Raw genomic sequence first — 57,671 nt, 5'->3', positions numbered from 1 at the left:
ATGCTCCCAACACCTGAAATGCCGCAGAGCGATAACTGACAGAACGTCCTAATACCGGATAACTGCCATCAGGAGCTATCATTCGTTCTTGAATCTCGGCATAACGCGTAAAGCGTATCCACTCCTCATCCAAAAATGGCAGAAAAGACGAATCATATTTCACCGCTATTTTCAAGACTTGAAGCAATAAAGGATGTATAACATAACTATTATAATAGTCCAGATGAAATTCTGCACCATCTCCATAAATACCATCTCCTTTATACCATGCCTTATGAGAGTCCAATGCTTTTTTTACCACTGAAAAGTTCCATTCTCCACCGAATTCCTTCAAACCACATTCTACCATTGCAGAAAACAATAACCAGTTATTATTTCCCGGCTTCATGGTTCGGGTAGACTTCCATTGTTCAATAAGCCTCTCACGGGAAGTGGCATCCAAATTTCCCCATAGCTGGGTAGGGGCCTGTAACAAACCTTGAATAAGGAAAGCGCTGTTTACCAATATCTGGCGAGTAGCCGTACTGTTAAAATAATCATTTGATTTCGGGTTTACGGAATTGGCTAGCGCCTTACAGGTCATCTTTATATATTTCTCACGTAATTTTCCCTCCGGCGTTTCATCCGGACCAAGTTCCAACCAGGGTGCTATTCCGGCAATCGTTCTTCCTACAGACTCCATGTGAGTAACAAATTCCCGGCTACTGGCCAAAGCTGAAGACGAACGTCCTATAGGAATTTTTTTCTTCAACTGATCTTTACTAAGGTTGTTTATCACAGGATCAGCAATCTTAATAATTGTCTGTACCCAATATTGCCTATCACTATTATCAGCAGCCTGCCCACGAGCAGGGGACATTCCCAAGACCATCGGACAGAAAAGAGTCAAGAATATAAAAATCAATCGGTATACCATCGTTTTACTTCGTATTTCCTATTATATATAAATGTGTAATGTGTTCACTGAAACTAATATTTTTGCATTAACTCCTGTAGCTCTTTTACTTTATCCGGATATTTCTGCGCAAGATTGTCTGATTCTCCCACATCCTGTTTCAAATTAAAAAGTTCAGGTACATCTCCTTCCTTAAACTTACTATTACCCGTTTTAGGAAGATAAACCCAATCTCCCTTGCGTATGCCATATACTTGTCCACTCTTTACATAAACATATTCATCACGCAGCCTCAAGGAAGGATTCTCAAAGAATGATGAAACGTTTATTCCATCTATCTCCTGCCTGAAAGAATGGCTGCCTGCATAATGCATAATCGTTGGAAAAAGGTCAATACTGGCAATTATGGCATCACTCGTCACTCCTGCAGGAACAACACCTTTCCACCTAATAATACACGGTACCCTTACCCCACCTTCATAATACGAGAATTTACCGCCACGTAAAGGATCGGCAGAGCCACCCTCTTCTTTAAAAGACAACCATGGTCCATTATCCGATGCAAAAATAACCAAAGTGTTCTCGGCTAATCCTTTTGTATCCAGATAGTCTAAAAAGCGGCCTACATTCCAGTCTATTTCTTCTACTGCATCTCCATAAAGCCCCCGTTTACTTTTACCTCTAAACTGTTCGGAAACAAATAAAGGTACATGAGGCATTGACGGAGTTATATATAAAAAGAAAGGCTGTTGCTTATTATGTTGTTCTACAAAATCAATAGCATGGTCAAAATAACGACGGGTAGTGGTAGACTGATCACATGGATATTCAATAATCCTATCTCCTTCAAACAATGGAGAAGCATTATTCAATCTCTTTTTTACAGCCGCCCTACTGGAAGTCCTCACAAATTCCTGGTCTTCTTTAGCTTTCACTAAAGTGTATCCTTCCCTAAAAATCGCATCAGAAGCAAATTGCTGAGAAGGAGCAATATACATATCATTACTGTAAGGGATACCATAATAGTAATCAAACCCTTGGTCTGTAGGTAAATGTCCTTTTAAATCACCTAAATGCCATTTACCAAAACACCCTGTTGTATAACCTTGCTCTTTCAATGCTTCAGCCAAAGTAATTTCTTCAGAAGGCATACCCGCAGATTCAGGAAAAAATACACCTTTTACTCCATTTTTCGTATTCAACCGACCCGTTAACAGACCGGCACGCGAAGCACTTGATACGGAAGCCGAAACATAAAAGTCTGTCAATTTCAAACCATCCTTTGCCATACGGTCAATCGAAGGGGTCTGTATCAACGGAGAACCGTAGCAACCTAAATCCTGATAACCCTGATCATCCGTAAAGATAATCACAACATTAGGCTTCTGCCGGGCCTGTAACAGCCCGGCAGACAAAAGCATAGGATAAATTATCAGTCTCTTATTCATATCTTTTTATTCTGAGATAACAACACCTTCTGTAATCCCACTATCATTGTAGGCATCTACCCGGTAATGATATTTCACACCTTTAGTAAGAATATGAATCAGTAAATCGGTGGTCTCACAATCCTTCACCTGAATACACTGATTTAAGAAATCAGGCTGATAACCAAAACGAACCAAATAACCGTCAGCCCCTGATACTTTATTCCAAGTAAGTGAAGCGTATCTTTCATCTTCCTGATTCCTCTCTACTGAAAGCTTCTTAACCAAACCCGGTTTCTCCGAATAGCCAAAACCGAATACACGCAAATCCAGTAAAGCAAACTTACCTTCTTTGGGAGTATGTACATTCTCTATTTTAATAAAAGAAGCCTCGACCGGTACGGAAAGTTCAACATATTCATGCGGAACGGCTACTGTATTCTTTGATTTATCAACAATTTGTTTCCAATCTTCACCATTGTCAGAGACATACAACTTATAGGCATGATAATCCGTCTCCTTAGGAGCATCCGGATTTATATCCTGTTCGGCAAAATTTATCTGAACGGAATTGATACGTACTTTTTTACCTAAATCCATTACAAAATATTCACCGGCATTACCACTCGCTGCAGACCACCAAGTTCTGACATTCTCATCTGCCGCTTTTTCCGGTTCAAAACCGGGTAGTGAGGAAGACGCCATACTCTTTTTATTCTGAGACTGAAGCATCCAGCCAAAAGCAGAAATATCCTGAGGATCAAATTTCTTCTGCGGCAGCTGCATAGGATAATCTCCCAACACGGTATGGGTTCTCATTCTCCCCTTCTCATCAAAAGAAACAGGGAATAAACCTATTCTTCTTTCAAATTCATCATGATTACCTACCCACATCGATGTTACCTGCCACCAATTTTCGTACTTATCTTTAAATACGCAACTGTGTCCGGCGCCACCAATAAAACCGCCAACTTTCAAAGATACAGGATTATACGGTTGCTCTACAAAACCACCATTAACGCTATCACTCTCCAACACCACATCGCAATACCAATTACAGATAGTTCCCGGAGTAGCATACTGAAGATAATATTTATCGTTATTCTTCACAACCCAAGCACCCTCAGGACATGGCACTTTCGCAAACTTGCCCTGCCAAGCAGAAGCATCAATCTCATCATAAAGTTCTCTACGTCCGAATTGGTAACCGGACTTGCATTGATTGACATCTGTAACGTACTCACGCAGGACTTTCTTCGAGCCCTCAATTTCTTTAAAAGTATTAGGGTCTACTTCAAAAAAGGTTGTAGACTGAGTACCGCCTAAACCATAATAAAAATAGAAACGACCATTATCAATAAACAGGCACGGATCGGCCATACGTCTGACCTCACCGCATTTCTCCCACTTTCCATTCTCTGGATCAGCCGAACGAATGACATCTACCGTTTTCTTCGTACGGTCACGGGTAAAATTGACAAAATATACATAATTATCGTCAGCAGCTACAGCAGGAGCCACATAATGATCCAAATCCAGTGCAGAAGCATGTACTTCAGGATTGAAATATACATTCTTCCAAGTAATAAGATCGTCGGAAACACGATATCCGCCAATATCCATTGTAGTAAACAGGTAATATTTACCCTTAAACAAAACGACGACAGGGTCGGCAGCAGAACGGGCCTTCTTCTGTTTAGTCTGAAAACACCCCCAACCATAATCCAAATTCATCGGATTACAAAATGTCGTTTGTTTCTCTGCTATTTTATTCTCTGAACAGGAAGATAAAACAAGCGAAGCTAATAATACAGATAATATATTTTTCATATACAGTAATAAGATTAATAAATACTCCTATTTCACTTTATCATCGGAGCATTTTGGGTTATTTTGTTTAAATCCTTCATTAGTAAATTACGCAAATGACTTTTTATTGCTCTATAAACCGGATCAGTACTTTTATCCGACATTTCCCCCGGATCAGATAAAATATCCATCAAAGTTTCTTTTTTATCTCCGCGTGTAAAAGCCGTATATTTATAACGTCCATCATGGATTTGATACCCAGAACTTGATTCAACAATAATATGATTACGAGACATTTTAACAGACTGTCCCGTTAGAATCGGTTTCAATGATTTCCCTAACAGCCCTTTCGGTATAGGAATCCCTACTAAATCGCACATTGTAGGTACAAGGTCAATACCGCAAGTCAGGTTTTCTGAATCTACAATACCTTTTTGTATTCCAGGACCAGCAATTATGAGTGGTGTGCACGTAGCTTCTTCCAATAATTGGCTTTTGAACACTAGACCATGTGACTGTCCCATTTCTCCATGATCCGAAGTAAACACAACAATCGTATTATCAGCCAGACCAGCATCCGCCAATGCAGTTAAGATACGTCCAATCTGCTTCTCCACATCTTCTACAAGCCGACAGTACATCCAACGATAAAAGTTCCATTGTTCTTCAGTCCAATTTCGAGAACCGGAACCGATTTCTTTCATTTCGGCATATGCACCATTAGGCTCCATATTAGCAGGCACTGGTGGTATTTGGTTCCGATATTCCTCTTCACTCAACGTTTTATGAAAATCTATATATTTCTGTGTAGCCGCTATTTGATGAGGGCGTAATTTATCAGGAAATCTCGGGTCAAAACCAGCACCATAACAAATGTCATGAGGGTTCATAAATGAAAGGTAAAGAAAAAAAGGCTTATCTTCTTCCGGCTTATAGCCCGCAAAAAAACTCTCGGCAAAGTTAGCAGGACCATCATAATAATCCGTACCGTTTTGGACAAAACCATAATCCTCAATATTCGTTCTTCCACAATAAAAACCCGGATAACCGGAATAAATAGTTTCATAACCAGCATTCCGAAAAAGATTTCCAACCGAACTTTCACGTACAACAGGCAGTACTCTCAAAGTATCCGGTTTAGTCGAATTATTCGTATAACCTATTTCACCAGCAAAACGTCCCGTTATCATTGCAAAACGTGACGGCATAGAAACAGGATTTGCGCAATAATTACGCTCAAACCGGACACCATTTTCTGCTAACTGGTCTAATGAAGGAGTGTGGACATAACGGTTACCTGCACAACTCAGCATATCATATCTCTGCTGATCGGTCATAATGAAAAGAATATTCGGCCTCTTTGCTTCCACTTTCTGTATACCAAAGAAAGAGAATAATGAAATGCCACAGCTATACAATATGGTTTCCGTTAAATTCATCATATCTATTTCATTTAATTCAATTATTTCTTCAAGGCCTTATCGACATCCAAATCAATACCTTCCCAACCTTTCTTACAAGTCCAAGCTGTAGCTGGGGAGGACCAATATACATCAGATTCCGGCAGACCAAGGGCAACAAATACAGCAGTACATAAATACAAACTACCTGTAGAAATATAAGTTTCTCCAATATGAGGCTGATAACCGGCAAAACCGACCCGCAACCATCCTTCCGGATTGAATGTCCCCGGAGCATTAATCTGACGATTAATCACAGCTGTCAACGCACATCTCACTTGAGCGGGAATTACTTTACTAGGAAGCAACTTTCTGTATGCAACATCAGACAACGCATGGAAAGCACCAAAACGATATGCCAATGAACGACCTACTATCGGGAAAGTACCTTCAGGAGAAATCAATCTTTCCTGTTGTTCTGCATAACGCGCATAACGACTAAGTTCCAGTTCATAAGGAATAGCTCCTTCCAAGCCATGTTTTTTCATAACAGTCAAGACTTCAACCATCATCGGATGGATAACGAAGCTATTATAATAATCCAAATGGAAATCTGCACCATCACCATACCAACCATCACCTTTATACCATTGAGCAAAACGATCACAAGCATATTTCACTCGTTCATATTCCCATTCACCCGTAAATTCCTTTAACGCAGCTTCTACCATGGCAGCAAAGAACAACCAATTGGTTTCGGAAGGCTTAATTACTCTTGACGATTTCAGTTCTTTAATTACCCTTTCTTGTGTCGTTTTGTCAAGCTTATCCCACAATTGCGTACGTGCTCTTAATAAACCATGAGCCAAAAATGCAGCATCTACCAACGGTTGACGGCCTTTGTTAAAATTAAGATAATCAGGAGAAGCCGGATTTACACCATTAGCAATTGATTTTAAAGACAAATCAATATATTCGGCACGTAGCCTACCTTCTATTGTACTGTCAGGTCCTAATTCTAACCAAGCGGAAATACCCGTAATCAATCGTCCTAAAGCCTCAAGATGAGTCACTTCTCTTCTTTTCTGCATATCGGCAGCAATGGATTCAACCGGCATATTCTTACGAAGTTCACCTTTTGCCATATTACTGAGCAATGGGTAAGAAATACGATGCAGCGCGCTCAACCATGCCGAACGATCCTCATTTTCTGAAAATGCCGTAATAGTTTGTACCACAGGACGGCCTTCCAACAAATTCTTATAACGGATAAGAGCCTCTACAAAATAATAATCCGCATAAGTAAGAGGCGCATCTATCTCATATTGTTTTCCCATGAAACCGGTACAATGCTGTATGATGAAATGATTGTTATCCCCCACTTTCTTTGCCCGATATGCGGGAGAGGCCAATGATTTTATCTGTTGTTCTCCAATAGAAAGAAATTGTTTACCCAATTCGCCAGATACATATGTGCTCAATTCAACGAAAGCGGATGCCATAATAGCACCGGCAGAAGCATCTCTATCCGCTTTTGGAATATTAGGAGCATCAAAATCCCAATAAGGTATTTTATCCTTTGGCAGACGTGGATGATTCATGATAAATTTACCAACCTTTATAGCATGGTCCAAATATTCTTTTTTTCCAGTCTGGCGGTACATCATAGTAAATCCGTATAATCCCCATGCCTGTCCACGGGACCAAGCCGACTGGTCATTTACTCCCTGATGAGTAACCTGATTTAATACTTTACCGGTAATCGTGTCATAACTAACTACATGATAAGAGCTGCCATCCGGACGAAAATGATTAATCATCGTACGATCCGCATGTGATTTCGCTTTCTTATAATAAGAATTATCCCCTGTCATGGAAGAAGCTACTGTAAGCAATTCCAAATTCATCATATTATCAATGATTACGGAGAATTGCCATTTTTTACTGTTCCATGAACGAGTACATCCTGTAACCGGATGAAAGCGTGTAGATAAAGACTTTGCAGCCGTTTCTATCACTTCTCTATAAGCCTCATTGTGTGTAAGGCGGTAACCATTCCCAAAACTACAATTAATAATAAATCCGACATCATGATTACTTGTTGTATATTTCTGCCTTTCCACACGTGATGTCATTTCTTCTGCAGCAGCCCTAACCTGTGGATCATTACTATATTCGTAACAATACCACAATGTACCGGGATAAAAACCACTTGTCCACCAAGGAGATTCACAAGTAATCATTTTACCGTCTTTTGCTGTTCTAGGAAGTATGCCTACTTGACCTTGCATCTCACTGAACATAGACATTGACTGCTTGACAGAGAAGTCAAGAGCCTCATCTACTACTTTTTTCATGCCTTTCGATACTGCACACGCCGATGACGCGAAACACACCAACAGGACTAAACTGATAATTAAAGTTTTTTTCTTGTTTCCCATTACCCTCATTTTAAGGTTTGACTTTACTTTTTTGTTATTTCTGAACGATACAAAGGAAGCCGAATCTATATTCCTAACATAACACAATAGTTCTGATTTAAATAAAAATCGTACATGACCTGTTCTAAGCCGCTCTACTACATTATTTCACCCCAAAACCGAACTAGAATAACAGTTTCTTTTATTCAATTCTTTATGTTTTAAATAGAATTGATATTAAACCACATCTGAATTTAAAATTTTATTAATTATTATCCATAATATAGCGGTCTGCAAACTCATAAAAACATCTCCAATCAAAAGGAGTCATGGAATGTGCCCCCGGTTTCAAATGATAACCAACTCTCTGACATATGACACTTCCTGTTGCAGGTAACTCTTTCCAATAGTTCAATAAATAACCATATAAGTTATATATTGGTACAACTTCCAACAGAGCTGCATACTCTAAATTAGGACAGACATATGCATCTTCATCGGAATTAGCAATATACATTGGCCGAGGAGCAAGCAAAGATAAAACCATATGCTGATCAATCGGAAATCCTACCTTTTCCACCCTATCTGCATATTTATAAAACCGTTTACACATCCAATGCGGGAAACGTTTATAAATATCATATGGAGTTTCCACACGATTGCCTCTATACAAAGAAGCTCCACCCGAGCCTGAACTATTAGCTATTACCCCAACAAAACGTTCATCCTGCGCTGCCGCCCAAAGTGCAATTTTTCCATAGCGAGAATGACCTATAGCTATAACTCTTTGAGGGTCAATATCAGAATCTGTTTCTAAGTAATGCATAGCTTGCGACATTCCCCAGGCTACAATACCTATGAACCCGCAACTTGTAGAATCTCTTTGAGCTCCATATAACATTTCTCCTAATTTATTCTCAATACCGGTTACAGTATCATCGCAAATATCTTTACTGCAGAAAGTAACAAATGCATACTGGCGTCGTAAAGTTTCTACTATATTCCAGCTTAAACTATCGCATCCACGTTGTATGGACAAGCCTTTTTGCGAATCATAATACATAGAAATCCCTTCATCTTTATGTACTGTATAATTTCCCATGGCATTAACACCCAAAAAAACAGCAGGGCGAATTACCTTTTTAGGAAGATACATTAATAAATGCAAAATACATTTATTATTTCCTTTCGAAAAAACAATGTCTACCTCCTTACGTTTAGCTAATCCGCTTAACGCCATTGTATCTATACCTCTCTGCCGATATTCAACAGAAATTCCATGATGCCTCGGAATGGCTCCATATTCATACTCTTGTAACAATTTTAGGATTTTCGTTCTTCGGGCATTCCAAGCATCTAATGTACTCTCAGAATAAGGAAGTAACGGAGGCAAATCGGAAAGCGTAGCCCTATCTTTTTCCTGACCCTGTATACAAACATTAGTACATATAAATATATATAGTAGGATAAATACTTTCTTCATTCCATTTTACTCGATTAATCCATTTTGAGAATCCGTATAGCGGTAATCATTGTTTCCCCTTTTATTGGAATAAAATCAACGGTAAGTCCTTTTTTATCCGAAATAGTTACTGGTATCTTACAAATCATCGGCCTTCTCACACCCACTTCTTTAGCAACATCAAGTGATGATAATACACGCACTCCATTGATATCTACATGGAATAACCGTTCAGTAGCTTTCTCCTTCTGTACTATATTATCCAGCTGATAGGCCAAATCGACAACATCCGCACCAGACAGTTCTGCCCAATACAAATAGACAACATATCTTCCATCAGGTAAGTCCGCTTTAAAACTATTCAACCCACGCCGTTGGGTTTGGAAAATCGGATCTTGTTCCGTTCCATAGATATCTAGATTAGAAGCCGGTTGTGACCCCCTTTTTGTCCGCGCTCGGAAAGCTTTTCCTCCTACATACCCCCAACCACCAGATACATATTCCCGTTCTGGTTGCCAAGCTAAAGAAGCAGTCTTATCCTCAAAATGGCGGGCTGTTCCAAACAGCATATTCAACTCTGTAAAAGACTCTTTATTATCAAAAGAGCCAGGAACCAATTTCATACTCACTCTACAAAAATCTTTAATATAGCGACCCTGGAACGTTCCTTCCGCTTCCAATTGATTAATACCATCAATAAACGGGACATTAAATTGAGCAGCTCCATTTTGTACCTCCGATACTGCGAGCATTTTTCCATTTACTTTTAAGCTGACCTGTTTTAAATTAGTATAAACAGATACCGGATAATAACAAACTCCCGAATTATCGGCAACACCAGACCTATTATACCAATCCGATCCACCTATTGCTACATACGGTTCTTTATTAAGCATAGCCCTATAATATCGATAAGTATCTTTGGGTACTCTATCCAAAGTAACCAAACCCTTGCAATTAATATGAGGAATAGCATCCATTCTTTCCTCTGAATGGAAATCATTCAAGTTCCATACAGCCGAACCTACAACAAATTTACGCTGCATTATCTGAGGTAAATAATGACGATGATACATAACTCCATAATCTACAGAAAAATCAAAACGCTCTGGTTTAAATGAGTGAATCCGGGCATCAACATCTGCACCATATTCACTTACTATAATAGGCTTATCCGGATATTTTTGATGTATTTTATCCAAAGTCGCTTCAAATCCACTGAAGTCTCCCCCATACCAGCCATTATATAAATTCATTCCTAATATATCAGATAAATTTATTAGATTTGCTTCTTCATAAGCAGCTAGGTTTCCATGACATGGAAGCATTGTAGCCCGTCCCGGATCAATCTCTTTAGCCGTATTCTCTATACGTTCCGCTATATGATACAGATATTTCAGATACTCATCTTTTTTTATAGAAGGTTCCGAATTATAAGGAGGACGTAGCATAATTTCGTTCATATATGTCCAAATACAAACAGAGGGAGAGTTAAAACATTGATAAATCATCTCTTTCATCATTTCGACACAATTGTCTGAGAAATTCTGATTCATAGTAATAGCATTAATCACCGGAATTTCCACAGAAGTCACAATTCCCAACCGATTACAAGCAGCCAATACCATTTCATCTTGAGGATAATGGGCAATACGTAAAAAGTTACCTCCCATCTCATGTAGTAATTCTATATCACGGACGTGCATTTCATCTTTTAGAGCATTTCCCATACCTGAATGGCATTGATGACGATTAGTTCCCAATAACTTTACCGCTTTTCCATTCAGTTCAAAACCTTTTTCTGCAGAAAACGAACAAGTTCTGATACCAAAAGTATTACTAACTTCATCAAGCAACTTTCCCTCATTGTCCCAAAGATATGTTTGCAATCTATACAAATTAGGACGCCCTATCTCCCACAATTCAGGATGATTTACTACAATCTGAGTATTAAAGGCCTGTTCTCTTTCAGTATCTACAGCTACTTTCTTTCTACTTGCAGCTACACATTCACCTGTAGCTGAATAAATTTTATGTTCCACAAAAATCTTGCTACGCACTTTCTGCGTATTACTCAACATTGTACATATATCTACCAAGGCTTTTTCTTCTGTTATTTCCGGCGTATGCACATATACCCCTGAAGAAGCATAGTGAGTAGTAGAAATATGAATAGGAGAAACAGAAATCAGGGAGACATCACGATAAATTCCACCAAAAAAAGTGAAATCAGCAGAAAGGGGTGGAATTTCAGAATCATAAGAATTATCAACACACACAACCAACTGATTTTCTCCTTCTCTTATATAAGGAGTGATATCAAAACAGAAGAAAGTATATCCTCCGATATGTTCGCCAACCCTATGGCGATTAACAAAAAGTTCAGTGCGCTGATTTGCTCCCTCAAAGAAAATATACAAAGGTCTGCTCAACATAGCACTATCCACTTGTATATTCTTGCGATACCATCCTGTACCATGATAAAAACCCGGAAAATCATCGACACAGTCTTCCGCATTCCAAGTATGTGGAATTGAAACTGTACTCCAACCCTCTTTACCAATATCAGAAGTACCTAACCGAAACTGCCAAGAATCATTAATACTATATGTTATGCGAGGGTTATTTTCTGTAGAATACGCTTGAAATATTCCCAAAAAGATCAGAATTAATAAATTGCAAAGTTTTTTCATACAACAGACATTATAATAGATTAAATAATAAAGTGACCTCTATATTTAGTACAAGCTCTGAAACTCTCTTCTTACATTTGTTTTTCACAATATTTATCACGAAGTTTATGTAACAATTTTAATTTTGCCGGAATGTTAAATTTGCCATGTAATTTGTCTCCTGCGTACCAATCGGTAAATACACCATGCTGAGTAGAATAAAGCGCTTCTTGTGCTTTTTCTAAATACTCTATGGATAAGTCCAGATTCTTGGTCCTCTTCTCCGTATATTTATAGGCCCTCAGAAAATGATAAAGTGAATGACTTAATGCTGCCATATAATGACAAGGTGCACTTAAATTATCAAGAAAAAAACAACGATATTGTTCAGGTAACTGAGGCATAAGTTGAGCACAACGTTGAGCCACTTTATCAAATCTATCGAAAGTACGCTCCATGCCGGATAATAATGAATCTACCTGATTGTTCCCTTCGATACGAAATGAACGCCCCGGTACACGCTCACGTATAATATCTTTTAAAGGATTAGAAGAGAAACATTCGAAACCTTCACCAATCTGTTTAAACACTCGTGCATAACGTAAATCATGAAATATGAACTGACGCTCCAATCCGGGAAAATCAGCGGATTTCTGTTCCCAATACGCATAGTAATAATCACGATAAAGCTGCATTACCTCTTCCGCATGCTCCTTTCCAAAATAGCAAACACAAAAATCATAAAGAAATCTATCCGTATCGTAAGTAGCCATATCCCACATCATAGATGCATTAGCAGCCAATTCCATTACAAATTCACGAAGATTTCCGGCATTAACTACTGATAACGCTAACGGACAACGACTATTAGCATATCGAAAATTGAATTCCATCTTCCAAGGTCCCTCTGCCGCAGCTAAATGAGCTCCGGTAGAAGTAAACTGAAGATTCATATAGTAGCCTAAATTAATTTGAGTCGCCGTATCAAAAGTTACAATATCATCATAAGGATAATGATCACGACGAGCCGCAACAAAGGTCCACAAAATATTATTACCAACAGGCGGTTTCAAATAGCCTTTAGCCAAAAGATCCGAAAGCTCATCATAAAAAGTGACACGAACAAAAGGATTAGGATTACCCGTCTTCTCTTTTATCATCGCAAGCTGAATATGTAACATCCGATTGATAACTTCCGCACGTTCCTCTTCGCTCACAGGGGCATCTTCAAAAGCCGCCCAATAAGGTTGGTCACCTATACCTCTGAAAGCAATGGTCCAAAGATTTTCCTGTTCACAACGGCATACCGTCTCAATACTATATTGCCAAAATTCACACAACGATTTTTCATCAGACAATAACAGCTTGGGAGGAGCAATTCCATGTACTTTGTACCAATATTCTTTCCAAGTTACTAAATTATTATTGCAAGCTGTGTGGTGAGTTGAAGAAAGTATCAAACCATATTTACGGAGTAAAGACACCGATTCCTCCAGTTTATAATCCGGATAGGTAATCGTCTGTTCCATCTCTACCGTATTCAATTTTAAACGTAACATTGTCTCTAACCATACCTCATTATTTTGTACTGTAAGTTGCCGCCATGGTGTAAAAAGTTCCGTATCATTAGGAAACCAGGCTCTGTAACGTACTTGCGGAGATTTATAAAAATAATCAAGGTTACAAGGAACCTCAATCTGCTTTTTCTTTTGAGGTTCCCATGAAGAAAAGAACCACAAAGGAGGAACATCCAAAAATTTCTCACTAAAGGTATATATAGCATAAATCGTTCCGCGCATATCTTTTCCTGTCAAATAAATCCGTCTGGATGAGGTCTCTGCATATAAACGATGAGATTCAAAGCCGTCCAAAGGACGGAGCTCCGATTTATTCATAGAAGAATCAACAATAGATTCATTGATTATAATCAACTCAATCAATTCTTTTTCTCCATCAGTTGAAGTAGAAACAATAGGTGGGCAGAAGCCCATCACACTCTTGAAATCACGTTGTAACGTTTCAACTGCCAATTTGATGGGGGATAATTCTCCGTCAGAAACAACCATACGAAAATTACCTTTACTCAAAACGAGAAAATCTATACCTGCAGACATCCACACAGAATGGATAATAAAAAATAATAAAAAGATATAGCGCCTATTTCTCATAGCTTGATATACATTACAGTTTATCCACAAGTTCCCGGCCTGAAAAGGGATATAATACAGGTCGGGAACTTTTTAATCAAATTAGTGAATACTTATATTACTAAGTACTTAGTATTTTATCAATTATCAAAAAAATCAATAAGGTTATATACATTATAATTCACCTCTTGCATAAACTTAGATAGATAAGGATACATCTGATAGTAATTATCGTACACTCCCTTATTAGCCGGTTTTCCGGTATTATCATTACCGTCATCATCTTGATATTTAAACCAATGCCAGCCCACACAGTTCTTAGCTTCCAATAACCCCAATGTAAAGTGTTGATAAGCATAAGCCCTATCCTCTTGTCTCGGTACTGAAAAACCAGCTCCTGAAAGATTATTTAAATCAGAATCTTCTGTTCCTTTAGTATAGAACTCGGTCACAAGAAAAGGCTTTCCAGCCCATGTAGCCCAATCTGGTACATAAGTATCTAGTTCAGGGCTCCAACGACTATAATAGTTAATAGATACAATATCACAATATTTACCACAAGCCTCTACTACATTTTTCATATATTTAGGTGTACCATGTAGACGAGTTCCCAAATACATCATACCAGGATCAAATGCATCAATAGCCTCTCTCACCCCCTTATAATAAATTTCTGCTAAACGCCCAGCAAACTCCGTATTCAATGCTGCTGTAACTTTATCAGCCCCCTTTTCTTCCATGAAAGCATCAGCTGTTTTACGAGCAAGATCATCATTATCCGTAATTTTCAGAAACTGATCTAATATATTGCTACCTTGTGTAGAAAAATTAATCTCATTATCGGAGAAAAAGCCCAAGACATTGGCATCACCTTTATAAGGAGCTAATGCTTCTTCTACATACTCTTTACAGAATTTCATCCAAGCCTCTTCATTTAGCACCAAACCCAATATATTTTCCGATTTGCCTCCCGGATATGCATACCCATTCGTTGATTTAAATTTACTAAGAAAGCCAAAAGAAGGTGCAAGTGTCATCGGCGCATCAGGATGCGCCGAATTATGTGCTTGTATCTTTTCATATGTATCTGTACAGAAAGCTCCCGTACCATGAAAACCAATAGATGCCAGCTCCGTTTGTGAAGTAGCTAACCAATTTTCATCCGACCCAAAACGTTCCATCCATGCCGCACGATTACGTTCAGAACTACCATAACGTACCGAAGTTACGCTTCTTTCATAACGGGGATAGCCTTCCGGATCAACAATCCACCAACGTCCATCAGCCCCTTTAGTAACATGGAAACGACCCGTCGCTTCAAATTTAATCCCGGTAGTAAGACTACCATACTTATTGGTAATAGCTTTATAATCTTCTTCCGTTACTACTTGAGGCTCATAATCAGCCATATAGGCTACTATCCGAGTCTCTCCAGGTGTCCAACGACTTACAGGCTTAAATTCATTAGAGTAATTTACCGTTATTGGACGATAAGGCTTACCTATCAATGAAGGCTTGTATGCCTGCATCTTACCAGGCTCAGGCAATCCTTCAATTATCTCATTATATTTAGGATCTTCATTGAGAACCACATCAGGTGGCATAAAGTTTGGATCTTTTACTTCATAATCTGTGCATGAAACAAAGAATATTCCACTTGTTAGAAGTGCTACTATATAGAAAGATTTCATTTTCATAATCAATTCTTGTTAATGACATTATTTTACTTTGATACCTTACGAACTAAGCGCCAATAACGAGTAGGTTTTGACTGGTATTTACTACCCGTTTTGTCTGCCTCCCATTGCCCCAAACGAATAAAGAAAGCTTTTGAGGGGTCAGCACTTTCCGTACTTGTCCAATAAACATCAATAGTAGTAAGATTGGAGTTCATCACATCGCCACCACGATCCGTAAACAATTTATCCCAAGCTTCACGTGCTGATTTTTCTGTATCTGTAATAGCATCAGGTTTCAAACCTGGAGCTGATGCAGGTCCCCCATTATAAGCTATAAATACATCATTCATTTCCTCTATGGCAGGAACATACCAACCATCATGGCAATAATTCAGCACAGGAATTTTATCAGCAAAACCACATAGTGTCATCATCTCTGTATTAACAGCCCCATCATTACGATCTGTACATCCAACAGCAGTAGATTTAACAGATTCATCAGATACCCAACTTAACGGCTGTTCAATACGTTTCAACGCAAGTATCTTAGCCTCATTACCCTCGGCCCAAAAAACAATACCACCTTCAGCAAGCTGTACACCCTTATCCATATCTACATATTCACCAATAGTAAATGCTGATGCAACCGGCATTTTTTCCTGAGTAACAATTACTTCCACCGTAGCTTGATTATCTTCAGAACCTGTGGTAAAAGTAACAGTAACAGAACGTTCTTTATCACTTGTATTAGCAGAAAGCGCAGTAAAAGTCACGATATCTTCATTCTGCTCTGCTTTAATCCAAGTAATATCTTCACCTTCAACAATATAAGTATATGTATCTTTGTTTGTAGTTACAGTCACTTCCTTTGAGGCTCCTTCTTCACTTGCCAAATCAACCTTAGAAGGGGACACTTTCAAAGTAGCTGGTTCTTCAGGGAATTTATAGTTACCTACTAGCTTCATAGCACGGGCATAACGAGTTGAGCCTTCTTTAGAGCCACCTTGTGACAAATACTTCCCAAAACGTACATAAATAGCGTTCTTTCCATCGGCTACTGTAGAGACCTCTGTACTAGACCAGTAACTTTCACCTGCTCCTGTAGCTGCCGAATTAATCGGATCACCTCCTAAGTCAGCCAGCATCTTCTCAAATTTAGCACGAGCTGATTTTTCTGTATCTGTAATGGCTTCTGCATTATTAGCGACAAATGCCGGATCATCATGAGCAATACCATTATAGGCATCAAATAATTCAGCAAGCTCTTCAGATGCAGGCATATACCATCCTTCTCCGATACTGGTACAGAACACCACTGCATCATTAGGTGAAGGACTAGCAAAAAGAGCTGTGTTTTCTATACCATTTACAGTGGAAAAAGCACCGTTCATCTTATAAGGTAATTCACATGCGCCTACCCGACGTTGTAAAGAAATAGCCTTACCGACCTCAGGATTTTCAGGATCCACCCAAAATATCATACCCAAACCGTCTTCCGTCAAATCACCCACTTTCAATAATTTGATTTCTGACTCTTCCAACTCACGCTGTGTAACAGTTATCTCTTGCATCCATTCACCAGAATAAAGCTTAACAAGTGCAATGCGCGGTTCTCCAGTCTCATTAGCAGCCGTGATAGTATAAATAACACGACGCTTATTTACATCTACCGAAAGCCAATCAGCATCATATTCAGCTGTTATATCATCCGCCGTTGTATTTATAACTACAGTAGCTGAAGACCCTATGTTTTTATATAGTGTAACTTCTGTTTCACTATTATTGAATTCCGGCATAATTCTCACTTCATTATACTCCTTACAAGAGGCGAGAATTAGGCACAGAAGGAATGAAATCCATGTCAGTTTTTTCATATTATAATTTCTTTTCTTAGATTTATAAATAAAATAGGTCACACATTATTTCCACGGGTCACTTTGAGGGAAAACATCCGCTCCCATCAAATCCACCTGATTCTGCGGAATAGGCCATGTTTCATGTTTACCATCCACAAAATTCCGGCGGCACTCGGCATAATCTTTATCCAAATAAGGATCTTCCGATTTCAAATCGCCACCATGCAAACGAACACGTTCACCCAAAATACCTAAACGCTTCAGTAACGGCCAACGCACTCCTTCAAAATGAAGTTCACGAGCATATTCATCCAAAAGCATATCAAGTGTTAAAGGGCCGTCTTCATGATCATTACCTGCACGTTCCCACGTTTCATTGTAATATTCAATAGCCTTTGGACTACTACCTCCATCACGATGGAAATAGGCTTCAGCACACATCAGATAGGTTTCAGCCAAACGGTATACTATCAAATCGCGGAAACTTGTAGTACGGTCAGGCTGGTCGGCATTAGTCCATTGATCAAAATGTTTTTTTGACATAGGATGCAGTTTTTCCATATAGCCGGCAGATGTTCCATACAAATCTTTTGGAATCTCTTGACCGAATTTTGCAGATTTAGGATCATTATAATAGAACGTATGAATGAAAAGGTCTTTATAACGATTATCTTTAGCCTGGTCGTAAAGACTGAATAAATAAGTATTAGGATATACACGTCCCCAACCATATCCGCCATTTTTAGCTTCAAAAGTACAATCGGCATTAGACTGATAACGAGTAGTCGTAATAATTGCCGCACGATGTCCCATCAACGGTGTACCACTTCCGCCACCACCTAAGTTTGTTGAAAACTGGTATGCCCACAATACCTCTTTTGAACGAAAGTCCGGACCATTAAACACATCACCGGTTTTATCTTCCATAGAGTATGTACCATCCTCAAAGATATCTTCACACTCTTCGATGGCTCTATCATAATCTTTATCCCACATAGCCACCTGTGCACGCACATGCTTAGCAGTAGCTTTTGTTATACGACCATAATCTCCGCCCTCTGCTTTCCAGTCAAGCATCTCAATAGCAGCATCCAGGTCGCCACGAATCACAGTAAATATGTCTTCTTTACTGGCTGGAGTAAAATCACGTTCCAAATTGCTTACGGTAGTAGGCTCAGTATTTAAGTACAGACGTTCAAAGCGCTTCCATAATTCAAAATATGCTCGTCCACGAAAAAATTTGGCTTCTCCATAAGCACGACGTGTCAAAGGATCTGGATCTTCTATTCCCAGCGCTTCCGCTCCCGCTATCACCTCATTAGCTTTACCAATAATAAAATAATGCTGTTGCCAAAAAGCTTCTACATCACTATTATTCGGCATGAAATTTTCAAGTTTAGCAATGGCAGTACTGGTTCCGGCACGAAAAGCCATAAGATCAGTTGTATAATCACACATACTCACAACATACAAATTACCGCTTCCGCCATTATCTGCACCTTTGGCAATTTCTCTATCCAGCGCATATAAACCTATTGCTGCACGATTCAAGCCATCAGGAGAGTTAGTCAGGTAATCAACTGTTATATTTGTTTTTGACTCAGGATTCAGAAAATCTTCACAAGAAGACAACAGCATGGCAGATGATACTGCCAAAGCCGCTATATATAATATCTTTTTCATGTTTTACACGTATTGATTAGAATGAAACATTAATTCCAAATACATACTGTCTTGATTCAGGATAAGCTCCCGGTGTCAACTCAGGACTATAAGACTTAAAGTCTGTAAATGTCAATAAGTTAGTTGCTGTGGCATAAACTCTCAGACGTGACAGAGAAATATGTTTTATCCACTCTGTCGGGAAAGTATATCCTAACTGCAATGTACGTAAACGGATATAGGAAGCATCCTGAATAGCCAATGCACCATGATAGGGTACATTCGTATTATGGCTGGGACGCGGAAATTCATTCGATGGATTAAATGGAGTCCAATAGTTAACTTTGATACCATTTAATTTACCCTGCAAAGAACCGCCACTATTAGATTCATTCAAATAGGCATTCTGGATCTTACGACCGGACACACCATACCAATCCATGTAAAAGTCAAAACCTTTCCATTTTAGAGATGTATTCAAAGATAATGTAAAATCAGGATCTTTAGATATCGGGGTACGGTCATCCGCATTAATTTTACCATCACCATTTATATCTTTAATCTTCACAGAACCGGGTTTTACATCGTCTTCTCGTGAAAGTGCTTTATCCGCAATACCATCCCCATCCGTATCAATAGTGGGTTTCAGAGTATACTCCAATTCATTATAAGGATTACGTTTAATATCAAAATCTTCATACTGATAAATGCCATCCGGTACATAATTATAATAAACATTGATAGGCTCACCAACAAACCATTTATTTCCGGGCTGACTCAATGGCTTGCCGTTTTCATCAACTTGATCATCAATCTTCACAATTTCATTAGCATAATGACTAAAATTGGCACCTAAACTCCAAGTCAAATCTTTTGTACGGATAACATCGCCACTAATATTTATATCTACCCCATGAGACTTGGTTTCCCCCAAATTATCAAGCATATTTTCATAGCCTAATACTGAATTGATCTCACGTTTTACAAGTAAATCCGTTGTTCTAGTTTGATAATATTCTATTGTTCCGGATAATCTATTTTTGAAAAAAGCAAAGTCAACTCCCACATTCGTAGTACGAGATTGCTCCCATTTCAAATTAGGATTGGACAATTCCTTTCCTGGAAGATAACCCATATACATATTATCGCCAAATTCATAACGATATTCATTAGCCAAACCAAGAGTTGTATAGTTTCCAATACCATTTTGATTACCTACAATACCATAGCTCAAACGCAATTTCAAATTATCAATCCAAGACACATTGCGAAGAAACTCCTCCTGATTTATGCGCCATGCTAAAGCTATAGAAGGGAATGTACCCCACTTATTGTTTTTACCAAAACGGCTTGAGCCATCGCGTCTGACCGCTATATTCATAATATACTTATCCATAAGCGTATACGAGGCACGTCCCATAAACGACACCAAATTATTCTCAGAGAATGTTCTGACCGGTTTTCCGCTAAACTCACCGTTTGCAATAAAATCCCACCCCATATCCACTGGTAGTGAAGCTGTAGAATATCCTAACTCTTTGGATTGAGTATGATCTACAGACTGTACAGCAGTCAAAACTAATTTATGATTTTTGTCTCTGAAAGGAACATCATACGTAAATATGTTTTCTATCAAATAACTTCTTTTCTCATTATTTGCTAATTTTGCAGTAGCGCCTCCACCGGGATAATCTGTTTTTTTTGCTTCCCCATCTTCTTGTTGTCTATTATAAAAAGATGTATTCAAACGATAATTAAATCCCTTAAACGGTTTCAGTTCCAAGAATAAATTAACACGATAGCTGTTGTTTTTTATTTCACGATTATAATTTTGCGCTCTATAAAGAGGGTTGACGTCATTGGCTGAATTAATATACTTAGTATAAGTTCCATCCTCCTCATACACCTTGGCTAATGGTGTACGGGTAATAAATTCTGTAAAATTCCCATCTTCACGTTCGCTCTTCGTTAAAGCATAAGAAGTATTTACACCAAAATTAATCCATTTATTAACCTTATAGTCTACATTCAAACGAAAAGCGGCCTTTTGATAGCCGGAACCAGTAGTTACCATACCGTCCTGATCAAAATAATTAAGTCCTGCAGAAACACGAAGTTTGTCGTTTCCACCACGTACAGTTATATCATGGTTTTGATATAAGGCATTCTTCAACATTAAGTCTTCCCAATCAACAAATTGCCCGCTTGCCCATACTTCTTTCATCACATCATCACTAAGCGCTTCTGAAATAGACATCTCACGAGCATCAATGATACCTTTATCATTTGCCATAGCCTCACGTCTCAACATCACATACTCTTCAGGAGAATAAAAATCAAAATTACGCCACAAGGATTGAATACCTACATATCCGTTATAATTTACTTCCATCTTACCTTGTGCCCCACGTTTAGTAGTCACCAAAATGACACCATCGCTAGCACGTGCACCATAGATAGCCTGTGAAGCAGCATCTTTCAGAATCTCAATAGACTCAATACTTTCAGCACTCAATGTGCTAAATTCTTCTCCATCTGATACAGAGCCATCAATTACATATAAAGGAGTATTCTGTGCACTAATAGACCGATTACCGCGAATAGTAATTTCCGGTGCAGAACCCGGTCTGCCCGAAGCACTCGTTACATTGACACCTGCTACACGTCCACGAAGCATATCACCAACATTACCTGCCGGAAAACTCTTCATTTCATCAGTCTTAACAGAAGCTACAGAAGTTGCTACATCACTCTTTCGCTGGTAGCCATAACCTACCACTACCACCTCATCCAATAATTCGGAGTCTTCAACTAAAGTTACATTAATAACTCGTTTATTACCGACTTTGAGTTCCTGTTCTACATAACCTATATAAGAGAATACAAGTGTAGCACTAGCGGGTACCTCAATAGAATATTTACCGTTTGTATCGGTAATCACACCGGTGGTTCCCCCTTTCACATGAACATTCACTCCGATCAATGAACCTTGTGCATCAGATACAACACCTGTCACTCGTACATTTTGTGCATGTATGCCCACCATGATCAATAGAAACATGACAGACACAATTAGTTTTAGACGACTGTTTTTCATTTATACATTAAGATTAAAATTATTTAAATATGATAGAACAAAAGTCACAAAAAAGATAAAGTTATCATAAAAGGATTGTACGAAAAGAAAGCACTATCATACGAACCCACACTTCATACTACCAAATAGCCAGTTTTGGCCCATTTTTAGATTCTTTCGTACCAAAAGAACAACTTTTGCCATTATCAGAATCATCACCCAATTGTCTGACCTCCCTTATTAATACAAAAGTTATTTCCTGTTCCCTACAATTACGGAGTAATTCTGTAACATCCAGTTGATGATAAGCAACTGTTTCGTCCACTACAATTTCACCTGCTACATGTGCAGTACCCCCAACGTCCGTTATACGAACCTGTTTTCCTTCCAAATTAGGAGCATTTTTCCAGTTTAAAGTATTCTCATCCCAATTATTATTATCCAAAGCGTAAACATGGAAACGATAAGGATGTCCGACAATAGAATTACCATATATCTGGAATATGGCAGCATTTATTTTTTGTCTATCCACTCCAGACAAATCAAACTTAACGTAGCTTACCTGGTTTCCATTTATCCGGGAAGCATTCATCTCCACATTCATCATTTTAGCTTTACCAAAGTTCTTTTTATCATTCCTACCGGCTTTTACCACCGCATCATCTACAGCTACTAATGTGTTTAGCGCATTCATGCGAACAGGAATAGTAAGAAGCATTACGCTTTGGGCAGGAAGTTCAAAAGAAAGTTGCCCATTCTCCGAGATTTCTTTCGACCAAACCACCTCACCATAAGCATTTGCACTTACTTCTTCAGCAATTACTCTGGTGCCGGTGGGTAGGTCTAATGACTTCATATTCAAAGTCAAATTATTTGAAAAGTGTTTGCGTTGTACAAGCCATATATAGTATCTCATTTCTTCCGGATTAAAACAGGTTATGGCATCCACATCATTATCAGCAGCAGATTTCACCGTACTTAATAAAGGACGTTCATTCTTAAATCCTTTTGCAAAAAGACGGACTACTTCACCAGTGCGCTGAATACCGCTTATATCATAAGAAGAAGGAATATCTTTTACAGATTCCGAATCAAATAATTTAATTTCTCTCACCTTTATACTTCCCTTATCGGTTGACACAAACCGAACTTTAGAAGTCGTAACAGGAGTATCAAACAAGAAGAAAGACTGAGCGTAACGTGCATTCTTTTCCATTGTTTCCTTTATATCCGTCCAAGCGGTACCATCCCAATATTGTAAACTGAAGTTTTTCACGCGGTCAGGAGAAGTATAAACTCCATAGGAAGAACCTGTATAGACGACTGCCCCACCCAAAGAGTAACTTTTACCCAAATTAATCTCCAAACGCTTTTCTTCATCCGTATCTGAAGAAACCCACATGGAGGCATCTGCTTTATCTCCATCTGTTATTGTTTTCACGGTTACTCTATGAGAGGAAGTCAAGTCTGATGTTTTCTTACCCAATGCCACATTATTATAAGCATCCTCTACAATCCGTTTTCCCTGCCAGATAAAATGATGCCCTGACTTGATTCCGCGCGGATATGTGCCACTGGTAGTATTTGCAAACTTAAAAGCCCACATGCCATAGCCTTGATTAAGCGTATTATTCGCATATTCACCTGCCCATTCCGTAAATAAAGAGGGAGAATCCATTGTTTCTTCCTTATCTATCAGATAAGCATTCATCCAGCGTCCGGTCTCTGTATAGACTATTGGCAGAGATTGTTTCATCGGATGGTTTTCCACGATAATTTTTCTTATATCAGAAACCTTAGATGCATAACCCGCAGCCGGCAGATTATAAGAATGAGTGGAAAATATATCCAATAAATCTCTGTCTGAGGGTAAGCCACGATAGTCTATACGCAAATTTTTCACTACTTCCGCCCACCAATTCGCATTCGAGCCTGCTGTAACAGGGCTTACAAAACGCGACTTCAAACATTTCCCATACAGTCTGTTCACATCCTGTACTGCACAATACACAGCATCCGAAACAATCTTCATGGCATCCACATACTGTGTTATCTTCATAGGACCCGCATGGCGATGGTTCGGTTCGTTATGCATAGCATACATGGTTACATCTCCGGTCTTGGCCGCATAAAAAGCAAGTGCATAGAAACGTTGCCACTGCTTCCATTTATTACTCCACGTACCATCGAAATCTGTAGAATTTATCTGAAGAACAGGTTCTATATTCAGACGTTTCAATTCTTTCAATGCATATTCAAAAACCATCGAATTAGTAGAAAACTGTTTTTTACGACAATTTTCCAAAACCGGTTCCCAACGAATAAAGCGGTTACATTCCGGATTATTTCTCAATTCAGTCTTACATACTTCAAAATCATCCAAAGTAGCCACTCTTTCATCATTCAGTACGGCTGACTGAGGAACATAATCATTCAAGGATGTCCAAACTCGCAAACTATTTACATTGGAATATTCAAGCCAACCGGAAATATTACTTCCCGGGAAATAATATCCTTGGTTATAAGCCACATACTTCATTGATTTCCCAATAACCTCTTTGGTTATTGTTACCTGCATTTCTGTCTTCGAAGGCTCCTGAACGGTTGTCTGTACTTCATTTATTGTCACAGGTACAGGCATATTAACCTTTTCCTTACCATACACTTCAAATTCATTAATCCGAATCGGCTCACCATCTGTGGACACCAGGCGAATCTGAAAAGTCTGTAAGGTAGGTTTAAAAATAAATTCAAGTTTATCCAACCGGTTTTCCGTACATTCCGTATCCGGTAAATCCGTCCAGTTGGCATCATCCCAATACTGAATCTTAAAATTCTTCATCGACCAAAATCCCGGAGCTTTACCTTTTTCCGATTCTGTCAACTCATTTTCCGGAATACCAGTATAGATAACAATCTTATTGATATCATAATATCGCTCCAAATTAATATCCAACATATGAGGAGGTCGCGCACTTTCGGCACTCATCCAAGTTGATTTACGTGAAATAACTCCGTCCGTCACATTAGATGCCGGAAATTTCTCCTGTTGTGACGATGCAGTCACCGGCTTACGTAACGCCACATTTACGTCATCGGCTTGCAATCCTAAAAATGGCACTGCAAGAACTCCGCATATTAAAAACAGCTGTTTCTTAAAACTCATAAATTATTTTTTAATGAACTATTTACTTTTGAGAATAGCAAGCCTCATAAGCAGCCTCAGCATATCTCCTACCTAAAATTATTTGGCTGTCTGCGCTAAAGTGAGGATCACTTTCATTAATCAAAGGAACCAGTTCTCTGGATGACACACAATAAGAATATGGAATATGCTGAGGAACTGTACGTAACATTTTATTAAATGCCTCCGAAGTTCCATTTGCCCGCCAATCGGCAATCTCACCTACTATAACAGGAAGGTTCTCATTTCCCACATCTTGCCGTAAATCAGCGACCAACTTCTTTAGTTTCTCCATATACAGTCCCGGTTCCCGGCTGTCCGATTCACCCTGGTGCCAAATAATAGCTTTCAACTTACCATATTTCATGGCTTGACGTATGCGCGATAAAGCTTCACCATAATAATCATCCCGTGCCCCTTTCAACCACGAGTTAATAGAACTGCCACCGCGTGCATTCACTACCAGCCCTAATTGATGTCCGGTTTTCTCTGTTATTGCCTTTGCAAAAGAATAGGCAGGACCTACACCCTGCAAATCCAACTGCTTGCGAATAGTAGAATATTTGTTCAAAGGATTCCTTGCTTGTTCCATTGTACCGGTAGGGGTCAGCAAATACACATCTTTAATACTACTTTTATAATTATCAGTAATATATCCACGACCTGCCATGTTAGACTGTCCTATGAAAAGGAATAAATCCAATTTAGGTACCACCGGTTCAGGGTTGACATATACACCTTCCGTTTCCAGTCGATAACTGTCGGTACGAAAAGGACATGCAGGAAATCCCTCTCTATTAAAGAAATTAGGATTCGCACTATTTACCCACAGGTAACGGACATCGATAGGAGCCTGCACCTGCTCACTGCTTACTCGTACCTGACTATTACTAACGATGACCGCTTCGGCAGGATAGAACTTACCATCCTTACCTGCAACCATAAATCCGGAGAGTGAAGCAGCTCCATCTTTAGCAATAATCCCGGTACCTGTATTTATAAAATCAAGAAGTAAACTGCCATTTCCCGCTTTTGATAATTTCTTAAATTCAGGCCCTTGGTAAATAGTCTTTTTACCATATACTTTCCCTAAGGCTAACTGCGCCAATCGCCAACCTACCGTATCTTTTACAATCGGATGAATATCTTTAGGGTTTCCCTGATCAAAGGCGACCGCCATTCCCGTATTTTTCACACGAAGTGAAGTTAGATATTGTGCCTCACGCAATTCATTCCAATAGCGGGTTTTTGTTTCAAATCGAGGCAGCTGTACAAATAAGAAAGGAATATCTCCCTGTCCCCATGAAGTCCTCCACTCTTTAATCATAGCGGGGAATAATTTGCGGTATTGCGCCCCTCTAGCAGTATTCGATTCTCCCTGATAAAAAATGAATCCTTTCAATGTGTATGGACAAGCTGCACTCAACATTGTTTCGGACAAACCTACCGGACGGCGGAAATTCCATTTTCCCATAGGTTCCGACGGTTTGTTAATGTATCGTTTCTTCTCTGCGCTCAACTTGTTGTATTCTGCCAAAGAACTGTGGTAATTATTATACAATTTCTCATATTCGCCAGGACGATAAGAGTTGGCAATACTATCATAGTATTCCAGCAGCGGACGAAAATCTTTATCAGACATCAATAATTTCCGGCTTGTCCATGCCTCAACCGTCGTCCCACCTACAGGAACTTGAATGATACCGATAGGAATATTCAGCTCTTTATGTATGTTCTTGGCAAAATAATAGGCTATAGCTGCAAAATCTGTCGCTGTTTCCGGCGAGCATGCCTTCCAAGATGTTCCGGGTACTTTTTGTTCCGGGTAAAATTTCCTCGGTACCTTATAATAACGTATCTGAGGATAATCAGCCAAAGAAATTTCTGCCTGCGCATCTTTTACCCTGCGTAGGGCAAATTCCATATTTGACTGACCACCCGCCAGCCATACGTCACCTACGAAAACATCCTTGAAACAAATCTTATGATTACCATTTACAATTTCCAGCTTATATGGTCCTCCGGCCTCTCCGGTCTTTAAATCGACCGTCCATTTGCCTTTTGCAACCACGGTCTTCCGGTTTTGTCCTTCAAAACGGACTTCAATCTGCGAACCGTCCGTTCCTTCACCCCAAACCTTTACATTAGCATTACGCTGCAACACCATATGGTCTGTAAAAATATCAGCAACGGCAAATCTGTCATTTGCCAAAAGAGCAATACTTATCAGTAATAAGTATAAAGAAGATAAAATGCGTTTCATAGTTTTATTCGGATTTTAAATACCTCTGCAAAAGTGTCCGTTTATCCTATGAAAGCATATAACAATCGTTCTTTTGTACAGCAAAGTTGTACAAAGGGCCTATAAACAGAATAAGTTGCACCATTCAAGCAGTACAACTTATTCGATTAAACATTATTTCCGAGTCTGTTTCATACTTAATATGGTTTTCAGCAGAATCGTGCGCCTATCTCCTTTCAAAGATACCTTCATCGCATTCTTTATATGAGAAATATCCGTTTCAATACTTAATTGCTGCTTAGGCAAAATTACATACTCCTTTCCCGCTTCATTGTTTACGGAAAGACTGATACGGATAGGTTCATCCACAGGATTCTCTAATACAGTAATCATTATATTCTTCTTTTCCGGTAAAGTTATGTAAAAATACCCCTCGCCTGTTACAGATGATTTTTCAATAAGCGGGCTTCCTCCTCGCGAAAACGTGAACGGAGCCATCGGTCTTCTCCCATAGGGTACATATTGTACACCCGGTTTTGAATTCCAGCCACCATATGCCCCGGCATATTGATAGCCATACTCATCAATCTTCAACTTATATTTGGTATCCTTCTCCTGCCCTTTCGGAATAATAGGAACCGTATTTACCATCAAACCATTACAAAGAGCATTCACAATACCTCGCTCAGACGCATAATCTCCCCAAACAATAGAGTCACTCACTGCCACATATGGTTCATGCTTTTTATCAGTAGCCATATAATGTAATACATTTGAAAGAAGTTTATCTGCCACCGGATCCGTTCCACAATGATTTATCAAATCGAAACCCGACAATAACACAGACCCTTTACCCATAAACATCTCCGACAAAGCAGTTGCCGATAACGCACGACTATAATTAGCAAGAATTGCCACGTTTTTCAAATCAGCTGCATGCAAGTCATATCCTCTATCCACCGGATAAATAGCAGGAAATCCCTTTTGCGACTCATCATAAGAAGTATAATCAGACCAAAGTTTAAAACGTTTCGGTGTCAGCCCTTTAAAGACCGGATGATAAGGACGCTCAAGATTAATATTCATACCGTCTTTATATGCCAAAGAAGGAGACAGGTAAACCGGATTATTATTACTGTCTTCCAAGAATTTAACCGAAATCGGTAGCCATGATTGATTGAATCTAGCCGGATCCTGCTCCAGACAAACAACGCGTCCTCCTTTCTTTATATACTCCCTTAATTGTTCAACCTGACTGTTTATGTTATTGTCCCAAGAATCCTTTCCCAAAACTAAAATGGAATTGCGAGGTAAATCCATAACCGTATGTATCGGCTTCACCATATAACCAAGCTTTTGCAAGCAACTGCGGGTTTGTTCCCCCGCCGAAGAGTCATATACATAAATCGTTTTTCCAATTGCATCCTTATTATTCCAATCCTGTCCTGCAATGAAAATCTCGCTCTCATTATGGGATATCTTCCTGCCATCCACCCAAATTTCACCTTTCAATACATAATCTCCCGAAGTTAAATCCCGGGGAATATCAATTGAAAGAGGACTCTTATATGTCCCATAGTAAGGAACAGACGGCAGTTCGATATCTCCTGACAAAAACGTCTCATTTCCTTTCTCAATCCGCCATTGCAAACGAGCGCCATTCAAATCATTGCAATAGTCATCATCATTAACCACATGAGCAACGACCGACAACTTATTTCCTGCATAAATCTGCGACTGCCAGTTTTCCCAACTCAGCAATATCGGTTGATAACTTGTCTGATACTGCCACGCCACAGGTTTCGGTTTCATTTCTGCAAACGACTTTACTCCATCCCAATTATGGAATATTATGGTAAAAGGCATAGTACCTGCAAGATTACCATTCTGGCATCTCAACCGACGAAACAGTTCCGTAGCATTTTTTAGGACAAAGGCTTGATATGACATAGCAGCCTCAGCTTGTTCTTCATTTGGCAGATGGCCGGTCCAACACTTTTGCGAACCGGGCTGCTTAGTCCGGGAACAAAGGTTGAAACGCCCGTCTATCCCCGTATAGTTACCCACACACTCAGTAAATGTAATAGGCTGAACTCTACCCGGATTCTGCCACATACTTTTATCACGCATGTTTAGATAAGTCAGAAAAGTGTTGTAATACCACCCCCAATACCGGTGTACATCATAAATATCACCTGATTTTCCAAGTCCATAGCCAGTATTACCTATATACAACCTGGTATCATCCCATTTCTTGAGTTCACCACACATTTTTGTCAGAAACTCCCGATACCGAGCTCCAACTTCACCTTCAGGCGGCATTTCATTAGCCAATATATAAATGACAACAGAAGGGTGAGGGCTAAACGGGCCTAAATCTATTTCCTTATATGTCTTAAGCGATAAATCAAAGTCTGCCGGCGGTGCAGTCTTGGTTCCATGCTTAGGACGTCCATAGCGACCGGCAAAAATCATCATGCCTTCTTCATCGCATACATCCATCCAGTTTTGGTCATCAGGAATACGAATGATATTTATATTCAAACTTTTCATAAAACGGACATAATCACGAGCGAACTCCTTACTTCTTTCCAAGGGCTCAGGTATCCCTCTTTCCGGCGGATTAATGGCATTACCTCGCAAATAGATAGGTTTCCCGTTCAGATAGAACACCCCATCCCGCATCTCAAATCTCCTGAAACCGATCCGTTTGCGTAAAACCTCAGTATTCGTCTTTATCTCAAGGTTATAAAGAACAGGAGTAACCGGACTCCACAATTCCGGATTCAAACCATCTATTTTCCATACTATTGTCGTATCGACTTTATTCTTAAAAGAAAACTCTTTTGAACGATTACACAATACCTCACCATTACGGGTATTAGAAATGACTGCATCAAGAGACAGGTGTTCGTTTGCCTCAGCGGACAAACTTATTTCAACTCTGACATCCTTATCAGTAGTAATCGGAGTAAGTTTATGAACATTTGCCGCCGACACGGCCAATGGACACAAAAAATACAGCGTGCATAGTAATTTTGTCTTCATAGTGTATATATAATAAGTAAGTTTATTCTTCACCTTTTTGATATTGGGCAGGAGTCACTCCAAACAATTCTCTAAAGCGCTTGATGAAATAGCTTGGGGAATTAAAGCCTACTTCATACGCTATTTCTGAAACAGTCTTCGTATCCATTTGCTTGAGGAGCATTTGCGCCTTCTTCAACCTGATATTCAGAATAAAGTCGTTCGGTGTCTGTCCCGTAATACCTTTAACTTTCAGGAAGAGTTTGGTGCGTCCCGTATTCATAGCCTGGGCAAACATATTCACATCAAAATCCGGATTATCCAGATTCTGTTCAACACAGGCTACACATTGTTCCATGAACTGATAGTCCGCGCTATTGGTTGCCAGTATATCTACATTATTATCCATTTGTTTCGCATATTTCTGCTGTAACAATTTTCTACTGTTCACCAGATTGTTACAACGCATAAACAAATGTTTCACATTAAAAGGTTTGGTTACATAGTCATCCGCTCCCATTTTTAACCCTTGCATGGTATATTCTTCAGCTGTTTGTGCCGTAAGTAATATCACAGGAATATGAGAAGTCTCGAAATTACTCTTTATCTTCCTGCACATCTCTATACCGGACATTTTGGGCATCATAATATCACTCAGTACAATATCAGGTTGTACTTCTTTTGTCTTTTCAAATCCTTCCTCACCATCCTGAGCTTCATAAACAGTATATATTTTAGAGAACAAACGCGCCAATAAACCTCTAAGTTCTTCGTTATCTTCTACAATAAGAATCTTGCTTCTTGTCTCGTCCGACTGATTATCCATATTTTCATCATCCACCACATCCGCCGGTACCTGCGAACCATATACTGTCAGTTCAGAGATACACGATGAATCAATATCAGGAGTAGCTATTTTCTGTGCATCGGTAATATGACTGTCTCCTAAAGGTAGTTCAACAACGAAAGTCGTTCCTTTCCCTTCCATACTCCGGACACTGATTTTCCCTTTATGGGCTTCGATTATACTCTTTGCAAGCGCCAGACCTATGCCTGTACCTTTCTGGTTATTCATACTGTCCACTTGATAGAAACGGTCGAATATCTTATCCAGGCTCTCTTCAGCAATACCCACTCCCGTATCCGACACAGTAACCACAACACTGTTCTCATATTCCTGTACCGACAGTGAAATCGTACCACCCAAAGGAGTATATTTAAAAGCATTGGACAACAAATTATAAATCACCTTTTCCAATTGTACCACATCGAACCAGACTTCAAGATTCTTATCCTTGTTAAGAAACTCAAGATTAATCTGCTTACCCCGCGCATACTCTTTAAAAGACAGATAAATTTCATCCAGAAAAGCGTAAATATCCTGCTTACTGTATTTAAACTTTTCAAAGCCTTGTTCCTGTTTTCTAAAATCCAATAGTTCGGTTATCAAACGTTTCATACGCAATGTATTCCTATGGATATTCACCAGCTTACTATACACCAAAGGTTGAATATCGCTTCGTTCCATCAGCATTTCCAATTGGCTCACAATCAACGTAAGCGGAGTACGGAACTCATGTGATATATTGGTAAAAAAGCGAAGTTTGGATTGGTTCAGTTCCTCAATCTGTTTCTTTTCTTTCTTCTCATACTCCAGTGAAGCCCTCAGTTTCAATTTTGATGAATAGAAACTCACCACCAAATAGACCGATATGATAATAATAGCAACATAAATACAATATGCCCAAGTAGATTTATAAAAAGGTGGTTTTACTATAATATCTATTTCTTTACAAATACTCTCCTTACCGGAATATTCTTCCGAACTTTTAATCTTCAATTTATATTCACCCGGATTGAGGTTTGTATAAGTAATGGCTTTACGGTAACCTGCACTCATCCAATCTTTATCAAACCCTTCCAACTTGTAATAGATTCTATTTTTCAATACTGATACATAATTGGATAATGAGAAGTTAACGGTTATAATGGAGTGATTATGATTTAAAGTGATCTGTGGCTGATACAGAATCGATTCCGTAAGAATTCCGGAACCGTCATTGGGCAAAATCTGCTGATTATTTACTTCCAATGAAGTAAAATTCAACTGATAAGGCTTCACATAGGAATTCAACTCTTTCTCGAAGAAAGAAATCATCATTTTAGGACCGGAAAGATATATCTCATTATCACTAGCCACAAACAAGCCATATGGATTCAATGCCGTCATAGGAAAACCATTCTGCTTATTATAGTTGTAAAAACGCTGGTTCTCCATATCAAAACGTGAGAATCCTTGGTTACTGGCTATCAGGAGATAGCCGGAAAGCGACTCTTTTATATCGAGTATATAATCATTGATTAAATCCGAATTATGCGAGTTAAACGATTTGAATGTATTGGAGTCTTGTTCGTACAGGAATATGCCATCCCCTGAAGAACCTGCCCAGATATTACCTTTCTTATCTTCAAAAAGTACATTAATCAAGTTCGGCCCAATGGCCTGTTTCGAAGTATTGGGAACAAAATACTCATTACGTTTCTGAGTCTCCAGATTATACTTTATCAATCCCAATGAGTAAGAAAACCACAGATTATTCTTCTTATCAACAAGCATATCTATAATTTGTCTGTTATTAAGCCGACTGTCATTCAATAGCTTCACACACTCTCCTGTTTCAGGATTGAAAAGACCAATCCCATTATGAGTAGCCAATAACAGGTTCCCTTTATAAGGAATAATTTTACGAACTATATCATTAATCAATGAATTCTTTTTCTCAGCATTATACCGGTAATTGGTAAACCGATATGTTTTCAGGTCCAAACGGTCTAATCCGCCCCGTAATGTTCCTATCCACAAAGCTTGGTTATCCTCATCTAGAAACAAACTCTGAATCGTATTAGACGCAAGAGAGTTCTTACTTACATCATGCTTATATTCAGTAAAGGTTCTTGTTTTTCTGTCGAGATAATTCACTCCGCCACCTTCGGTCGCAATCCATATTCCTCCCTTAGAATCCTCTATCATCCTTCCGGCAAAAGGAGAGGTCAGTTTTCCCTTTTGCGCTTCATCAGGATAATAATATGTATATATCTCATAGTCGGGATTAAACAGATTTACCCCGCCATAATACGTACCGATCCAGAAAGTACCCTGCCTGTCTTTCATCATACAGATAATAGAAGAATTACTCAAACTATACGGCTTATTATCTTTACTGTAATGAGTGAAAGTACCGGTTGCAGCATTCAGCTTATCCAAACCTTTAAAAGTTCCAATCCAATAATTACCCAAATTATCTTCCACAATACAGCGGACATAACTGCTGGATAGCATATTCTGGTGAGGAGCAGTCCCATAATTGGTTATTCCACCATTCCTGTCTAATCGAAAAAGACCGTCATCTTTAGTTCCTACCCAAATACTTTTTTTAGAATCTTCATAGATGCATGTTATATCTTTCTTAGGAAGATAGTTCAGCCATTTCTTATTACCGTCTATCATGTACAAACCATTGTTCATGGTTCCCACATATAAATTACCATCACTATCCTCAATTACACAAGACATACGCGCACCTTCCAGATTATAATAATAATCAAGTTTATCTTCTACGCGATTATAAGTAAACAAGGAATCTCTCGTACAAACCCACAATTGCGTATTACCGTAACTGATAGCCTGAATATCATTATCACGAATTGTATGAAAAGTATTTTTCTTTATATCATACTCAACAACCGCATATTTGCAGCGGATATAAATGTGCCCTTGCTTGTCACCGCAGATTGTACCTATATTATTATTGTACAAACTATTCTTATCATCCTTTACCGGACGGAAAACATAAAAATCGGTACCGTTATAGCGGTTCAATCCATCCTTAGTCCCTATCCAGATAATTCCGAATTCATCTTGATAGATAGATGTTACTGTCGGTTGCGAGATACCGTCCTCTACTCCGATTGCCTGAAAATGTATATTCTGTGCAAACGAAAAAGAAGAGAAGAAACAGAAGAGAAAAGTAAGATATTTTTTATACATATAACAGACTTTCTTTAATACGAAAAACAAACTTATGAATTATTCCCGAGGTATATCCAATAAAACAGTCGGTTTAACTAAGACAACCTCCTTTCCATCTTGCGCCAACTTATAGCAAAAATAGCGAGAAGAGACTACCACAAATATAAAAATAGAACGATTATATACTAATATCGTACGAAGGAAGCGGACATATAATATAAAAAGTGCGCCGATATCCCATCGTCGCACTTCTCACAATAGTTTCTATATTGTTAACTTCAAAAAATATTCTTATTGCAACATTCCCCGATAGTAGTTCTCAACGTCCCTCCATTTATAATAAGGGAACATATCGGTTTGTACCGGAATATGCACTTCATTTTCATTATGCATAATCTTTACCAGAATATCATCGGATTTCTCATTCCGGAAAAAGATAATCTGCACATTGGCAGCCATAGGAACCACCTTGAAATCACTCCATACCTTATAAACTTCATACGGATCGTTGACTGCAACATTACAATTCTCTATTTGCATCAGTGCCACCAAAGGAATCACATTACCATCGTGTCCAAAACGGAGAGTGGCAGCGATACCACCTTTTCGGATTGCTTCATCAGCACTATCCAAAATGTTTCTTAACAATGATTTGGCATTGGCTACTACAATACCCTTTCCATCGGTATGATTGGCATTCCCTACATAAAAACGATAATTGACACATTGCCACAAATCAAACAATTCCTGCGCCTCAAATAAATCATAGAAAGAAACTTTTGTTTCGGCATTCTGCATATCACTGGCTACCCAGTACATTCCCCACATCAGTTCTTTGGGATTTACCTTCTTTACAATAAAATGCTTATCTTTAAATAAAGCTGCGACCAGACGTTCCGGATTGGTATGAGCTTCTTCAAATTTCCTATATTCTTCAGCCCAAGGACCGTCATGAGAAGAAGTGAAACGGTTAGATTCATCTGTATGATAATTCAAATAATCCATATACTTCTCGCTCGCCTCATAAGAAATCCGCAAGCCGGGATTTAATTCTTTCAAACGGTCACCAAAAGCCACCATACTCATAGCACAGCGCAACACAACGGTAGAACGGGCAGATATAAAGGGATTGCCTTTAAACACCTCTGGAAATGAGGTATACATTCTTTCAGCAATGCCCCGGTGTTGCCTTACTCCCAATGGGGTTAAATCCCCACCATGCCCTTTCGCTTCCTCCCAAACTGTGAGCAAACGCTGATACGTATCTTCTCCCAAACCGGTAAGCGCTTGCGCACGATGCGCCTCCTCAAAAAGGTCTACCAACCATTTATAATCACGGTCGGCAATCAGATAACGAGAACCATGCCGTCCGTAATGACTGATATAAAAAGGTTTATATCCCTTAGGCGCTTTGGTCTGCGGAGCAAAATCCAAGGGATACGCCCAATATACTCCTCCCGTTTTCTCAGGAGTAGCAAACATCTCTTCTTTAGATGTCTGTGCCCCAAGCGGGGCACAGCACATTACTATCAAACTACATAATAGAATTTGTTTCAGCTTCATCATATCTTTACTTTATTACTTTATAACCATCGTTTTGTACTAAAGTAGGATTATTTGTCAATTCGCTCTCCGGAATAGGGAACAGATTATATTTATCATCCACATCCTCTCCCAAACGTACGCCATTTTTCCAATCCCAATTATTACCTTTCGTATATTTACCGAACCGGATCAGGTCGGTACGTCTTATCAATTCGGAAGCCAATTCCTTCTGACGCTCAAGCAGCAGAAAATCCAAATCAAGCTCATTGGCGCCAATCTCACCGGACACATCGGAACGTACACCGCTTTTCGCATATTTTCCAGACATATAAGCTCTTGTCCTGACTTCATTTACATATCCCAGCGCCTCGCTTTGTGTGCCACTTGCTCCGCGCAAAATAGCCTCAGCAGCCATCAAATAGGCATCAGCAGTACGGAACAACGGGAAATCAATAGAAGTATAAGCATCCCCCGAAGCGCTAAGTTCATCTTCTTTCGTTACGTTTCTCCACTTAATGTAACCATAACCGCATGTAAACGTACTCGTCATATCCATATTTACATCCCATGTATCTTTTACCTGATTAGGAAGAGCGGTCATAAACTGTGCTCTTTTATCTTTCTTGTTATTTCCCCAGGTATCATTGCCATCGAACATAACATCATCCGCATCGAACGCATCCACCAATGACACTTTAGCGCGAACATTGCCCCAACCTCTGGAACCAACACCTGTTTTATAGAGTTCATCCATAGGACCATTCACAAAAGCCTTCACATAGAAGTTCGTTCCGGCAGAACTCTGTGCGCGCAGACCATCCTGTACCAACGGCCAAATAATCTCCTTACAGGTATTATTATCGGCCAAAAAGATTTCGCGATAGTCAGAAGCCAACGGATAATGCCCATCAGCAATGACTTTCGTAGCATAAGTATATGCTTCCTGGTATTTATTCTCATTAATCCATGTCTGTGCATTCAAATACATGCGGGCCAGTAAAAACCAGCCGGCTACCCTATCGACACGTCCGTACTCATTGGTTCCCGGAGCCTTCAACTCATTCTCGATAGCCAATAACTCACTTTCTGCAAACTCAAAAATCTGCTTACGCGTATATTGTACCGGAATTTCTTTCACACCCGTATTTTCATCTACATAAGGAACCGCACCAAATAAATCACAAAGCATCGAATAGCAATAAGCACGTATGAAACGAGCCTCTGCACGATAACTCATATAGTCGTCTTTCATCTCTTCCCAAAGTCCTCTACCTTGCAATTTGCCTTCTGTGCATTCCCGCAAAAGTTCATTACAATAAGCGATACTCATATAAAGTCTCTGGTAGGTCCATGTAATGACTGAAGCATTGGAAGCATCCCACTGCAAATTCAAGCATTTACGCAATCCGTTGGAAGAGGAAGGCATCAGGAAATTATCCGTGCTCAACTCCTGCAAATAGAACAGCAGGCGTACATAACCGGAATATCCCTCATTAGCGCCTTCAAGGTCGCCATCTCCTCCATCACCACCTTGTTGCCCCGTCAAAATCAGTGAGGCATAACACTTTGCCAAGACACCGGTATAACCGTCTTTTGTCTGATATACCTTTTCACTTACCAGTTGGTTATCATCCAAAGGCATCGTGTCCAAGTCACCCAGACAAGAGACCAGACTTATGCCCGCGAAAAACAAAATAAACGAATAAGCAATTATATTTTTCATATTGTATAGTTTTAAGCCGTTAGAAATTTAAATTAGCACTTAATGAAAATACGCGTGGACGGGGATATACCTCTTTATCGATACCGCTGTAAATCTCCGGATCAATACCGGAATAGCTTGTAAAGGTAGCAACATTCTGCACACCGAACGTCAGGCGCAAAGAGCTGGAACTATTCCATAACTTCTGGAACGTATATCCCAAAGAAATATTGTCGATGCGGAAGAAATTGCCTTTCTCCAAGAAATAATCCGAATAAAGTTGTTGGTTCTGGAAACCGGAGTCTTTAGTTCTGCGTAATATATTGGAGAAATTTCCTTGATCGCTGTACACCGATTGCACATACTGGTCGGCAGCCACATAATTATATACATAGTTACCGAATGCCCCGTGTCCGCTAATGGCAAAATCCCAGTTTTTATAAGTAAGCTGGGTATTGAATCCCAGATAGGATGTCGGCAATGCGCTTTTGTTCGTGGCATATTTTGTTTCTGTTGCAGAGATAGAGCCATCCGGTTGCACATATTGCCCTTCGATAGGTTTACCTCCATCATCATAAGCCTGTTTTGCCAGATAGAAAGTATAGGGACGTTGACCTACCATAAATACCTGAACCGTCTTGCCCGTACCAGAAATAGCTCCTGTCTGCACAAAATTGGCATCCGAATCAATAACATTCAGCTTGGTTATTTCAGAATCATTCCATGTATAATTCATGCCCACTGTCCATTTCCAGTTTTTTGTATGCACAGGCACCGCATTGATGGCAAATTCCACACCTTTATTATCCATCTCACCGATATTGGTTGTAATGACGGAGGAATAGTTGGTTCCTGAAATTACATTGATAGTATTCAGCAAATCTTTTGTGTGGCGTTGATAGTAATCAATAGAACCGTAAATACGATTGTTAAGAAAACCGTAATCCAAACCGATATTATAAGTTTCGGTAGTTTCCCATTTAATATCAGAATCATAGCCGTTCGGGCGATAAGTATAGTACCATTTGTCACCGAATTGATAACAAGATTCCGGATAAGATACCGTAAAGGTAGTCATATACGGATAGTCATTCAGAATATCCTGCTGTCCGGTTTGACCATAGCTCAAACGCAACTTCAAGTCTGACAACACTTCCGAATCGCGTAAAAATGCCTCTTGACTGATCTTCCATCCCAATGCAACGGAAGGGAATAAGCCCCAACGGTTATCCTTGGCAAAACGTGAAGAAACATCTGAACGCAGAGTGGCTGTAATCATATAACGATTATCATACGAGTAATTTAAACGTCCATAGAATGAAAGTAGATAATATTCAGACTCATAATGATTTGGTGAGAACAGTTCTTTGCCTTCCGGAGAGAGAGTGGTCGCATCGAATTTTTTCCAGAAATGTTGCCAACCGTATCCCGCCATTGCGCTGAAATTATGCTTTTCATTGAACACATGAGAGTAGTTGGCATATAAATCCAACAAATAGTTACGCTTATTCTGTTTAGAATCATACATAAGTCCCGTACCGTCTTTCATGTTAGATGTATACATCATACCGGCCATATCGGGCACATTCTTAGTATATTTACTTCTCAATACATCATAACCCAAATTGGCGTTCAACTGTAAATCTTCCAAACGGTGCACTTTATAATTGATGGCAGCATTACCGATGGAACGGGTTACTTTATTATGCAAATTCTGCAATTCGAGTTGCGCCACAGGGTTATCGGTTTGAATAGCCATAGGAGAATTTCCATTCATCCAAATAAAGTAACCCAATCCCGGCTCATCGGCTCCCGTTGCACTTCCGGTCATGACAGGACGGGTAGGATCGTATCGGAGCGCATTATTAACGACGCTTTCATCCACCTTCTGATTATCCTCATACGAAACTTTAACGTTCAGGTCAACGGTAAGATGATTGTCAAAAAACTTAGGAGATATACCTCCATTAAAGGTAAAGCGTTCATAGTTATTTGTCTTTACCACACCATTCTGATTATTATAACCTACCGACAAACGGTAAGGTGCATTTTTCTTTACCTTACCGGAAACGGAAAAGTTATGTTCTTGTCCGAATGCCGTACGGTAAATCTCATCCTGCCAATCAGTAGAAACCGTACCCAAAGTCACGGAGCCCGGAACACCCGATACTGTAGGAACGAACTCACGGAACTCATCAGCGGAAAGTACATCCAATTTTTCCGTAATGGTGCTTACAGAAAGGTTAGTAGAATAGTTGAAACGCAGGTTGGAATCAGAACCTTTCTTAGTAGTAATTACAATCACGCCATTAGATGCGCGGGAACCATAGATAGCAGTGGCTGAAGCATCTTTTAATACGGTAAATGTTTCAATATCGTTCGGGTTGATACCTCCGATTACATTTCCGCCACCTTCAATAGTGGAGTTGTCCACCGGTACACCGTCAACAACAATTAGCGGATCATTGGATGCAGATAGTGATGCGCCGCTTCTGATACGGATAGTGGCGCCCGCTCCCGGAGCGCCGGAACTTGAAACGACATTTACACCCGGTACTTTACCCACCAAAGCATCTTGAGCGGTAGTACGTAAGCCTTTATTAAAATCATCCGGTTTGATAGCGGTTACCGAACCTGTCGCATCAGATTTCTTCACACTTCCATAACCTATAACGACTACGTCTTCGAGCATCTCACTATCTTCCTCCATCAAGATTTTCATCATTGGAGAAACGACCTTTTCCACATCTTTATAGCCGATATATTTAATAAGTAAAACAGCCTTGGGACTGCTGACGGTGATTGTAAAATTACCGTCCACATCACTGATAGTTCCATTTGTCGTCCCTTTTTCCAAGATATTTGCTCCGATAACGGGTAAATTTTCCCTATCAGAGATATTACCTTTAATAACTGTTTTTTGTGCAGAAACCCCTACACTGAAAACCAAAGCGAGCATCATAAACAGATACCGCCACTTTCTTCCAAAAGCTTCTGGATTTTTCTTGCCTTTCATAATGTTTTAAATTAAAGTGTAACAAAGTATACCACATTCGGTATAAAAATTAGATTGTAGGCGAAAGTAGATATTATATTTTCGCTTGACAAAGGTTATGAATGAAAAAGTAAGTAAAAGGAAAGATAATAAAGATACAGCACCCTTATTATCAATAAATTAACAAAAAGGACATACACAATAAAAGTAAATTCAAAGGAGACGCTTTTTACAGTTTTTGTACCTGAACAGCCAAATCTTTTCCGGGAATAATCGCTTTATTCCTCATTTTTAAACGATAGTTATATACTGTCTGAAGCGAATAATGAAGAAAATTGGCGATTTTAGAATTATCATCAATACCCAAACGGATAAGGGCATAGATACGCAGTTCGGGCGTTAACAATTCACCTTCTTTTAGCTGTATACGTTCGTCCTCTTTCAATAAAGTATTGAAAGATTCCACAAAATCCGGAAAGATAGACAGGAATATAGTATCAAACTTACTGATGAACAGTTTAAAGTCTTCCGTAGTAGAGGATTGATTATGAAGCATCTTGGAAATATCCGCCATAGAACCGGTATTGACAATTTTCAATAAGCTCTTGCGCTCGGTTTCCTGTTTATAAATATACTCAGAGCAGATATTAAACAACAAGCCAATATATTCTTCCTTAATATGGTTGGATTCTTTAATTTCCTCGTTCATCCGGGTAAGATTCTCCGTCATTTCCTGCAGACGCTGATTCTGTTCCGCCAACGATTGCTTTACCCTCAGCAGTTTACGGTTCTTTTGGCGAAGAACAAAGAAAGCGATAATCAGTGTAATAACGAGAATGGACAAAACTAAAAGAAAAAACAACACCTTGTCCCTGTCAGCTTTTACACGACTATCATTGGCGGCTTTAATAATAGGGAGATATTCAGCTATATCCACGATACGATAACGGGCTTTTCCAAAATTCACATCTTCCAGTGAACAAGAAATATAATTATAAGCTCTTTCGATATCTCCTTCCTGAAAAAGCAAAATTGCCAATTGCTGTAACGACATATACACTTTTTTGGCATTCGTTATATCGGTAATGGAAGCCCGGATAAGATAATGCTTTGCCAACTGTACATCACGTTTGCCCAAATATAATTCCGCCAACAGATATTCCACTCTCGCCTTGTCGGGATCATCATCCGTACAACGTTCATAATATCCGGTCAATATCCGGATAGCCTCATCCCATTCTCCCTGCAGGCTCAGACTGCCGCATTTATTCGTCACATAGCTGGCGGTATTAGGATCGCTGATAGCCACTAATGTATCCTTATAAGCCCTTATCTGCCGCATGAACAACTGCTTCTTGGACACTTCCATTTCATCACTGTAACAGGACAAATAGGTAGTATGATACAAATAATAAAAATAGGTATCCTTTCGCACAGCCTCAGTTCTCTTTACTTTATCCAGAATACCTAATGCATTTTCATGCTTTCCTACTTTATTCAAAGCATCAGCCAGATTCATCAACCCTTGATTAACGTATTCTTCACCCAATCCGTCTGCAAGTTCCAGCCTTTCTTCCGCTATAATCAACGCCGTATCAACCCTAAAGGAACGGTATTTGACAAACAAATCACCCAAAATATCAAACCTCGCTCTATCATCTCCTACATAATCCAACGTCCTGCGAAGCTCCGCAATATCCTTTTCCACCTTTTTCTGATATGTCTCACGCTGCTGAATCATCTTGTCCAGCTTCAAAAGCAAAATATCATCATCCGTTTTATCCCCGGCCGTCAAGCCCGAATAGAAACACAGAAGAAACACTATGAAAGCCGAATATCTGAACATGAGCAAACTGATTTATGCGCGGAAACAAAGATACGATTTTTTACAGCAATTCCCGCATTTTTTTCTTTAATACCGGATGAACTAAATCCGGTGCAATCTCCACCAACGGTTCCATCACGAAACGGCGTTCGTGCATCAAGGGGTGAGGCAGTTTCAGTTCGGGGGTATCCATCACCCGGTCATCATACAAAAGCAAGTCTATATCTATCAGCCGGTCGCTATATACCCCGCCGACAGATTTATGAGTGCGTCCTATCTCACGTTCCATCTCCTGAGTAAGATACAGAACAGACAACGGCGGAAGAAGCGTCTCCACACAAACAGCGGCATTCAAAAATGTATTCTCAGAGGAAAAGCCCCACGGAGCGGTAGCATAAAAAGCGGACAGGGAAATCACTTTCCCTATCCGCTCTTCTATTTTCTGAACGGCGAGACGGAGATTATGCTCCTTATCGCCAAGATTAGTCCCTAAACTAAAGTAAACGTACATCAATAAAAACAGGGATTACCAACCTTTATTTTATTTATCCGTAATCAGCATTGCATCTCCATAAGTACCGAAACGGTAATCCTCTTTCAACGCTACATTATAGGCTTCCATTACCTGCTCATAACCGCCAAAAGCGGCAACAATCATCAACAGGGTGGAAAGCGGCATATGGAAGTTGGACACCATCGCGTTGGCAACCGTAAAGTCGTACGGCGGGAAGATGAACTTATTCGTCCAGCCTTCGTATTCTTTCAAATGGCCGTCTGTGCTGACAGTGCTCTCTATCGCACGCATCACCGTAGTACCTACGGCACATACCTGCCTATTCAAATCCTTGGTGCGATTCACAACCTTTACGGCATCTTCCGTAACAATCATTTGCTCGGAATCCGTTTTATGCTTGGTAAGGTCCTCCACATCGATATCGCGGAAGTTACCCAAACCTGCATGCAGCGTAATATAAGCAAAGTCTATTCCCTTAATCTCCATGCGCTTCATCAACTCGCGGCTGAAATGAAGACTGGCCGTCGGAGCCGTTACGGCACCTTCGTTACGGGCAAAAATGGACTGGAAGCGTTCCGAATCCTCCGGTTCCACCGGACGGTTGATGATACTGTGCGGCAGCGGCGTTTCACCCAATGCGTACAGGGCTTTCTTGAACTCGTCATGCGGCCCGTCATAAAGGAAACGAAGGGTACGTCCGCGCGAGGTAGTATTGTCAATCACCTCGGCCACCATAGAATCGTCTTCGCCGAAATAGAGTTTGTTACCGATACGGATTTTACGGGCAGGATCCACCAACACATCCCATAAACGCAACTCCTCATTCAACTCACGCAACAGAAATACCTCGATACGCGCACCGGTTTTTTCCTTGTTACCGTATAAACGGGCGGGAAACACCTTCGTATCATTAAAGATAAATACATCCTTATCATCGAAATATTCCAAAATATCCTTGAACATACGGTGTTCGATTTCGCCCGTCTTTCTGTGTAATACCATTAAGCGCGACTCATCTCTATACCTTGTAGGATGTAAGGCGATCTTCTCTTCAGGAAGTTTAAATTTAAATTGCGACAGTTTCATATTGCAGTTGATTATCAGACATTTATTATATTTATTCTCTATTCTCGCTCTTTACGCACAATAGTTTGCAAAGATACAAACTGCGGATAGGCGATGTCAAGACATTCATAGTTAATAATAATTAAATGCAGCAAGATAATAATTTGACTCTGAATTATGTACAGTGCCGAAATAAAAACAGTACTATTCCCGGATAAACCTCAAATCATCAAAATTAGCGCTATTTCCTTCTATAGGACCCAGTAAAATAGCAGTAACAATCGCATTCGACCATTCGCCCGTAAATTCCGGATGATTAATTATATCATTATAAATATTTCTTTTAAATACTGTCCATTCAAGCTTAGGTTCATTTTCAGTCAGAGTAATACAAGGGGTATCAGCTTGTGCAGTACCCACCCGATAAAATATATTCTTAGCTTCCCATATCGGCGAAGTTTCTGAAGGTTTCAACAACCGGAAACCGAACCATGTAGCGGACGCCTCATTACTCTTAATTGCTATTTCAAAGTTTTTATATATCTCAATAGGCACCCTGATTGCACTTTTACTTGTACTTGTTATATACAATTTTTCCGGTGTAACCTTTATTGAGGTATTTCCTTTATAAGCATCTTCAGATAGTTCCCAAGTTGAAAGCTTACCATTGTAATAGTTATCTATAGGAAGAGGGATCTCTTCATCAAGTACAATAATTTCCTTCGCACCTTTGGAAAGTGTACTTCCGGAACTATCATATGTAAACTCATAGTCGGGAAATGAACGTGCATAATCTTTAGGAACTTCCGGTAAATCCCTATTACGATTCGTAGTAACTACGAGGCTACCAAACAAGCTGAGTTGCGGAATTATTGCCTGATAAGATCGCCCATTCCGGTTCAAAGGTATTTCCATTTTTCCTTCGGGAGAAATATAATAAGCTTTATGGACTTTCAAACCTTGAGGAAGCTGAAAATCTACTGTTGCAGAAATTGTCTGTGGTTCAAAATTTACTTCCGTCCACTTAAGCTCATCAACACCATAATTAATTAAATTAATCACCAAAGCATCTATCCGACGCGTACGCTTATCTATCCGTTCCTTTGCTTTTATCACGAGCCCTGGGAATTGTTCTTTTACAGATACACGACTTTCCCTGATATCCCTAAATAAGTAAACAGGATTAGAGTAATAGAAATACCCCCCATACGCTTCAGCGAATCTATTCCATTTGGATATTTCAGTCAATACCTCTTTAGGATATTTAGTTGCATGAAATGGAACAGGGTCTGTAAATCCGGCAATTCCATCTACGACCTGAGCTGCAGGATAAGTTCCAGCAGCAAGACAAGTGGCAAACTGATAGCGGATATTAGCTTGTGGCCAACTAGCAGTCAGCTTCATAGCTGTTGGCGGATAGAAATTTGCAAACAATGGCTTATCTGGATATTTGGATTTAGCTTTGTACATTACATCATACATCTGGCTATACCGATCTCCCGTACCCCATGCTTCCGGCCATATTTCCAGAAACTGATGGTCTACTACAGCTGCCGTCATTTCAAAAGGAATATTATTGTTGGCATACGGTAATTGCAATGTAGTAGTGGTTACATCAGGGCGTATCTGTTTTACATGTGTATTCAGCGTATCTGTCAATACAGAGATCTCATGTGAAATATCCCCTTTTCCGCTCAATGCATTACACTCGTATACATCCGGTAATCCATACCAGTCCCATCTCCAACCATCCCAGTTAAATTCCAATTGAGCCATTTCAGCCTGATCCTTTAAATAATCATTAAAATTCCTGAAACTCTTGCCATTAATTGTATATGAGTGATTTATATTCTGATTAATACCCATCAAGTAAAGATAGTTCTCTCCATACATGAAGAAATTCTGGTTTTCAGGATTACGTATGGCCCACTCCGGATGGTTGTGAGCGAAAGCCGGAGAAGAAGCGTATATAGCGTTGTAGCAGATATTACGCCCACCTATCGCCTGAAACTTCCTTATCTTCTCCAACATCTTGGCCTTACTAGTCCATAAACGATCGTCTCCGACATAAGTATTCCAAGAACTACCTATCATTGCATTTTCTTCATGGGCCCGCATCCATGGATGATATTCCAAAGTATTTATTCCTAAAGCCTTCAACGCTTCAATCCATTTATCTACATCTAAAGATTCATCAAATATACAGGTCCATCCATGTCTTAAATTGACTTTTTTACCCAAAGCTTGTTTCGTAGCAAGAGGCAAAACTTGTGGGCGAGAATAGTTGAAATCTGCAATAGTAAATCCTAAGATATCTTTTACCGGACAAGTAATGCTTTGATTTACTTCTCCTTTACCATGAATATTTCCGTATCCTTCCATTTTAGGTTTATCAGGACTAAAATAATTTATATATATTTTATTGTCCTTGGGGCGATATACAGCCATATCGTCATAACCGTCTCCATTAAAATCACCAACAAGAGGAATATCGTACGGCGTACCAAAAATAAGTCCGTCGATTGCATAAGGAGAACTGAAGCTGGGCTTCCCTACCAAGTCCGACAATGAGACAAACCACTGTGAGGTCCCAGGTCTGTATATACAAAGATCGTCCACTCCGTCAGCATTGAAATCTCCCGCCAATACTTTATCACCAACCTGTCCAAAACTACTTCCAGAAATATCGCTAACTCCATCACAAGGAGAATAATCAATGCTCCATTCCAATTTACCATCTCCATTAGAGGTTATTACAGCAATATCTGTTTTACCATCTCCATTAAAGTCACCAACAAGGCACTGCTCTTGAGGAGTACCAAAAACAGTAGTAACAGATTTCTTAAAATCTCCTTGATGAGCTTTTATGAACCAACTCCACTCCAGATTATTTCCCTTTACTTTAACCTCACATAAGTCTAAAAATCCATCACCGTCATAATCAGCAAAGAAAGTCATTTCTTTTTCTGAAAAATTTCTAGGCAAACTTTTATCAATGGATGAATCATTGTTGAAATCAATAAACCATCCTTTTGAAGTACGATATGCTACATCATCATGTGAATAAGCCCATGAAGCAACGAAAAGAAGAATTAGTATATATACACTTCTCATAATTCTATTTAATATTTAGGGTTAATAACCTGAATTTTGAGGTAGCAAATTCGGATTAGCATCGATATCATCAATAGGTACAGGTAATAAAAGATGTTTGGGAAGTGTGAAATTTGTCTTTCCAATACTATGGAAGAAGTTCTTTGCATATTCCCCTTCATCATATCTTATCAGGTCGAACCAACGATGTCCCCCCTCAAAAGCTAGTTCCATACGACGTTCGTGACGTATAATTTCACGGACTTCTGCTTGTTGCCCCGACACGCTTGGTAACCCTGCACGTACCCTGACTCTATTTAATGGACCACCAACGTTGGGAGCAGTTGCAACTGCACAAGCTTCTGCAGTTCTTCCTACTTCATTCAAAGCCTCAGCATACATCAGTAACACATCAGAGTAGCGTAATACAGGAAAATTTAATGGACTGTCCATTGGATTCGTAGTGCCATAATTAGTACACATAAACTTTTTGACATTATATCCGGTTGTTGAAACAGCAGGATCATATATCCAACCTTGATAATCATCCCCTTCAGAAAAAATAGAAACAATTTTTCTTTTATCATTAGGTTCAAAACTTTCAGCAAATTCTGAATAGACATGAAACCAACCAAAATTTCCCCAAGGACCACCTATATTTACAGGTGCCAATGGAGCAAGATACTCATTATGCCATGCCCCTTGTCCAAGTACATCAAATGGTGCATAAGGTGATCCTTTCTCATATTGAACTTCAAATAAACTCTCTGGTCCATTTTCTTTGGTATCATCAAAATTATCTTTATAATTTTCATTCAAAGAATATACATTCGTAGCCATAAGTCGTTCGATAACATCAATAACATCATTATACTGTTTTAATGTTAAATATACTTTAGCTAATAATCCCAATGCCGCCCCACTTGTAGCACGTCCAATATCTTCTCCTGTATATCTTTGAGGTAAATAATCAGATGCATTTTGAAGATCTTGAATAATTACTTGATATACTTCATTTTTATCTGTTCTTGAAACTTTCAGATTATCATTAGCTGTTTGTTGATGCAATATCAATGGGACATTGCCAAAAAGCCTCACCATATTAAAGTAATATAAGGCCCTTAAAAAATGAGCTTCCCCTTTATATTGAGATATTTTATCATCACTAATATTTTTCTTCGAAAGATCAATATTATCAATCACCCAATTAGCACGATTAATGCCCGCCCAAGGGCCACGCCATAATTCTTTAGCTCCATTATTATCTGAATTTGCAATAAAATTAGACAATTGTACCGTTTCTATGCCGTTACCGCCAGCCTCATTTCCGACACGACCTTCTCCTGCTATAATATCCAAAGTCCACATACGCAGATTGTACATATATGACCGCTGTAAAGGTTGATATACAGAATTTATGGCACTCTCAACTTCTTCCGCAGTGCCAGTTGTAAAAAAGTTACCCGTAATAATCTTATCTGTCGGAGATTTCTCCAAATAACTTTCGCATCCTGATAGGGAGACAAAACATATACACAAAATGCTGCAGATGCTATATTTAATCATTGCTTTCATTGTACTCAATTTTAAAAGTTAATATTAACACCAAACATAAAGGTCCTTGCAGGAGGGTAAATCACATAATCATACCCGTTAACACCTACTTCCGGATCTAAACCGGAATATTTAGTAATAGTAAAAAGATTATCAATATTTGCATAAACTTTTACACCTTGCAATGAAAGTGATTTTGTCCATCTCTCCGGCAAACGGTATGCGATATTCAAATTCCTCAATTTCAAGAAAGAGCCATTTTCCACATAGCGATCAGAACGTCTGTTATTATCATTCGGGTCTGCATATATTGCTCTTGGCATACTATAACTTGAGTTTTCGCCAGTCCACCTGTTTGAAGTAGAAGCTAATTGATTGTAAGTAGTTGACATACTTTCGTGTTCACGACGAATTTCATTAAATATTTCGTTGCCATACACAGCTTGCAAGAAGAAGCTGATATCTATATTCTTATAAGAAATACTATTATTTAATCCAGCTGTAAACTTAGGGTGCGGATTTCCTATTATGGTTCTGTCTTTTTCTGTTATAACATCCCCATCAGTAAACTTTTTAAAAGCGATATCACCCGGTGAGGTGTTTGTTTGTGAATTGTGGCTATTCTTATCAGAAGCCCGCATTTCCATGGCAGGACCGGTAAATACATCATCCAAATTTTGGTATATATGGTCTACTGCATATCCATAAAAGACATTAATAGGTTCTCCTTCTCTTAACAATAAAAGATACTCAAATATATCGGAACCTCCTATATTAATTACCTTATTTTTATTAAATGCAATATTAAAACCACTATTCCATTTAAAGTCTTTTGTTTCAAAATTGACAGTATTAATGCTAAACTCCATACCTGTATTCCTTACTTTCCCAATATTTACATAAGGCCAATCCGCCGAATTCAATGAAGAGCCACTGGTCTGCGGTACAGGTACCTGAGTTAACATATCATTCGTATTCTTGAGATAAAAATCAGCGGTAAACGAAATACGATTATTTAAGAATGCCATATCTATTCCTAAGTTATACTGTTCCACACTCTCCCACTTTATATCAGGATTAGACAATTTATCGGGATAAATTAAGCCTACTGTATTTGAAGATGAATTGGATGAACTACCAAAATTGTATTGTCCCAAAGCATCCAGTCTATCTGTATAAATAAAGTTATCTATTAACTGATTTCCTGTCATACCATACCCCGCACGCAATTTCAAGAAACTAAAAACTTTATTGTCTTGCATAAAATCTTCATTCGAAATAGTCCATGCACCTGAAAACGAAGGAAAATAACCATATCTGTTTTTAGGACCGAAACGCGAAGAACCATCAGCCCTTAAGGAAGCAGTCAGAAAGTATTTATTATCATAAGAATAATTTATTCTTCCCAAATAAGACATGATTGCCCAGTCAGAACGATTACCACCTACCGATTCTGCTTCCAATGCATTATCCAATTCAACAGTAGCATCGCTGGAACGCCCGGTACCCGATGCACTCAACCAACGCTTAGTATAATTTTGGAAAGACGTTCCCACCAATGCCGTAATAGCATGTTTATTAAATGTTTTATTAAACGTAAGAGTATTATCCCATACAGTTAGAACCTCATATGCAGAAGAAGTCGTTTGTTTAGTTTCATCTTGCTGGGCATTTCCCCATTTATATTTAGGAATATAACTATCATTATAGTTATATCCGGCTTCAACACCCACTACCGTCTTAAATTGAAGAAAACTTGCAATATCATATTCTCCGGAAACATTTGCAATTCCGCGATATGCATTGGCCGTATTGGTTTGTGTATTCAATATTCCAACAGGATTGATCGCCGAACCATTCAATTCAGAACTCCCTGTCGGGCCTCCATAATTATTGTCTCCATCATAAACCGGAATAGAAGGTAATATTCTCATAGCATTTGCTATTACTGTATAGGCATCTTGGTTATCCCTTTTTTCTCCACTTAACGCAATATTGGTAGTCAGTCTGAACTTAGAACTAATTTCAGAACATAAATTGGATTGAAGAGTAACCTTCTCATATCCTGTACTTTTCAAAATACCATCTTGCTTATAATATCCCAGTGAGGTAGTATGGACAGTTTTATTACCTCCGGAAATAGTAGCTGAAACTTTATGGATAGGAGCCGTCTCGAATATTTGGTTCAACCAGTCAGTTCCATTACCTAATGATGAGGGATTCGCAAAATCAGGATTCAGTTCAAAACCTGCATTTTTCCGCATCTCATTGTGCAGGGCTGCATAATCAGCCGCATTCATCATATCATATTTCTTCGCTATCTTTTGGAAACCATAGCCATAATCTACCGAAACCTGCGTCTTTCCTTTAATACCTTTTTTAGTAGTGACCATAACCACTCCATTAGCACCCCTTGAACCATAAATAGCAGTTGCCGAGGCGTCTTTCAAGACATCGATAGATTGGATATCATTAGAATTTAGGAACCAGATTCCCCCATTAACAGGCATTCCATCTACTACATACAAAGGATCTGCATTATTTATAGTACCGATACCTCTTATTCGTACGGTTACATCTCCACCAGGAGTCCCTGAGTTTTGAACTACCTGAACTCCCGGAAGCTTTCCTGCAATTCCTTCTAATACATTCGAAGATGTGGTTGCCTCAATGTCTTTCCCCTTAAGAGATGAAATAGCACCAGTCAAATCTTCTTTCCTCATGGTACCATATCCTACAACAACCAGCTCTTCCAGCATATTTTCATTTTGTGACAGATGAACATTGATCACCTTTTCATTTTGGACCGTTACTTTCTGAGTAATCATACCAATATAAGAAAAGACGAGAACATCCCCTTTTTTTGCGGGAACCGAATAGGAACCATCTAAACCCGTGATTGTCCCTTTTGTAGAATTTTCAACCGAAACGCTAACACCTATCAATGGTTCTGAAGTCTCCTGTTCGAGAACTTTTCCTGTAATTTCCTGGGCAAGTATATTGCCCAGCATGCTGCATAAAAACAGATAAGTTAAAAAAACTCTTTTCATGGTATTCAAGATTTAATTTATATATGAATTATCTGTACGAATATTATAATCGTACGACGGTTAAGTAGTCAATAAGCCAATCATTAAGGTTTTCTTTATTGAAAGACATGTTATTATCAAATCCCTTCCCTTCCGGGTTAATCTTTAAAGACAATGTATGCTTTCCGGCGGATAGGCTACGCAACACAATATGATTGGATTGTGTCCATTCTTCCCAATCACCATAAGCTTCCAGGATGATTGTTCCACAATCCTTTTCATCCAGAAACAAAGAACGAATTGTACAAAAAGTATTATGAGGTCCATGTCCGTTAGCTCCCGTGAAACGAATCACATAATCACCTGTTTCAGGAATGTCTATTGCTATTGAAAGATTGGCCGGATTAACAGAATAGTCTTTCACATAGCCGTTACCGGAATAACCTTTTTCATCAGTTTTTATAAATACTGTCTCAGTAAAATCCTCTGCCTCATACCGTCTCTCATAAGAAGTATAAAGTACAGGATTGGAAAGATCGGATTCAATTCCTTGTTCGTCAACTGCACATACAGAATAATATCCTGGCTTTTCTTTTTGCAGATTATAAGGAGACTGTACCTCTTTATCCACACCCATACCCTTCAGACGATAAGTTACTCCAGGCTGCATAGTCCAATGAATATATTTATTTTCCAAACGGATGACAGGTTCTATAGGTGACCAGCAATTATGCGGACCTGCAGGCACTCTATTTATCTTTTCATTACTTTCATTCTCTTTAGTCACAGCTATAACTATATCATAAATGCCTTTAGCTCCGGCAGGCAATATATAGGATGTGTTCTTCTTCTTGCCATTTACAATAAGTGATGCAATTTTCGTTCCTTCCCCCTTCACTGTAATATTTAAGACGGCATCACGATACTTAAAATGCTCCAACTTGATTTCAGTTCCTACCCATGCCGGCAATACAGGATTGAAATGTATTCCTTCCATTGTCAGTTCCATTCCGAAAAGTACACGATACACCATGCTGATATAAGAAGCAACCGACCAAAGTTGCCTGTCAGAATTCAATGCAGTGTTACGATCATAGCCTGTGTCGTAAGTTAGGTTTTCTTTGTGGGTTAAAAAAAGAGCCGATTGGCGAATGAGTGATTTCATCAGGTGTTCAGTTACTACAGAATTCCCTGAAGACTTGGCTGCATACATTAGCGGTGTCTGCCAAACCGGCCATATACTTTTATTATGATAGGCAAAATCATCGGGAATACTGGGATATAAAACTGCTGCCCCGTATGCATACATCGGTGAATTTTGTACGACTTTACCAACTTGTTCGGATGAGGCAACTCCTAAAATAGCAGCCAGCCCATTTGACATACAACCTACTCTCTGCGAAGAAACATATCCTAAAATCTCAGGATACAAATAGCATTCGAATAAACCTTTCTCTTCATTCCAGAAATGCTCATTCATTCCCTTTTTCAACTTTTCGCTAACACCACTCCACAGTTCCCGTTCCTCTGCCGGCACTTTAAGGATACTTCCCGCATTGGTAAGAAAGCGATAGAGAAAGAAGTGCAATGCATTCGTACCACAAGAGAAAGACTCTCCTATATTTACATTTGTAAACCAATTGGGATAGGTATGGGTACGCCAATCCATAGAGCAAGTCTCACCTTTGAAGAGGTTCACATTAGAATCAAAAGCAACGTGCAAATCTTTTAATGCAGTATTGCGTAATCCTTCGTAAGCTTCCTGCAGCCATATCTTATCACCCGTCACCAAATAATATTCCCAGGCAGCAATAGCCCACACAACACGATCTGTAGAAATAGGATAAGAGCCACCACTACCCGTATCTTGCAGGGCTTCACTTGGATTCTTTAAAGTCTGTTTTTCCAAAGTACGACGAGATACCTCGGGCATGATCCAAGAATAGGAAAAATAAATACTATATACTGCATCACGTGTCCAGGTATCAGGCCATAAAGCTCCTGCCATATAAGTAGAATCCGTACGAACATCCTGTAACATTTCTTCGAGTGCCATATTATAAAGAGCAGGCACCAGCATATTTCCTTTAGCTGTAAAACGCGGAAATGCAGAAATATCACGTGAAAGTTTCCAGTGGTTGGTTCCATGATAGTTTGACACTATTTCCCCCTCCGACAAGGCTATTGCCTTACGTTCTCCTAAAAACGAAGATTCTATAACCTCATTGGGAGAAAGAACAAACGGTAAACCTGCACTATTTTTCCTAACCGGTGTCCAATGGGCTTTGAACTCTGTATTACGATCTACGGGCAAATAGTAGATTCCCCCATTTTGAGCAACAAGGTACGAATCTTTATCTCCTTCGGAATTACTTAAAGTAAACCATCCACAATTGGTCATGTGATCATGAGTAAAACCTGCATAAGACCAGATAAAAGATTGATCCTGGCTGTCTGACATTGGCATAAGTCGTACATGTCCATTGTCGCCCAATTGTAAATATTCGCCTGTCTGTTTATTACGAATACGGACTGCCTCATTATTCATGGCTTCTATCATCCACAGAAAATTATCATCATAAGGGTCTTTGCCTGTCTTTAGCGTATGCTTATTGGCATACATATATTCATCTGTTCCACGTATATGAAACATCCATTCAGATACTGTTTGTGAAGCTATGGGTATAGTACTTATACAAAACAGTAAAGAGATAAGCATGAGTTTTTTCATATTCTTGCAGTTTATATAATTCAATAAATATCTATTATTTTAGATTGCGCGGCTTGCCGCCTTTCCTCCAGTAATCTTCTATTTTCTCCAATGATATTCCCTTAGTTTCCGGAACATAGAAGTATCCCCATATAAGTGCCAGCAAAGCTATAAGTCCATAGAAACCAAATGCACCGGCAGGATTTCCCACTTGTTCCCCATCAACCATTATTTCAGTACCGGGTATGGTCAAAGCATTCACTATTTTAAAGAAAGTAAAGGATACGATACTATTGAATACCCACACTGAAAGTGAACCTACTGAGGCTCCCAATCCGCGTACTTTCTGTGGAAATACCTCCGAGATTATCAACCAGCCTAACGGACCGATGCTAATAGCAAAGAAGGCCACATACAGGAACATAAAAATAACCGTCAGCCATTGTCCGGCATTACCCAACTCATTGACAAAGACAAAACTTAAAGATAAAGTTATCAAGGATAAAATAATACCGGTAAGCCCTGTGAAATAGAGTTTACGACGTCCCAGCCTATCTACAAAATAGATAGAAACAAGAGTTGCAACCACATTAACAACACCTACACCGACAGCTGCCCAAATAGCAGAAACAGCTCCATCGAAACCAGCCATAAAGAAAATCTTAGGGCTATAATATATCACAGTGTTAATACCTACAAACTGTTGAAAGAACATTATTCCAATAGCTATGAAAAGCGGTGTACGCAATGTAGGCTTTATAAGCTCACTCCATTTTGAAATTTCATTCTTACTTTTTTCTATCTCTTCATTAATAGAATGTGCCACTTCTTCAGCTGCTCCATGCCCTTCAATCTTATTCAAGATAAGCATTGCTTTCTGCTTACGCCCTTTACTCATTAACCATCTGGGACTCTCGGGCATACAGAACATACCTATCAATAAGATAAGAGCCGGAAGTATGCCTGCATAAAACATCGGACGCCAACAAGTTACATCTACTTCATCTGCAAAAAACAGGTCTGATAAATAAGAAACAAGCACTCCTAATGTTACCATCAACTGAAACATTGAAACCAAAGTTCCCCGAATATTGGTTGGTGATATCTCTGCAATATAAAGAGGTACTGCAAATGAAGATACTCCAATGGCTATACCCAGAAAAAGACGTGCCAGAATCAAGTTCGTAGAGTCCGGTGCAATCCCGGACCAAACAGCTCCTATCGCAAATATCACAGCGGAAGCAAGTATCACCTTCTTACGCCCCAAATAATCAGTAACTTTACCGCAAAATAATGCTCCGGCAATAGCACCAACAAGTCCGGCTGTAGTAATAAGTTCAATTACACCGTCATCAATGCCAAAGTCTTTCTGCAGAAAAGGAATGGCTCCTGAAATGACACCAGTATCAAATCCAAATAATAATCCTCCTGTAGCAGCAATAATGGCTATAACGTAAACCAGAACAGGATTTTTATGTTGATTAGTGTTTTTCATTCTCGTAAAGTATTAATAATTAAGGTATAAAATTCTTCCAGACATCCTCTCTCAGTTGAGGAGAAGGGACATATAGAAAAGTATCGGGGTCTTTTTCAAAAATTTCATAAATACTCTTGCCAGCCTCTATTCCCAATGCAGAATAATCATTAGGTGTTTTACAGATTAATTCAGAAGTTTGGTATTGGGAATTTGCCCTCCATTCTATTTTATTCTCACTATTGAAAACAGGAAACCAAGCAATACCTCCATGAGCACGCACTCCGTCATAAACAAACCCATACTCACGGTCACACCAAGCCCCGAACGTAAGCGGAAGTTCGGGATTTGCACTAATTGTGGCATGTGCCCAATAGGGTGGTACAATTACTACTTCTCCAGCTTTTGCATATACAGCAAAACAACGCCCCGGATGGTCCTCAGCATATTCCTGCATATAAATAATAGCTTCACCCGACCAGATTTCATACACTTCGGGAGTAGACCATCCACTGTAAGGTGATACTTTATGTATATGTCCCTGACTGCGGATAGGTTCATCACCCAGACGTCCGGCAGCATAAGTCACCACCCCATATAGTAAATGCATTTTTTCCAAAAGAGCTTTATGCTCTTTCTTACCTACATCCATCGCAATAGAATAAACGATTTCAGGTCCTTCACAAGTGGGATTCATCAGACTTTTTCGGATATCATTCAACATTCTGTTTTCAACCTTTGGACCGAACACATCATTTCCATACTCAAAACCCATTGGTGAAAATGTCGGGTTGATTTCAAAACCTGGATTAAAAGGCATTTCTCTACTGTTTGTCATTTTCGTATATAAGCTTTAATGGTTGCACATTCTTTCCCTTCCGATTCGCCATAAGGACGAATGGTATATGTATCTACCGCTGCCGGAATTATAAATGTTTCAGCATAATGAACCACAAAAGGAGTAAAAGCACCCGCCGGGCTTTCCACAATAACTTCACGTCCCTCTACCAAGTTCAGAACTTGTACAGAACCATTAGTTTTATGAAGTACCTTACCAGTAAACCAGTGACGACGAGTTTCAATAAATTCACGTTCATGTAATCCGGTATGTTCTTCAAGCCATCCTTCATCCTCCGCAATCGTAACAAAACAGTTGATAGCTTCCTTCTTTACCCAA

The 57,671-nt window shown here is 39.2% G+C and carries 29 protein-coding genes (2 of these 29 running past the window's edge); all 29 read right to left on the bottom strand.

Annotated elements, in window-relative coordinates; all coding sequences use genetic code 11:
- Positions 1 to 871: the 5' portion of a DUF2264 domain-containing protein gene (locus BUB52_RS10190; protein WP_009122042.1), read on the bottom strand. The gene continues 320 nt to the left of window position 1, outside the view; only the first 871 of its 1,191 coding nucleotides appear in the window; its start codon is at positions 869 to 871; its stop codon lies beyond the left edge, outside the window.
- 98 nt (positions 872 to 969) lie between these two features.
- On the bottom strand, positions 970 to 2,343 hold the full coding sequence (locus tag BUB52_RS10185; protein ID WP_009122041.1) for a sulfatase family protein: 1,374 nt from the start codon (positions 2,341 to 2,343) through the stop codon (positions 970 to 972).
- A gap of 6 nt (positions 2,344 to 2,349) precedes the next feature.
- The gene (locus BUB52_RS10180) at positions 2,350 to 4,152 is read right to left on the bottom strand and encodes a family 43 glycosylhydrolase (protein WP_039950766.1); all 1,803 of its coding nucleotides are present in this window, start codon (positions 4,150 to 4,152) and stop codon (positions 2,350 to 2,352) included.
- 32 nt (positions 4,153 to 4,184) lie between these two features.
- Entirely contained in the window at positions 4,185 to 5,573 is a 1,389-nt protein-coding gene (locus tag BUB52_RS10175) for a sulfatase family protein (protein WP_009122039.1), read from the bottom strand.
- Between the two features lie 20 nt (positions 5,574 to 5,593).
- Positions 5,594 to 7,981, bottom strand: a complete 2,388-nt coding sequence (locus BUB52_RS10170; protein ID WP_174263179.1) for a DUF2264 domain-containing protein — start codon at positions 7,979 to 7,981, stop codon at positions 5,594 to 5,596.
- A 235-nt stretch (positions 7,982 to 8,216) separates the two neighbouring features.
- Positions 8,217 to 9,434: an alpha/beta hydrolase family protein gene (locus BUB52_RS10165; protein ID WP_009122036.1), complete on the bottom strand. Its 1,218-nt coding sequence runs from the start codon at positions 9,432 to 9,434 to the stop codon at positions 8,217 to 8,219.
- Positions 9,435 to 9,448: 14 nt separating this feature from the next.
- Complete coding sequence (locus tag BUB52_RS10160; RefSeq protein WP_009122035.1) at positions 9,449 to 12,106, bottom strand: glycoside hydrolase family 2; 2,658 nt, start codon at positions 12,104 to 12,106, stop codon at positions 9,449 to 9,451.
- A gap of 71 nt (positions 12,107 to 12,177) precedes the next feature.
- Positions 12,178 to 14,253 carry a glycosyl hydrolase 115 family protein gene (locus tag BUB52_RS10155; RefSeq protein WP_139259708.1) on the bottom strand — a complete coding sequence of 692 codons (2,076 nt, stop codon included), beginning with the start codon at positions 14,251 to 14,253 and terminating at the stop codon, positions 12,178 to 12,180.
- Between the two features lie 119 nt (positions 14,254 to 14,372).
- The gene (locus BUB52_RS10150) at positions 14,373 to 15,929 is read right to left on the bottom strand and encodes a hypothetical protein (RefSeq protein WP_009122033.1); all 1,557 of its coding nucleotides are present in this window, start codon (positions 15,927 to 15,929) and stop codon (positions 14,373 to 14,375) included.
- A 26-nt stretch (positions 15,930 to 15,955) separates the two neighbouring features.
- Complete coding sequence (locus BUB52_RS10145; RefSeq protein WP_009122032.1) at positions 15,956 to 17,785, bottom strand: BACON domain-containing protein; 1,830 nt, start codon at positions 17,783 to 17,785, stop codon at positions 15,956 to 15,958.
- A 45-nt stretch (positions 17,786 to 17,830) separates the two neighbouring features.
- Positions 17,831 to 19,450 carry a RagB/SusD family nutrient uptake outer membrane protein gene (locus BUB52_RS10140; RefSeq protein ID WP_009122031.1) on the bottom strand — a complete coding sequence of 540 codons (1,620 nt, stop codon included), beginning with the start codon at positions 19,448 to 19,450 and terminating at the stop codon, positions 17,831 to 17,833.
- Between the two features lie 16 nt (positions 19,451 to 19,466).
- A complete protein-coding gene (locus tag BUB52_RS10135; protein ID WP_009122030.1) occupies positions 19,467 to 22,526 on the bottom strand; it encodes a SusC/RagA family TonB-linked outer membrane protein in 3,060 nt (1,019 codons plus the stop codon).
- A 118-nt stretch (positions 22,527 to 22,644) separates the two neighbouring features.
- Positions 22,645 to 25,671 (bottom strand): DNRLRE domain-containing protein, encoded by a 3,027-nt coding sequence (locus BUB52_RS10130; protein WP_009122029.1) that lies wholly within the window; start codon positions 25,669 to 25,671, stop codon positions 22,645 to 22,647.
- Positions 25,672 to 25,693: 22 nt separating this feature from the next.
- Complete coding sequence (locus tag BUB52_RS10125; RefSeq protein WP_009122028.1) at positions 25,694 to 27,952, bottom strand: sialate O-acetylesterase; 2,259 nt, start codon at positions 27,950 to 27,952, stop codon at positions 25,694 to 25,696.
- Between the two features lie 153 nt (positions 27,953 to 28,105).
- Positions 28,106 to 30,979 carry a glycoside hydrolase family 2 TIM barrel-domain containing protein gene (locus BUB52_RS10120; RefSeq protein ID WP_039950849.1) on the bottom strand — a complete coding sequence of 958 codons (2,874 nt, stop codon included), beginning with the start codon at positions 30,977 to 30,979 and terminating at the stop codon, positions 28,106 to 28,108.
- Positions 30,980 to 31,001: 22 nt separating this feature from the next.
- Complete coding sequence (locus BUB52_RS10115; RefSeq protein WP_009122026.1) at positions 31,002 to 35,006, bottom strand: hybrid sensor histidine kinase/response regulator transcription factor; 4,005 nt, start codon at positions 35,004 to 35,006, stop codon at positions 31,002 to 31,004.
- Between the two features lie 273 nt (positions 35,007 to 35,279).
- The gene (locus BUB52_RS10110) at positions 35,280 to 36,554 is read right to left on the bottom strand and encodes a histidine-type phosphatase (RefSeq protein WP_009122025.1); all 1,275 of its coding nucleotides are present in this window, start codon (positions 36,552 to 36,554) and stop codon (positions 35,280 to 35,282) included.
- Between the two features lie 4 nt (positions 36,555 to 36,558).
- Positions 36,559 to 38,256, bottom strand: a complete 1,698-nt coding sequence (locus BUB52_RS10105; protein WP_009122024.1) for a RagB/SusD family nutrient uptake outer membrane protein — start codon at positions 38,254 to 38,256, stop codon at positions 36,559 to 36,561.
- Positions 38,257 to 38,275: 19 nt separating this feature from the next.
- Complete coding sequence (locus tag BUB52_RS10100; RefSeq protein ID WP_009122023.1) at positions 38,276 to 41,251, bottom strand: SusC/RagA family TonB-linked outer membrane protein; 2,976 nt, start codon at positions 41,249 to 41,251, stop codon at positions 38,276 to 38,278.
- A 208-nt stretch (positions 41,252 to 41,459) separates the two neighbouring features.
- The gene (locus BUB52_RS10095; protein WP_009122022.1) at positions 41,460 to 43,076 is read right to left on the bottom strand and encodes a DUF6377 domain-containing protein; all 1,617 of its coding nucleotides are present in this window, start codon (positions 43,074 to 43,076) and stop codon (positions 41,460 to 41,462) included.
- A 40-nt stretch (positions 43,077 to 43,116) separates the two neighbouring features.
- Positions 43,117 to 43,566, bottom strand: a complete 450-nt coding sequence (gene folK / locus BUB52_RS10090; protein WP_009122021.1) for a 2-amino-4-hydroxy-6-hydroxymethyldihydropteridine diphosphokinase — start codon at positions 43,564 to 43,566, stop codon at positions 43,117 to 43,119.
- A 30-nt stretch (positions 43,567 to 43,596) separates the two neighbouring features.
- On the bottom strand, positions 43,597 to 44,655 hold the full coding sequence (queA, locus tag BUB52_RS10085; protein ID WP_009122020.1) for a tRNA preQ1(34) S-adenosylmethionine ribosyltransferase-isomerase QueA: 1,059 nt from the start codon (positions 44,653 to 44,655) through the stop codon (positions 43,597 to 43,599).
- Positions 44,656 to 44,838: 183 nt separating this feature from the next.
- Positions 44,839 to 47,748, bottom strand: a complete 2,910-nt coding sequence (locus BUB52_RS10080; RefSeq protein WP_009122019.1) for an FG-GAP-like repeat-containing protein — start codon at positions 47,746 to 47,748, stop codon at positions 44,839 to 44,841.
- A gap of 21 nt (positions 47,749 to 47,769) precedes the next feature.
- Positions 47,770 to 49,302: a RagB/SusD family nutrient uptake outer membrane protein gene (locus tag BUB52_RS10075; protein ID WP_009122018.1), complete on the bottom strand. Its 1,533-nt coding sequence runs from the start codon at positions 49,300 to 49,302 to the stop codon at positions 47,770 to 47,772.
- Between the two features lie 11 nt (positions 49,303 to 49,313).
- Positions 49,314 to 52,331 (bottom strand): SusC/RagA family TonB-linked outer membrane protein, encoded by a 3,018-nt coding sequence (locus tag BUB52_RS10070; RefSeq protein WP_039950764.1) that lies wholly within the window; start codon positions 52,329 to 52,331, stop codon positions 49,314 to 49,316.
- Positions 52,332 to 52,374: 43 nt separating this feature from the next.
- Complete coding sequence (locus BUB52_RS10065) at positions 52,375 to 55,041, bottom strand: carbohydrate-binding protein (RefSeq protein WP_009122016.1); 2,667 nt, start codon at positions 55,039 to 55,041, stop codon at positions 52,375 to 52,377.
- A 34-nt stretch (positions 55,042 to 55,075) separates the two neighbouring features.
- On the bottom strand, positions 55,076 to 56,515 hold the full coding sequence (locus BUB52_RS10060; RefSeq protein WP_009122015.1) for a sugar porter family MFS transporter: 1,440 nt from the start codon (positions 56,513 to 56,515) through the stop codon (positions 55,076 to 55,078).
- Between the two features lie 19 nt (positions 56,516 to 56,534).
- Positions 56,535 to 57,314, bottom strand: coding sequence for a glucose-6-phosphate isomerase family protein (locus BUB52_RS10055; RefSeq protein ID WP_039950844.1), 780 nt, complete (start codon positions 57,312 to 57,314; stop codon positions 56,535 to 56,537).
- Between the two features lie 14 nt (positions 57,315 to 57,328).
- Positions 57,329 to 57,671: the 3' end of a class I mannose-6-phosphate isomerase gene (locus BUB52_RS10050; protein ID WP_009122013.1), read on the bottom strand. It continues 1,421 nt past the right edge of the window; the window shows 343 of its 1,764 coding nt (coding positions 1,422-1,764); the start codon falls outside the window, past its right edge; it ends in the stop codon at positions 57,329 to 57,331.

The sequence above is a fragment of the Bacteroides clarus YIT 12056 genome (assembly GCF_900129655.1).
GTDB classification, from domain to species: Bacteria; Bacteroidota; Bacteroidia; order Bacteroidales; family Bacteroidaceae; genus Bacteroides; species Bacteroides clarus.
This window is presented reverse-complemented; position numbering and strand designations above follow the sequence as displayed.

Excerpts from the sequence above, each read along its gene's own strand:
- BUB52_RS10185 (WP_009122041.1), bottom strand. The coding sequence starts at position 2,343 with ATGAATAAGAGACTGATAATTTATCCTATGCTTTTGTCTGCCGGGCTG.
- BUB52_RS10180 (WP_039950766.1), bottom strand. The coding sequence starts at position 4,152 with ATGAAAAATATATTATCTGTATTATTAGCTTCGCTTGTTTTATCTTCC.
- BUB52_RS10175 (WP_009122039.1), bottom strand. The coding sequence starts at position 5,573 with ATGATGAATTTAACGGAAACCATATTGTATAGCTGTGGCATTTCATTA.
- BUB52_RS10170 (WP_174263179.1), bottom strand. The coding sequence starts at position 7,981 with ATGAGGGTAATGGGAAACAAGAAAAAAACTTTAATTATCAGTTTAGTC.
- BUB52_RS10165 (WP_009122036.1), bottom strand. The coding sequence starts at position 9,434 with ATGAAGAAAGTATTTATCCTACTATATATATTTATATGTACTAATGTT.
- BUB52_RS10160 (WP_009122035.1), bottom strand. The coding sequence starts at position 12,106 with ATGAAAAAACTTTGCAATTTATTAATTCTGATCTTTTTGGGAATATTT.
- BUB52_RS10155 (WP_139259708.1), bottom strand. The coding sequence starts at position 14,253 with ATGAGAAATAGGCGCTATATCTTTTTATTATTTTTTATTATCCATTCT.
- BUB52_RS10150 (WP_009122033.1), bottom strand. The coding sequence starts at position 15,929 with ATGAAAATGAAATCTTTCTATATAGTAGCACTTCTAACAAGTGGAATA.
- BUB52_RS10145 (WP_009122032.1), bottom strand. The coding sequence starts at position 17,785 with ATGAAAAAACTGACATGGATTTCATTCCTTCTGTGCCTAATTCTCGCC.
- BUB52_RS10140 (WP_009122031.1), bottom strand. The coding sequence starts at position 19,450 with ATGAAAAAGATATTATATATAGCGGCTTTGGCAGTATCATCTGCCATG.
- BUB52_RS10135 (WP_009122030.1), bottom strand. The coding sequence starts at position 22,526 with ATGAAAAACAGTCGTCTAAAACTAATTGTGTCTGTCATGTTTCTATTG.
- BUB52_RS10130 (WP_009122029.1), bottom strand. The coding sequence starts at position 25,671 with ATGAGTTTTAAGAAACAGCTGTTTTTAATATGCGGAGTTCTTGCAGTG.
- BUB52_RS10125 (WP_009122028.1), bottom strand. The coding sequence starts at position 27,952 with ATGAAACGCATTTTATCTTCTTTATACTTATTACTGATAAGTATTGCT.
- BUB52_RS10120 (WP_039950849.1), bottom strand. The coding sequence starts at position 30,979 with ATGAAGACAAAATTACTATGCACGCTGTATTTTTTGTGTCCATTGGCC.
- BUB52_RS10115 (WP_009122026.1), bottom strand. The coding sequence starts at position 35,006 with ATGTATAAAAAATATCTTACTTTTCTCTTCTGTTTCTTCTCTTCTTTT.
- BUB52_RS10110 (WP_009122025.1), bottom strand. The coding sequence starts at position 36,554 with ATGATGAAGCTGAAACAAATTCTATTATGTAGTTTGATAGTAATGTGC.
- BUB52_RS10105 (WP_009122024.1), bottom strand. The coding sequence starts at position 38,256 with ATGAAAAATATAATTGCTTATTCGTTTATTTTGTTTTTCGCGGGCATA.
- BUB52_RS10100 (WP_009122023.1), bottom strand. The coding sequence starts at position 41,251 with ATGAAAGGCAAGAAAAATCCAGAAGCTTTTGGAAGAAAGTGGCGGTAT.
- BUB52_RS10095 (WP_009122022.1), bottom strand. The coding sequence starts at position 43,076 with ATGTTCAGATATTCGGCTTTCATAGTGTTTCTTCTGTGTTTCTATTCG.
- folK (WP_009122021.1), bottom strand. The coding sequence starts at position 43,566 with ATGTACGTTTACTTTAGTTTAGGGACTAATCTTGGCGATAAGGAGCAT.
- queA (WP_009122020.1), bottom strand. The coding sequence starts at position 44,655 with ATGAAACTGTCGCAATTTAAATTTAAACTTCCTGAAGAGAAGATCGCC.
- BUB52_RS10080 (WP_009122019.1), bottom strand. The coding sequence starts at position 47,748 with ATGAGAAGTGTATATATACTAATTCTTCTTTTCGTTGCTTCATGGGCT.
- BUB52_RS10075 (WP_009122018.1), bottom strand. The coding sequence starts at position 49,302 with ATGAAAGCAATGATTAAATATAGCATCTGCAGCATTTTGTGTATATGT.
- BUB52_RS10070 (WP_039950764.1), bottom strand. The coding sequence starts at position 52,331 with ATGAAAAGAGTTTTTTTAACTTATCTGTTTTTATGCAGCATGCTGGGC.
- BUB52_RS10065 (WP_009122016.1), bottom strand. The coding sequence starts at position 55,041 with ATGAAAAAACTCATGCTTATCTCTTTACTGTTTTGTATAAGTACTATA.
- BUB52_RS10060 (WP_009122015.1), bottom strand. The coding sequence starts at position 56,515 with ATGAAAAACACTAATCAACATAAAAATCCTGTTCTGGTTTACGTTATA.
- BUB52_RS10055 (WP_039950844.1), bottom strand. The coding sequence starts at position 57,314 with ATGCCTTTTAATCCAGGTTTTGAAATCAACCCGACATTTTCACCAATG.